This window comes from Streptomyces sparsogenes subsp. cuspidosporus, from assembly GCF_039532705.1.
In the GTDB taxonomy this organism is placed as follows: domain Bacteria; phylum Actinomycetota; class Actinomycetes; order Streptomycetales; family Streptomycetaceae; genus Streptomyces; species Streptomyces sparsogenes.
On record NZ_BAAASD010000049.1, the window covers coordinates 1 to 55,808 of the forward strand.

The window sequence follows — 55,808 nt, forward strand, 5'->3', positions numbered from 1 at the left end:
GCCCGGCGCGCGCCCCCGGCCCGGCGCGCCCCGCCGGCTCGGCGCGCTGCTGGCCGTGCTGGCCCTCCTCGTACTCGCCCTCGGCGCGGCGCCGCCGACCCGGGCCGCCGCGGCCGAGGGGCCGAGCGCGACCGTGTCGAAGCAGGAGGCGGGCGCCGGTGGCACGGTCACCGTGAGCGGCCGGGGCTGGCGGCCCCGCGCCCTGCTCATGCTGCTCATCTGCGGACAGAACATGATCGGCGGCACCAATTCCTGCGCCAACTCCGACGGCAGAGCGGTCACCACCGATCCGAAGGGCGCCTTCCGCAAGAAGCTGCCGGTCGCCGAGCCGCCCAAGCCGTGTCCGTGCGTCATCCATGTGGCGACCGTCACCGGTGAGGCCGCCTACGCCGATGTGCCGTTCCGGGTCGCGGGGCACCCCGTCGCGCCGCTGCCGAAGGAGGAGGGGACCGGGGGCGAGCGGCTGCGGGCGCTGTCCGCGCGGCTCGACGGCTCCAGCGGGCTGCTCACCTGGTTCGGCGCCCCGCCGCAGCGCCGCCTCGTGGTGACCGTCGCCAACCTCGGCTCCACCCCGGCCCGCGATCCGGTCTTCGAGGTCGGCGCCTCCCACGGCGTCTTCGCCCCCTCCTGGGAGGAGCACCAGTGGCGGGGGACCATACCGGCCGGGAAGAAGGCACAGGTCAAGCTGGACGTCGAGCTGTCGGCCGGGGCGCACGGCGACTATCGGGTGTCCCTCAGGTACGGCCGGAAGGTGCTGGTCGAACAGCCCTGGTCGGTGGGGCGGCCCTGGGGCGTGACCCTCTTCTGGATCCTGCTGTGCGTGGTGGTCCCGGCGGCGGTGTTCCGCATCGGCATGGCCGTCGTGGACAAGGTGCGCCCGCGTACGACCGTGGTCGCGGGGCGCGGCGGCCGCCACCGCTCGGCGCGGCTGTGGCCGCGGCGCGGCTCCCGCGCCCCCGGACCGCCGTCCGGGGCCTCGTCCACGGCGGAGCGCGCCGGCGGCGGCGCGCTGCCGTGGTTCACCGCGGACACCCTGCCGCGCGCGCCGGGCACCGAGGCCCGACGGGCCGAACAGACGCACCACCCTTCCGCACCGTCCCAGGAGAACCGGGAGAGCCGGGAGCACCCGGAGAGCCGAGAGAGCCGGGAGAGCCCGGGGAACCGACCGACCCCGAAAGGAACGACGTGAGTACGCAACGAAGAGTGAGCGCGGCAGCGGCCGCGCTGCTGCTCGGCGGTGCGGGCGTGCTGATGGGCGCGGGCACCGCACGGGCGGCCGAGGTCTCGTACGCGACCGAGTGTCTGCCACCGCCGATCTCCGGCCTGCCTCCGGTGGAGGGCACCACGACCGTCGAGGTCAAGGCCCCCGCGACGGCGAAGGTCGGCGACGAGGTCGAGGTGGTCTGGAAGACGGTGCAGGCCGCCTCCAAGAACCCGCCGATCCTCGACATCGAGGAGAACACCGTCAAGCCGACCGGCACCCTGACGGTGGGCGGCGCGCAGACGGGCGAGCTGGCCATGGAGGGGCCGCGGGAGAACCCGGCGATCCCCAAGGACAGTCCGATGAAACTGTCCGACATGACGGGCAGGCTCAAGCTGACGAAGGCGGGGGAGGTGACGCTGACCCCGGGCGGGTACAACATCAACGTCAGCAAGCCGCTGTCCACGGACACCGAGTGTTCGGCGAAGGAGCCGGTCAAGGCCGCGGCCACGATCAAGGTGACGGCCGACGGCGGCGGCACCACGGGTGGCAACACCACCGGGGGCAACACGACCGGCGGAAACACGACCGGCGGAAACACCACAGGTGGGAACACGACGGGTGGCAACACCACCGGCGGGAACACCACGGGCGGCAACACGACCGGCGGGAACACCACGGGCGGGAACACCACCGGCGGCGGCTCGGGAGGCGACTCGTACACCGGCAAGGAGGTCCAGGTCGCCTACGCCTGCAAGACCCCCATCGGCGACAAGAACGCCACCTCCCCCGTCCGCGTCGACGCCGTCGGACACGGCGGGAGCTTCGACCTGACCGTGAAGTTCGGCAAGTCCGTCATGGACAGCCCGGCCGACATCCCCGCGGACTCGGTCAAGCCGTCGATGGCCGTCAAGCTCGGCGGCGCGGACAAGGGCACGGTCGCCGTGGTGGGCCCGACCAACAAGGGGCCCATCAAGGCGGGCGCCCCGATCGAGATCCCTGACCTCACCGGCACCTACAAGCCCGGCGCGAGCGGCACGTCGACGCTCACCCCCGGGGTGCTCACGGTCAAGGCGCTCGGTACGACGACCACCTGCACCCCCGCCGGCGACACCCAGGCCTCGCTGGAACTGGACACCACGGCCCAGTCCAGCGGCGCCTCGGGCGGCAGCGGCAGCGGCAGCGGAAGTGGCAGCGGCGGTGGCAGCGGTTCGGCCGGCACCACCGGCGCCGGCAGCGGTACGAGCGGCGGGCTGGCCGAGACCGGCGCGAGCGACCACGGCGGCCTCAAGGCGCTCGGCCTGGTGGCCGGCACCACCATCCTGGTCGGCGCCGCCGTCTTCACCCTCACCCCCTGGCGCAAGCTGCGCGGCACGCGCTGACCCACGGCGTACGCGAAGGGGCCCGGCGCCGATGACCGGAGTCATCGGCGCCGGGCCCCGCCGCGCCGTGCGACGAACGTCTCAGTGCACGTCGGCTCAGTGCACGTCGGCCATCAGCCGGGTGACCTTCTTGCGGGAGGCGTAGACCGCGACACCGGCCCCCACGGCCACCGCCGCCTCCAGCGCGATCATCCCCACACCGCTCAGGTCGACCCCCGCGATGGACAGCAGGCCCGTGACGCAGTCACCCGCGGTGACGGCCAGGAACCACACGCCCATCATCTGGCTCGCGTACTTCGCGGGGGCCATCTTGGTGGTGACCGACAGACCAACCGGCGACAGGCACAGCTCGCCCATGGTCTGGATCAGGTAGATCGACACCAGCCACATCGGGCTGACCTTCGTGCCGTCCGAGGCCATCCCCATCGGGACCACGAAGACGAAGAACGACGCGCCGATCAGGACCAGGGCCAGGGCGAACTTCACCACCGTGCCCGGCTCCCGCAGGCGCCGCGCCAGCGCCAGCCAGGCCCAGGCGAACACCGGCGCCAGCGCCATCACCCACAGCGGGTTCACCGACTGGAACCAGGACGACGGGAAGTGCAGGCCGAAGACCGTGTCGGCGGTCTTGGTCTCGCCGAAGGCCGACATGGTCGAGCCGCCCTGGTCGTAGATCATCCAGAACACGGCCGCCGCCACGAAGAACCAGATGTAGCCGCTGACCTTGGTCTGCTCGACCGGCGTGAGCTCCTTGTCCCGCTTGATCCGGACCAGCACCCCGGTCGGGATGAGCAGCCCCAGGATCGTGATCGGCACCAGTGCCCAGTTGAGCGTCCAGGAGCCGCTGACCACGACCACGGAGTAGAAGACCGCGGCGACGACCAGCCAGATCAGGCCCTTGCGCAGCCAGGCGGCGCGCTCGGCGGCCACCAGCGGGGTGGGCACCACGCTGCTGCGCGGGCTCAGGTGGCGGGTGCCGATCAGGAACTGGGCCAAGCCCAGCGCCATGCCCAGGGCGGCGAGCGCGAAGCCCAGGTGCCAGCTGTAGCTCTGCCCGATGGTGCCGATCACCAGCGGAGCCGCGAAGGCACCGAGGTTGATGCCCATGTAGAAGATCGTGAAGCCGCCGTCCCGGCGCGGGTCGGTGGGGCCGTCGTAGAGGTGGCCGACCATCGTGGAGATGTTGGCCTTCAGCAGGCCCGAGCCGAGGGCGACCAGCGCGAGGCCGGCGAAGAACGTGGCCTGGCCGGGCACGGCGAGCGCGAGGTGGCCGGCCATGATGACGCCGGCCGCGACGGCGACCGTCTTGCGCGGGCCCCAGACGCGGTCGCCGAACCAGCCGCCCGGCATGGCGAGCAGATAGACCATCGCCAGGTACACCGAGTAGATGGCCACCGCGTTGCCCTGGGACATCGCCAGGCCGCCGCCCTGGCTGCCGGGCTTGGCGTCCGGGCCCCCGGCGATCAGGTAGAGCACGAGGAGCGCCCGCATGCCGTAGAAGCTGAAGCGCTCCCACATCTCGGTCATGAAAAGGGTGGCCAGGCCGCGGGGGTGGCCGAAGAAGGTCTTGCCGCCGGCAGGGGTCTCCCGCCCGGCCGCGTCCTTCGTCAGGTTGGACGCCATGGTGGTTCCTCGGGGTGTGGGGGGTGTCGGCCGCGCACCGGGCCGGTCGGCTGATGGCCGGCCACGGCCCCGGACACGACGAGGACCTTCGGCGCCGCGTCGCCGCGTCGCTGCCAAAGGTCCCGAAAAGATGCTACGGACTCCCTGTCACCATACGACACGCCATAGGGCGCGATGACCGGTTTGAGAGATAGCTCACGCGTGGCGTGTGCAACCCTTCGCGCTCCATCCGGACACCCGTGTGCGCCCCGTGCGTGAACCCGGTCGGACTACCATCACCCCATGACCCGAGTACTGCTCGCCGAGGATGACGCATCCATCTCGGAGCCGCTCGCCCGCGCCCTGCGCCGTGAGGGTTACGAGGTAGAGGTGCGGGAGGACGGACCGACCGCGCTCGACGCCGGGCTCCAAGGAGGCGTCGACCTGCTCGTCCTCGATCTGGGCCTGCCGGGCATGGACGGCCTGGAGGTCTGCCGTCGGCTGCGCACCGAGGGCCACGGCTTCCCCGTCCTGGTGCTCACCGCGCGCGCGGACGAGGTCGACACGGTGGTCGGCCTGGACGCGGGCGCCGACGACTACGTCACCAAGCCGTTCCGCCTCGCCGAGCTGCTGGCCCGGGTCCGGGCGCTGCTGCGGCGCGGCTCCGTCGAGACGCAGGCGCAGGCGCCGGCCACCCACGGGGTCCGCATCGACGTCGAGTCCCACCGCGCCTGGATGGGCGACGAGGAGCTTCAGCTGACCGCCAAGGAATTCGACCTGCTGCGGGTCCTGGTCCGGGACGCGGGCCGGGTGGTCACCCGCGACCAGCTGATGCGCGAGGTGTGGGACACCACCTGGTGGTCGTCGACCAAGACCCTCGACATGCACATCTCCTGGCTCCGCAAGAAGCTCGGCGACGACGCGGCCAACCCCCGGTACATCGCCACCGTGCGCGGGGTCGGGTTCCGGTTCGAGAAAAGCTGAGAAATTCCCAGCGTGACACGGTAGGGCTATGCGCCGTCGTTTGATCAACTCCACGCTCGCCGTGGTGCTCGTCGTCATCGCCGTCTTCGGCCTCTCACTGGTCCTCGTGGAGACCCGGACCATCGAGACGGGCGCCCAGGAGAGCGTCGACTCCGACGCGGTGCGCCTGGTCAGCATCGTCGACAGCAGGCTGCTGGGCGGCGAGGGGGTGACCCCCGCCGTGCTGCGCGAGCAGATCGAGCCGGGCCGCTACGCCGTGATCAGGATCCCGGGCCGCGACGCGGTCGAGATCGGCCGGCGGCCGAGCGGCGGCATCATCGTCTCCGAGGAGCGGGGCGACCAGGGCGAGACCGTCCGGGTCGAGGCGTCCCGCTCCACGGTCAGCCGGGAGATCGGCCGCACCATGCTGATCATCCTGGCGGTGGCGCTGCTCGCCGTGCTCGCGGCCGTCTTCCTGGCCGTCCGCCAGGCACGCCGGCTCTCCGCCCCGCTCACCGACCTCGCCGAGACCGCCGAGCGCCTGGGCTCGGGAGACCCGCGCCCCCGCCACCGGCGCTACGGGGTGCCGGAGCTGGACCGGGTCGCCGATGTGCTCGACGCGAGCGCGGAGCGGATCGCCCGCATGCTCACCGCCGAGCGGCGGCTGGCGGCCGACGCCTCCCACCAGCTCCGTACGCCGCTGACCGCGCTGTCCATGCGGCTGGAGGAGATCACCCTCACCGACGACCCGGACACGGTCAAGGAGGAGGCCACCATCGCGCTGGCCCAGGTGGAGCGGCTCACCGACGTCGTCCAGCGCCTGCTGACCAACTCGCGGGACCCGCGGACCGGCTCCGCCGTCGCCTTCGACCTGGACGAGGTGGTCAAGCAGCAGATCGAGGAGTGGCGCCCGGCCACGCGCAGCGAGGGCCGCGCCATCGTGCGTTCCGGGAAGAAGGGGCTGCGGGCGGTCGGCACCCCCGGGGCCGTGGCCCAGGTGCTCGCCACACTGATCGAGAACTCGCTGATGCACGGTGACGGCACGGTCGCGCTGCGCACCCGCGTCACCGGCAACCAGGCGGTGGTCGAGGTGTCCGACGAGGGCCCCGGGGTGCCGCCCGACCTGGGCGCGCGGGTCTTCGAGCGCACCGTCAGCGGGCGCAACTCCACCGGGCTCGGGCTGGCCGTCGCCCGTGATCTCGCGGAGGCGGACGGCGGCCGTCTGGAGCTGCTCCAGCAGAATCCGCCGGTCTTCGCGCTCTTCCTGAGCCGCGAGGCCGGTGAGGCCGACGCCGACGAGCCGACGGCCCCCTGAGCGGCCCCAGGGCTGAGCGGCCCCCGGGGCTACTTCCGGACCGTCGTCCGGCCCTGGGCCGAAGGCGCCTCGGAGAGGAAGGACTCGGCGGTCTCCACGGCCTCCCGGGCGGGCAGCGCGCGGAACACCCAGCTGCGGTAGGACCAGAACCGGAACAGCGTGGCGATGCCGATGCCGACGAACTTGAACACGTTGCTCTGCAGCTGGCTGTCCCAGCCGAACCCGTACGTCGCCGTGTACAGCACACCGTTCTCGATGATCAGCCCGATCGCGCTGAACAGCAGGAAGAGGGTCAGCTCCTTGGTGCGCCCCTGCTTGTCCCGGTCGCGGTAGGTGAAGTACCGGTAACCCAGGTAGTTGGTGAAGGTCGCGACGATGGTCGCCACCACACTGGCCCGCACCACGGGCAGTTCGGTGACGTGTCTGATCAGGTTGAAAACACCGAGGTTGACGAGGACGCCGGCCCCTCCGACGGCCCCGAACTTGGCGATCTCGCGGGCGAGTTGATCCACTCGTGCGCGCAGCCCGCCACTCGTGCGCTGTTCACTCATGGCGACTACTCAGCCCCGTCCGGTCGGCATCGACAACTCGATCCATGCTAACCAGCGGCCGGGGCGCCCGCCCCTCGGTGTCCCCAAACCGGCTGTTTCTCACCGCTCCCCCCGTTTCCGTCAGGCCCCCAGGGGCCCGCCCCCGCCCGCGCCCCCGCCCGCACCCCGGGTGCGCACCCGCAGCTCGAGGACCGCGGCCACCGCTTCCAGCCACCGCGCGACGGTCTCGTCCTCCGCCACGCCCCGCGCCCCTGGCGCGGCCGCCCCCAGCCAGTCCCGCGCCAGCGCGGCCGCCTCGCCCCCGGGCAGCGGCTCCGGCAGCTCCGCGGCCATCCGGGTGCCGCCGCGCCGTACCACCTCGCCCAGGTACGCGACCGAGCGCGGCAGCACCCCCAGCCGCTCCGCCGCGAGGGCGGCGGCGATCGCCCCGTCCCCGAAGAGGGCGGTGCGGTGGGCGCCGCCGAACATCAGTCCGTAGCGGATCATGAGGGGGACGTCGAGGGCGAGCAGCTCCTCGTCGGTCATGCTCTGGTGTGTCATGGGGGTCACTTCGGCAGGCTGTATTCGTAGGCTTCCGGCAGGCGCTTGTCGGACGCCTTGTCCATGTGGTTGTTGACGAAGTCGTCCTCGCTGATCCAGGTGGTGTACCCCCAAGGGTTGTACACCTGGAGCTTGTCGCCCTCGTGGCCGACGATCATCATCGCGTGGCCCACCGGCACCTTCTCGCCGTGCACCGTGTCGAACCCCTTGACGCCGACCGGGACGGGCTTGCCCGCGTCCACCGCCTGCTCGATCAGCGGCAGCGCCTGCCGCCGGGACTGTGGCGTGCCTACGTCGCGCTGTTCGTAGGTGGAGCCGGTGTGCGGCGCGATCTCGTCGTTGATGACCTCGTGCTTGCCGGTCAGGTCCATGCCGCCGTCAGGGAGCGGCCCGCCGCCGCCCTCCTGGTGGACACGGATCTGCTCCTTGAGGAGCCGCTTCCCGAACGCGGTGGGGTTGTCGTAGGCGGGGTCGCCCGGGTGTCCGCCGGTGGTCAGGCGCAGCGTGTAGACGGGGTCGACCAGGGCGCGGGCGGCGACGGTGGACGAGGCCACGCAGGTGCCGTTCCTGCCCTGGGTCCAGTCCGCCCCCTTGGCGCCGGGGACCTCGAACTCGGACGCCGAGTCGACGCCGATCCGGGTGTCCCCGCTGGTGTGGAACGGGGCGAGGTGCTCGCGCAGCCAGGTGGCGTCCCGGCCGTGGATGTCGTCGCCGAAGGCCCGCAGCGTCTTGATGTCGTGCCCCGCGGCCAGGGCCTTCATCAGATACGCCGCCTCCTGCGGGGACTTGGCCTCGGAGACCAGCCGGTCGAACTCGGCCCGGTCCTTCTCGCTCATCCTGTCCCGGAACTGCGAGGAGCGCTGGAGGTCGTTGGCGGTCAGGATCTCGTTGAGGTCCGCCGGGCCGCCCGGCGCGGCGGCGTCGGCGATGACCAGCCGGTCGGCGTCGGTCAGACCGCTCGCGGTGACCTTCCGGGCCCGGGCCCGCGCGGCCAGCTTGCGGAGCTTCTCCGCCGCCTTCTTCCCGCCCTCCTCGGCCCGGTCCTCCGCCTCGACCATGTATCTGATGCCGTCGAGGGTGGCCTTCTTGGCTTCCAGGAGCCGGTCATGGCCGAAGGGGGCGCACAGCGACTGCGCGTAATCCAGCGCCACGCGCGCGTATTCGTCCCTCGCCTGCGCCGCTCCGATGTCTATGGCCAACTGACGCAGCACCGGTTCGGCCTCCCGGAGGTTCTCGGCGGTCTGGTCGGTGGTGCGCGAGGCGGCGCCCACGACCTCGCTCGCCTTCTCCCCGGCCGTGCCCACCCACACCGCGGGCAGCCCGTCCTTCGCCACCTTCGCCAGGTCGCCCTGCGCCGATTCCAGGAGTGACGCGGCCCGCTTGTAGTTGTCCGCGACGCCGTCGATGTGGTCCGGGTCGCCGATGGGCGCCGGGAAGTCCCGCGCCTTGCCGATCGCGTCGGACAGCTCCAGGCAGAACGCGAAGGCGTTGTCCTCGAGCTTCAGGGATTGCACATGCTTGTGCAGCGTGTCCAGCTTCTGCCGCTTGGTCTGGTCCTGCGACGTGTGCTGTGTCGTGCCATGCTGCCCGGCCATGCGCGCCTTGCCCCTCAGGAGTTCTGCGAGTAGCGGTCGATGGCGCTGAAGTCGCTCTTTCTGCCCAGGTCGGTTCCGCGATAGGCCTTGGAACTGACCCCGACCTTCTTCTGCAGCTCGCGCACCGCGCCCTCGAGGGTCTTGCACTCCGCGGTCCAGGCGTCGGAGAACTCGGTGAAGGCGGGCGCGGCCCCGTACTCGCCGAAGTGCGCGAGCGCGGAGACCAGCCCGAGGGCCCCGAGCCCGAAGATCCCGCCGCTCTCGCCGCCCTTCTCCAGCAGCCCCTTGGCCGCCTGGATGTCATCGGCGGCGAGCCCCAGGCGATCCGCCTGGCTGAGCGCGCCGCCGTGCTGGATGCCGAGGACCTTGTCCTGTCCCATAGCGACTCCCCCGAGGAAACGGACGCGGCAGGTCCGCGTCAAATACGGCAGATCATAACGGGCCTCTCGGAGCCTCGAAGGGGCAGGTCACCAGGTGTGTTCCGGGTGGCGCGGGGTCAGCGCACGGTTACCCGGTAGGTGATGGTGCGGGGAAGCCCGGGGGAGTAGCCCCCGGCGGAGGTGTCCGTGGCGAAGGAGTTGGCGCACACGATCCGGGTGTCTCCGGCCTTCAGGGCCTCGAAGGTGAAGTACTTGGTGTGGCCCCCGCCGACCAGTTCCTTCTCCCGGGCGGTCTGGTACGAGCTTTCGCCGACCTTGCGCAGCACCGCCGCGGACGGGCGCGGCTCGGCCAGGCTCCAGTCGGCGCGCGCGGAGACGTTCTGCCGCAGGGCGATCGAGAAGCGCTCGCCGGTCTTGACGGTGATCGGGCCCTCGGTGCGGTCCCGGACCGAGGTGTCGTTCGGGTCCTTGTGCACCGTGCCGAGACCGGCGGGGGTCGGATCGGAGGTGGGCGACGAGGGCGAGGCCGAGGACGACGAGGGGCCCGCGGACCTGGCGGGGGAGCCGCCGTCGTCCGACTGGCAGCCCGCCGCGCACAGCGCGAGGCCGGTCAGGATCAGGGCGGATGTGCGGCGGGTGATGGCGCTCATGGTCACTTCGGCAGATAGACGGAGTAGGCGGTCGGGTAGTAGCCGTTGTTGGTGTAGCCCATCCTGTTGTTGACGAAGTCGTCCTCGCTGATCCACGTGGTGGTGCCCCACGGGTTGTAGACCTGGAGCCGGTCGCCCTCGTGTCCGACGATCATCATGGCGTGGCGGCCGGTGCCGCCCTCGACGTCGACCGGAACGGGCACGCCGTTGTCGAGGTTCCTCTCGATGTCGACCAGGGACGCCTGCCGCTCCGCGGCGTTGCCCAGCTTCCGTTCGGCGTAGTCGCCGCCGGTGTGGCCGCCCACCTCCACGTCGTTGATGTGCTGCTGGCCGTAGGGGTTCATACCGCCGTCGGGAAGGGGGTCGCCGCCGCCCTCCGCGTGGACGCGGTTCTGCTCCTGCTTGAGGCGGTCGGCGAAGGCGAGGGGGCTGTCGTACTTGGGGTCGTCGGGGTGGCCGCCGGTCGTGAGGCGGAAGGCGTACAGGGGATCGACCATCGCCCGGGCGTTGACGGTGGACGAGGCGACACACGTCCCGTCCGGGCCCTGGTCCCACTTGGCGCCCTGGTAGTTCACGTAGTTGGTGCCGGGCTCGGTGCTCTGGATGACGACGGGGGTGAGGCGGTCGCTCAGCCACTGCGGGGACCGGCCGTGGATCTGCTGGGCGAAGTGGTCGATCTCCTTCAGGCCGTGCCCCGCGGCCAGCGCCTTCATCAGATACGCCCGCTCCTGCGGGGACTTGGCGGCGGACAGCAGCCGGTCGAACTCCGCCTTGTCGTGTGCGCTCATCTTGTCCATAAACTCGGAGGACCGCTTGAGTTCGTTGGCGGTGAGGATCTCGTTGAGGTCGGCGGGGCCGCCGGGGGCGGCGGCGTCGGCGAGGACGAGCCGGTCGGCGTCGGTGAGGCCGCTCGCCGTGACCTTCCGGGCGCGGGCCTCGGACGCCAGCTTGGTGAGCGTCTTCTGGGCCTCGATGCCGGCCGCCTTGGCGTGGCCCGCGGCCTCGCCCATGGAGGAGACGCCGTCCAGGATGGCCGTCTTCGCCCGGCGCAACTCGTCGGCGGGCATGAAGAAGTCGCCGTTGTTGAGGATCGACGCCGCCACGTCGAGCGCGGAGACCCCGAAGTCGTGCTTCGACTGGGCCTCGCGGATGCCCTCGGACAGGGCCCGCAGCGCGGGGACGGCCTCCTGGAACTTCTGGGCCATCTGGTCGGCGGAGTACGAGGCGGCCTTGATGACCTCGCTCGCCTTCGCCCCGGCGGTGCCCACCCACACCGAGGGCAGCCCGTCCTTGGCGACCTTCCCCAGATCGCCCTGGGCCCGGTCCACGATCGCGGCGGCTTCCCGGTAGCGGCCCGCGACGCCGTCGATGTGGTCCGGGTTGCCGTGCGGGGCCGAGAACTCCCGCGCCTCGGTGATCGCGTCGGCCAGGGCGTTGCGGACCCTCATCGGGTCGCCGAAGGAATGGGTCTCCACCTCGATGGCCTGGACGCGCTTGTGCAGCTTGTTCAGCCCGTCCTGGTTGTCGGTGGACTTCTCTCTGAGCCCGCGCGTCGTCATTCGGCTTCCCCCTGAAGGACGCGCGCGGCGGGTTCACGTCGAGCCCCGCTCGGCAGGTCCATGTCGAATGCACGGAGATCCTAACGTTGTGGAGGAACATCCAATAGATCTGCCGAGGTCAGGGCCTCGGATACACCCCCCGGGGCCCGCCCGGCCGGGAAGCTACTCTGGGGGGCGTGACATTTCCGGTAGTCGGCATGGTCGGCGGCGGCCAGCTCGCCCGCATGACCCACGAGGCGGGCATCCCCCTCGGCATCAGGTTCAAGCTGCTCAGTGACACCCGCCAGGACTCGGCGGCCCAGGTGGTCAGCGACGTCGTCGTGGGCGACTACCGCGACCTGGAGACCCTTCGTGCGTTCGCACAAGGCTGTGATGTGGTCACCTTCGACCACGAACACGTCCCGGCCGAGCACCTGCGCGCCCTGGAGGCGGACGGCGTCGTCATCCGCCCCGGCGTCGAGGCGCTGCTGCACGCCCAGGACAAGGGCGTGATGCGGGACCGGCTGACCTCGCTCGACGTGCCCTGCCCGCGCCACCGCGTCGTGGCCGACCCCGCCGACGTCGAGCGGTTCGCCGCCGAAGGGGACGGCTTCCCCGTCGTCCTCAAGACGGTGCGCGGTGGCTACGACGGCAAGGGCGTGTGGGTCGTCCGCGACGCCGAGGAGGCGGCCGAGCCCTTCCGCGCCGGGGTGCCCGTGCTCGCCGAGGAGAAGGTCGACTTCGCCCGCGAGCTCGCCGCCAATGTCGTACGGTCCCCGCACGGCCAGGCCGTCGCCTACCCCGTCGTCGAGTCGATCCAGGTGGACGGCGTCTGCGACACCGTGATCGCCCCGGCCCCCGGGCTCTCCGAGGAGCTGTCCGGCCAGGCCCAGGAGATGGCGCTGAAGATCGCGGCGGAGCTCGGGGTCGTCGGCCACCTCGCGGTCGAGCTCTTCGAGACCCGGGACGGCCGGCTGCTGGTCAACGAGCTGGCCATGCGCCCCCACAACTCCGGCCACTGGACCCAGGACGGCGCGGTCACCTCCCAGTTCGCCAACCATGTGCGCGCCGTGCTCGACCTGCCGCTCGGCGACCCGCGCCCGCGCGCCACCTGGACCGTGATGACCAACGTCCTCGGCGGCGACTTCCCCGAGATGTACCCCGCGTACCTGCACTGCATGGCCCGCGACCCCGCCCTGAAGATCCACATGTACGGCAAGGACGTGAAGCCGGGCCGCAAGGTCGGCCACGTCAACACCTACGGCGACGACCTGGACGACGTGCGCGAGCGCGGCCGCCACGCCGCCGACTACCTCCGAGGGACCATCACCGAATGAGCAGCCCCAGCGCCCCCGTCGTCGGCATCGTCATGGGCTCCGACTCCGACTGGCCCGTGATGGAGGAGGCGGCGAAGGCCCTCGACGAGTTCGAGATCCCGTACGAGGTGGACGTCGTCTCGGCCCACCGCATGCCGCGCGAGATGGTCGCGTACGGCGAGAACGCGGCCCCCCGCGGCCTCAAGGCGATCATCGCGGGCGCCGGCGGCGCCGCCCACCTCCCGGGCATGCTGGCCTCCGTCACCCCGCTGCCGGTGATCGGCGTGCCGGTCCCGCTGAAGTACCTGGACGGCATGGACTCCCTGCTGTCGATCGTCCAGATGCCCGCGGGTGTCCCCGTGGCCACCGTCTCCGTCGGCGGCGCCCGCAACGCCGGGCTGCTCGCCGCCCGCATCCTCGCCGCCCACGACCCTGAACTGCTCACCCGGATGCGCGAGTTCCAGGACGAGCTGAACGAGCAGGCGACCCAGAAGGGCAAGCGGCTGCGCGCCAAGGTGGACGGCGCCGGGTCGTTCGGCTTCGCCAAGTAGCGGGGGCATACGTGACGCGGGCCGGGCCGCGTAAGAGGATGGGGGGATGACCGACCGACTCGCGCAAGCCCGTGACCTGCTGGCCGCCCACCCCGTCGTCGACGGCCACAACGACCTCCCCTGGGCCCTGCGGGAGCAGGTCCGCTATGACCTCCGCCGGCGCGACATCGCCCTCGACCAGCGCGCCCACCTGCACACCGACATCCCGCGGCTGCGGGCAGGCGGGGTGGGCGCGCAGTTCTGGTCCGTCTACGTCCCCTCGCACCTCAGCGGCGACACGGCGGTCAGCGCCACCCTCGAGCAGATCGACGTCGTACGGCGGCTGGCCGACCGCTACCCCTCCGACCTGCGGCTCGCCCACACCGCCGAGGACATGGAGGCGGCCCGCGCCGAGGGCCGGATCGCCTCCCTCATGGGCGCGGAGGGCGGCCACAGCATCAACTGCTCGCTCGCCACCCTGCGCGCGCTGTACGACCTCGGTGTGCGCTACATGACGCTCACCCACAACGACAACGTCCCCTGGGCGGACTCGGCGACCGACGAGCCCCGGGCCCACGGCCTCACCCGCTTCGGCGAGGAGGTCGTCCGGGAGATGAACCGGCTGGGCATGCTCGTCGACCTCTCCCACGTCTCCGCCGACACCATGCGGGACGCGCTGCGGGTCACCGACGCCCCCGTCGTCTTCTCCCACTCCTCCTCGCGCGCCGTGTGCGACCACCCGCGCAACATCCCCGACGACGTGCTGGAGCGGCTCCCCGCCAACGGCGGTGTCGCGATGGTCACCTTCGTCCCGAAGTTCGTCCTCCCGGAGGCCGTGGCGTGGACCCGGGCGGCGGAGGACAACCTGCGCGCCCACGGCCTGGAGCCGCTGGCGACCACGCCCGAGGCCCTCAAGGTCCACCAGGCGTACGAGGAGGCCAACCCCCGCCCCGTGGCCACCGCCGCCACCGTCGCCGACCACCTCGACCACATGCGCGAGGTGGCCGGCATCGACCATCTCGGCATCGGCGGCGACTTCGACGGCACGCCCTTCACCCCTGCCGACCTCGCCGATGTGGCCGGCTACCCGCACCTGATCGCGGAGCTGCTGGAGCGCCGCTGGTCCGAGGCCGACCTGGCCAAGCTGACCTGGCAGAACGCGGTGCGGGTGGTGCGCGACGCGGAGGCGGTGGCGCGGGACCTGAGGGCCCACCGGGGGCCTTCCCTGGCGACGATCGACGAGCTGGACGCGCCCGGGGACGCCTGAGGCCGCATTTTATGCCGCTCTCGCACCGTTCGGCCCTTGGGGGCCTCTCGGGCTTCGGGCGGCTGCGCCGGACTCCGTCCGTCGGACCCGTCCGCCCCGGTCTCACTGGCGAATCAGACAGAAGGGGTGCCCGGCGGGGTCGGCATAGACGCGGAAGTCCCGCTTCCCGCCCTCGTCGTCGGTGTCCAGGGCCCGGGCCCCGAGCGCCAGGACCTTCTCCTCCGCCTCCTCGATGTCGCAGGTGACGGTGAGGTCGAGGTGGAGTTGCTGCGAGGAGTCCGCGCTCGGCCAGTCCGGCGGCACCATGCCGGGCGCCTCCTGGAACGCCAGCCGGACGCCGCCCTGGGCTCCGATCAGGTCGACCCACCGCTCGCCCTCGCCCTTGATCTCGCCGCCGATGATTCCTTGGTAGAAGCGGGCGAGCGCGGTCGGGTCCGGGGCGTCGAGCACGACGACGTTCAGAAAGGCGACGGCCATGGGCTCCTCCGTGGGCTGATCGGCAGAAGACGAGTGCCATACAGGTTGACGGAAGGAGCCGCCGCAAACCTGGGAAGGCCACACCGCGGCAGCCGGCAGCCGCCGGTCAGGTCGCGCGGTCAGGCCGACGGGGCCGGCCAGCCGACCGGTCAGGCGGTGGGCCGGCCCAGCGCCCGGTACGTCCAGCCCGCCTCGCGCCACCGCTCCGGGTCCAGCGCGTTGCGCCCGTCGAGGATCCGGCGCTCCGCGACCGCCTCGCCCAGCGCCGCCGGGTCCAGCTCGCGGAACTCGGCCCACTCGGTCAGGTGCAGCACGGCGTGCGCGCCCCGCGCCGCCTCCAGCGCGCTCGGCGCGTAGGCGAGGGTCGGGAAGAGGGCGCGCGCGTTGTCCATCCCCTTGGGGTCGAAGACGGTGACCTGGGCACCCTGGAGGTGGATCTGGCCCGCGACGTTGAGCGCGGGGGAGTCCCGTACGTCGTCCGAGTCCGGCTTGAAGGTCGCCCCCAGCACCGCGACCCGCTTGCCGAGGAAGCTGCCGCCGACCGCGTTGCGGGCCAGCTCGACCATGTGGCCGCGGCGCCGCATGTTGATGGAGTCCACCTCGCGCAGAAAGGTCAGCGCCTGGTCCGCGCCCAGCTCCCCGGCGCGCGCCATGAAGGCCCGGATGTCCTTGGGCAGGCAGCCGCCGCCGAAGCCGATCCCGGCCCGCAGGAACTTCTTCCCGATCCGCTCGTCGTAGCCGATGGCCTCGGCCAGCTTGACCACGTCGCCGCCCGCCGCCTCGCAGACCTCGGCCATCGCGTTGATGAACGAGATCTTCGTCGCGAGGAAGGAGTTCGCCGCGGTCTTCACCAGCTCGGCCGTCGGGTAGTCGGTGACCACGAAAGGCGAGCCCTCCGCGAGCGGGGTCCCGTACACCGTGCGCAGCAGCTTCTCGGCCCGCTCGCTGGTCACCCCGACCACGATGCGGTCCGGGTGCAGGGTGTCCCGCACGGCGAAGCCCTCGCGCAGGAACTCCGGGTTCCAGGCCAGCTCGGCGTCCACCCCCACCGGGGCCAGCTCCGCCAGCCGGGCCGCGAGCCGCGCCGCGCTGCCGACCGGGACGGTGGACTTGCCCACGACCAGGACCGGGCGGGTCAGGTGCGGGGCCAGCGAGTCCACGGCGGCGTCCACGTAACTCATGTCACACGCGTACTCGCCGTGTTTCTGCGGAGTGTTCACACAGATGAAGTGGATGTCGCCGAACTCGCCGGCCTCCTCGTACGAGGTGGTGAAGCGCAGCCGCCCCGTCGAGCCCTCGAACCCCGCGACATGCCGCCGCAGCAGCTCCTCCAGACCCGGCTCGTACATCGGCACCCGGCCGGCCGAGAGCATCTCGATCTTCTCGGGCACGACATCAAGCCCCAGCACCTCGAAGCCGAGCTCGGCCATGGCCGCGGCGTGCGTGGCGCCCAGGTAGCCGGTGCCGATCACGGTGATCTTGAGGGCCATGCGTGCTCCAGAAGGCGTTCGGGCGGATGCGGGCATGAGCATAGCCGCGCCCGCGCCGCGGAGCCGATCCCGCGCCTCCTCCGTGCGCTCAGCTGTCGGCAAAGTCACCTGTACCAGGCCCGGACAGCGCTCTAGAATTCAGTTACTTAACGGTAGTTAGCACTCTTGGGGAGTGAGACGATCTTGGCGGGATCCATGGACTTCGACCTGTACCGGCCGTTGGAGGAGCACGACATGCTCCGCGAATCGGTGCGCGCCCTCGCCGAGGCGAAGATCGCCCCCCATGCCGCGGAGGTCGACGAGGAGGGCCGCTTCCCCCAGGAGGCGCTGGACGCGCTGGTCGCCAACGACCTGCACGCCGTCCACGTCCCCGAGTCGTACGGCGGCGCCGGCGCGGACGCCCTCGCGACGGTCATCGTCATCGAGGAGGTCGCCCGCGTCTGCGCCTCCTCCTCGCTGATCCCCGCCGTCAACAAGCTGGGCTCCCTCCCGGTGATCCTCTCCGGCTCCGAGGAGCTGAAGAAGAAGTACCTGGCCCCGCTGGCCAAGGGCGACGCGATGTTCTCCTACTGCCTGAGCGAGCCCGACGCCGGCTCGGACGCGGCCGGCATGAAGACCAGGGCCGTGCGCGACGGCGACGCTTACGTCCTCAACGGCGTCAAGCGCTGGATCACCAACGCCGGGGTCTCCGAGTACTACACCGTCATGGCCGTGACCGACCCGGAGAAGCGCTCGAAGGGCATATCCGCCTTCGTCGTGGAGAAGTCCGACCCGGGCGTGTCCTTCGGCGCTCCCGAGAAGAAGCTCGGCATCAAGGGCTCCCCGACCCGCGAGGTCTACCTCGACAACGTCCGCATCCCCGCCGACCGCATGATCGGCCCCGAGGGCACCGGCTTCGCCACCGCCATGAAGACCCTCGACCACACCCGCATCACCATCGCCGCCCAGGCCCTCGGCATCGCCCAGGGCGCCCTCGACTACGCCAAGGGCTATGTCCAGGAGCGCAAGCAGTTCGGCAAGCCCATCGCCGACTTCCAGGGCGTCCAGTTCATGCTCGCCGACATGGCCATGAAGCTCGAAGCCGCCCGCCAGCTCACGTACGCGGCCGCGGCCAAGTCCGAGCGCGTCGACTCCGACCTCACCTTCTTCGGCGCCGCCGCCAAGTGCTACGCCTCCGACGCCGCCATGGAGATCACCACCGACGCGGTCCAACTCCTCGGCGGCTACGGCTACACCCGCGACTACCCGGTCGAGCGGATGATGCGGGACGCCAAGATCACCCAGATTTACGAGGGCACGAACCAGGTCCAGCGGATCGTGATGGCGCGCAACCTGCCGTAGTCCCCCAACCTCCCGTAGTCCCCCAACCTGCCTCAGTCCCCCGGAGAGACACCGAGGGGAACCAGCCGCCCTCACCTCTCGTCGAAGCGCCACATTGATGCCGAAACGACGCGTGGGGGGCGGCCATGGGCGGAGTGCGCGCGGGGGCGCTGGTGTTGACGCTGGCGCTGGGCGGGGTGGCGTGTGGTGGGGGTGGGGGCCCGTCGGAGGAGGGGGCCCCGAGCCAGAAGCCGCTGAAGGCGCGGGAGAGGGAGGGGGAGCGCTGGGAGGAGGGGCCGAGGCACCCGAAGGTGCAGGTGGCGTATCCGTACGACATGTACGGCCACTGCGGTATCACCTGGGCGACCTTCGGCGGCAGGACCTGGAAGATCTCCGGAGTCGGTCCCGCCATCAGCAGGCGGGTCGAGGGCGACGCCCCGGACGGGTCCCAGACCTTGGCGGGCTATATGACGTTGCTGTCGAAGGACGAGGCGGTGTTCGAGGCGGCGGGCTTCCCGCCGGTGTACTTCATGGTGACGAAGGAGACCCCGCCCGGGTGCGACTGACCCCGTGAGGTGCGGGGCCGCTTCCGGCCGGCGCGGCCTGCCGCCCGTCCGGGCCGCCGGACGCTTCGGTCCGGGCCGAAGCGTCCGGCTCCTAGGCTCCGCACCATGAACACCGCGCCATCGAACACCGCTCCATTGATCACCGCGTCACTGGACACCGCATCCCTGGACACCGCGTCACTGGACACCGCCGAAGAAGCCACCCGCCACGTAGCGATCGAGCCGAGCATCCTGTACTTCGGGACGCCCGTGGTGCTGCTGTCGACCGAGAACGAGGACGGCTCGTACAACCTCGCCCCGATGTCCTCCGCGTGGGCGCTCGGGCAGACGGTGGTGCTCGGTCTGGGGCCTGACGGGCAGACGGCGCGGAACCTGGGCAGCCGGCCCGACCTGGTGATCAATCTGCCCGCGCCCGAGCAGTGGCGGGCGGTGGAGCGGCTGGCGCCGCTGACCGGACGGCATCCGGTGCCCTCGACCAAGGCGGAGGGCTGCCGGTTCGAGCCGGACAAGTTCGCTGCGGCCGGCCTGCGCGAAGAGCCTTCCCACGAGGTCCGGCCCCCACGTGTCGCCGAATGCCCCCTCCAGCTGGAGGCACGGGCCCTACGGGTGCGACCGGACGTCTCCGGCGAATTCGTGATCGTCGAGGCCGCCGTGCGGAAGGTCCACGCCGACCCCCGCATCGTCGTGCCCGGCACGGACCATGTCGATCCCGCTTCCTGGAGCCCGCTCGTCTACAACTTCCGGCACTACTTCGGACTCGGCCCGGAACTCGGCTCCTCCTATCGCACGCAGACCCCCCGGAGCCGGCGGGGGCAGGCGTAGCGGGCCTGCTTGCGGTGGTGCTGCTAGCATCCCCCTCTCATTTTCTTCCATGGATGGGGAGTTCGGGATGGGGGATGGGCACGTCGTTTATGAGATCCGCGAAGTCACCAAGAGATTCCCCGGTGCCGAGCGGCCCGCGAATGACGATATCTCGCTCACCATCGAGCAGGGCGAGTTCTTCGGGATGCTCGGCAGCAACGGTGCTGGAAAAACCACTCTGATCAAGCAGATGGTGGGGCTGCTGCGGAGCGATTCCGGCTCCATCCGGCTGTTCGGCAAGGACGTGCTCGCCGAGCCGGTGTTCACCAGCATGCGGGTGTCGTACATGCCGCAGACCGCGTTCGCGCTCAACAGCCTGAAGGCATCCGAGGCGATCTATGTCACGGCGCATCTGAGGGGGCTCGGTCGGCGGGAGGCCAGGCGGCGGCGGGATGAGCTGATCGAGCGGCTGGACATCGGGGGGATGCGGGACAAGGTCGTCCGGCGGATGTCCGGCGGGGAGCGCCGGCTGCTGCAGCTGGCGGTGGCGCTCGTCGCCGATCTGCCCGTGCTGATCCTCGACGAGCCGACGAACGAGCTGGACCCGGCGCGCCGGCGCATGGTCTGGGACCTGCTGCGCGAGCTCAACCACGAGCAGGGCCAGACCGTCGTGCTGATCACCCACAACGCGCTGGAGGCGGAGCAGGTGATCGAGCGGGTGGCCATCCTCCGCGAGGGGAGGCTGGTGGCCGTGGGGCGGCCGGCGGAGCTGAAGAGCGGGCTGGCGAAGACGCTGAGCGTGCATCTGACCCTGCGCGACGGGACCACCGCCGAACTGCCCGACTACCTGGAGGTGCAGAGCCGGCACCGGGGCAAGGTGGTCGCCCAGGTGTCCCGTACGGATGTCGCGCGGCTGACCGCCGACCTCGACCTCGATGAATTCCTGGAATTCCGCCTGCAGTCCAAGACGCTAGAAGAAGTGTATTTTGAATACGGAAATTGATCGGGCGCCGCTGTCTTTTCCGCGTACGGTGTGGACCCTGTTTCTGGTGCAGCTGTCCAACTGGCGCTGGTCCTGGCCGGGCATGGTGGTCACCGGAATGGTGGCGCCGGTCCTCACCCTGGCCGCGATGGGCGTTTTCGCCAAGGAGTCGGGCGGACAGGCGGTGCATCAGGTGTTCGTCGGCAGTCTGACCCTGGCGCTGCTCTTCGAGACGCAGAACAAGGTCGCCAACAACTTCGCGTTCATGAAGTTCAACGACGCCTTCGACTTCTACGCCGCGCTGCCGGTGCGCCCCCAGGCGCTCATCGTCGCCACGGCCGGCGCCTTCACCCTGCTGGCGCTGCCCGCGCTGGTGTGCACCACGCTGTTCGGGGTGCTGATCCTCGGGCTGAAGGTCAGCCTGTCGCCGCTGGTGGTGCCGGTGGTGCTCGCCGTGGTGCTGCCGTTCGTCGGCATCGGCGCGTGGATCGGGAGCCGGGCGAAGAATCCGGAGGAGGCCGGCTCGCTGAGTGTGCTGTGCGTGCTGGCCATGGTCTCGCTCGGGCCCGTGGCGGTCCCGGCCGATCTGCTGCCGGACTTCATGGTCTGGATCGGCTGGGTGAACCCCGCCTGCTACGCCTCGTCGCTGCTGCGGCAGGTGTTCTTCGGCCCGATCGACGGCACGACCGTCGGCTACGCCGGTGTGCTGCTCGGCTGTCTGCTGCTCATGTGGGTGCTGACCAGCAAGCGGATAGCCGGGTTCGGCGGGGCCGCCGGGTCATGACCCGCTGACAGCGTCAGGGCCCGCTGAGAGCGTCCGGGCCCGCTGAGAGCGTCCGGGCCCGCTGAACGGCGAACGGCTGCCGCACCCGTCCGGTGCGGCAGCCGTTCGCCGAAAGCCTGATGACGTACGTCTCAGTGGCTGGAGACCGTCACCTTCTCGTCGTTCTTCAGCTCCTTCATCAGCTGCTTGACCTTCGGCATGTCCCACTGGACCGCGCTGCCCTTGGACGTGGCCAGGCCCGGGTTGGAGACCGGCATGTTCATCTGCTTGCCGTCACCGCCGGAGACGCTCTTCATCGCGAAGAACATGTCCTTCACGTCCCACAGGCTCATGTCCTTGTCCACGATCAGCGAGTCCAGGCCCGCCCCCATGGTCGGGTAGAGCTTGAAGGGGTTGAGCAGGGTGCTGGGCGTGGCGGCCTTGTTGGCCAGCGCGGACAGGAACTTCTGCTGGTTCTTGGTGCGGTCCAGGTCGCCGCCCGCCAGGCCGTAGCGCTGGCGGACGAAGGCGAGCGCCTCCTGGCCGTTCAGCGTCTGCTTGCCCTTCTTCAGGTCGGTGCCGGCGTGCTTCTCCTTCATGTCCTGCGGGACGTCGATCTCCACGCCGCCGACCGAGTCGACGATCTTGGCGAAGCCGTCGAAGCCGATCTCCGCGTAGTGGTCGATGTGCAGGCCGGTGTTGTACTCGATCGTGCTGACCAACAGCTCGGGGCCGGCCATCGAGAAGGAGGCGTTGAGCTTGTTCTGCGAGGCCTGGTACCGCTTGCCGGTGTCCGGGCCGGTGAAGGCCGGGATGGTGACCCAGGAGTCACGGGGCATGCTGACCATGGTGTTGCCGTTGTCACCGACGTGCAGAATGATGATCGAGTCGGTGCGGCGGCCGTCGGCGGAGCCGGTGTGCAGCTTCTTCTTGTCCTCGGCGGACATGCCCTCGCGGCTGTCGGATCCGACGATCAGGTAGTTGGTCCCCTTGCCGCCGTCCGGCCGGTCCTCGACCTTGCTGAGGTCCACCTCGCGCCGGAGCTTGGAGTCGGCCCAGAAGTACGTGCCGATGCCGACCGCGAGCAGCAGCACGACGACGGTGATCAGCCCGATGGTTATCCGGCGCTTCCAGTTCTTGGGCCGGGCCGCGCGCGGGGCGCCGCCGGGGTTGCCCGGGCCACCGGGGCCGCCGGGGCCGGCCGGGCCACCGGGGTGGCCCGCGCCGCGGCCGTAGACCTGCCCGGTGTTGTAGCCGTCGTCGGCGTGGCCGCCGTAGTCGTCGAAGTCCTGGGACGCCTGCTGCCGCTGCTGGTGCGGGACGGGGCCGCGCGGCGACAGCTCAGGGGGCAGCGGCGGCTCGGCGCGCCGCGGCTGACCGCCCGCGTCCGGGCCCGCGCGCCGCACATGCGGCATGGCGCGGGCGGCTTCCGGTTCGGCGCTGCCGCTGCCGCTGCCGTACCGGTCCCTGCGGTCGCTCGTCCACCCCTCGGGCCAATCATTCATGCAGGGAAGTCTGCCTTCCCGGGTGGGCGGCCTTACAGGGTGGGTGCGGGATCGGGGCACGGCTGTTGCAGACCTGATAAGAATCCGACCGGCATATGGTTGACCGCATGACCATTCAGGCCCCGAAACCGGAGTCAGGCATTCCGGGTAAGCCCACGTCCGCCTCGCGCACCACGCTCTCCCACATCATGACCGGCAGTGACACCAATCTCCTCGGCACCGTACACGGTGGCGTGATCATGAAATTGGTCGACGACGCGGCCGGAGCGGTCGCCGGGCGGCACTCCGAGGGGCCCGCCGTCACGGCCTCCATGGACGAGATGGCCTTCCTGGAGCCGGTCCGGGTCGGCGACCTCGTCCATGTGAAGGCCCAGGTCAACTGGACGGGCCGGTCCTCGATGGAGATCGGCGTGCGGGTGCTGGCCGAGCGGTGGAACGAGTCCACGCCCGCCACCCAGGTCGGCAGCGCCTACCTGGTCTTCGCGGCCGTCGACGCCGACGGCAAGCCGCGCCCCGTACCGCCGGTCATACCGGAGACCGAGCGGGACAAGCGGCGGTACCAGGAGGCCCAGATCCGGCGTACGCACCGGCTCGCCCGGCGCCGCGCGATCAAGGAGCTGCGCGCGCAGCGGGCCGCCGAGGGCATCGAGGACTGAGGATTCCCCTGGACACCCCTAGGAGCAGGCGACCTCGGCCCCGGTGACGGCCCGGCCGGCCGCCCTGTCCGCGGTGGGGTCCTCGGCGCGCACCGGGCGCACCGCCCGGAAGTCCGAGCCCAGCGTCACCCGCATCACCGACCCCAGCCGCGCCACCGGCTTCAGCCGGGCGCCGGGCAGCGCGGCCGCCAGCGAGCGCACCGAGCGGTTCCAGATCGGGTCGTACTCGATCAGCGTGTGCCGCGCCCCCTGGACCCCGGCGTCCGCCGGGGCCCCGGTGGTGGCGAAGCCGGTGGCGTGCAGCGCGCGGTAGGTGCGCCGGGCCAGGCCCGCGGTGTGGGTGCCGTTGAGCACCCGGACCCGGACCTGGGCGGGGGGCACGTCGACGGGGACGGCCCGCGGCCGCCCAGGGCGGCGGACGGCCAGCGGACGGTCCTCGCGGAGGGCCTTGAACAGGCGCGCGGCCCGCACCCGGTCCCAGCGGAGCGTCGAGCCGAGGCCCTTGACCGGGGTGCCGGGCAGCACCACCGGGACGGAGACGAACTCGGAGGACTCGACGCCGAAGCCCCGCATGGCCTGGCCGAGCGCGACCATGTCGGCCGCTCCGAAGCCCCGGTCGGCGCGCACCGACCCGAGCAGGGCGGCCGCGACCCGGCCGAACTTCACCGGGTTGAGCAGCGTGCCACTGGCGGTGACCTGGTGGATCACGGAGGCGAGGAAGCGCTGCTGGCGCCGGATCCGGCCCAGGTCCGCGGCGCCGTCCAGGTGCCGGGAGCGCACGTACTGCAGCGCCTGGCCGCCGTCCAGGGCGTGGGTGCCGGCGGACAGGTCGAGGCCGGTGTAGCGGTCCTTGAGCGGGCGTGTCGTGCACACCGTGACCCCGCCCACCGCGTCCACGGTCTTCATGAAGCTGGTGAAGTCCACTTCGAGGTAGTGGTCGATGTGCACGCCCGTCATGTGCTCGACGGTGCGTACGGTCAGGCTGGGGCCGCCCTCGGCGTAGGCGGCGTTGAGCTTCTGGTGGTGCGCGGCCCGCACCCGCCCGGACGGGGTGGTGTACGCGGGGATCCGGGCGTACGAGTCGCGGGGGAGGCTGACCACGCTGGCGCGGTCCCGGTCGGCCGACAGGTGCACCAGCATCATGGTGTCGCTGCAGTGGCAGGGGGCGCCGCCCAGCCGGTACCGCCGCTTCTGCGCCGGGGTGATCTTGTCCCGGCCGTCCGTGCCGACCACCAGGAAGTTGACGCCCCGGTCGCTGGCCACGGGCCGCTCGTCGAGCCCGCCGAAGGCGTCGACCCGGTGGATCCCGGACTCCAGCTCGGTGACCAGCAGGTGCCCGACGCCGGCGGCGAGCAGCACCAGGGCGGCGCCGCCCGTGGCGAGCCGCAGCCCCCAGCGGGGCCGGGAGGGCTGCCGGGGGGTCGGCGGACGGGCCGGTGCGCTCACTGGGGGCCTCCGTGACGGCGAGGGGGTGACGGGGCACACACCGTAGGGCCATACGATGAGCACAGCGGCGGCCCCACGCCGCCCGCCCCGCCCGCTGCCACCCGGGCGGCGCGCTCCGGCGTCCTCCATTCGCGGTAACGTGAGCCCCGAAAATCGACAACCGCAGTCTTGAGGGGGATCACCGTCCCCCGAGCTCCGAGGTGCCATGCCCCCGCATCAGCTCCCGGCCGTCTCCGTGATCATGCCGGTGCTCAATGAGGAACGCCATCTGCGCAACTCCGTCCGGCACATCCTCGAGCAGGAGTACGCCGGGGAGATGGAGGTGGTGATCGCGCTCGGCCCGTCCACGGACCGGACCGACGAGATCGCCGCCGAGCTGGTCCGGGAGGACCCGCGGGTGCACACCGTCGCCAATCCCACGGGCCGTACCCCCGCCGGGCTGAACGCCGCGATCAAGGCGTCCCGCCACCCGGTGGTGGTCCGGGTCGACGGCCACGGCATGCTGTCGCCGAACTACATCGCGACCGCCGTGCGGCTGCTGGAGGAGACCGGCGCGCAGAACGTCGGCGGCATCATGCACGCCGAGGGCGAGAACGACTGGGAGCACGCCGTCGCCGCCGCCATGACCTCCAAGATCGGCGTGGGCAACGCGGCCTTCCACACGGGCGGCGAGGCGGCCCCGGCCGAGACCGTCTACCTGGGGGTCTTCCGCCGCGAGGTGCTGGAGCGGCAGGGCGGCTACAACGAGGAGTTCATCCGGGCCCAGGACTGGGAGCTGAACTTCCGGATCCGTGAGGCGGGCGGGCTGATCTGGTTCTCGCCCGAGCTGAAGGTCTCCTACCGGCCGCGTCCGAACGTACGGGCGCTGGCCAAGCAGTACAAGGACTACGGCCGCTGGCGGCATGTGGTGGCCCGCTACCACCAGGGCTCGATCAACCTGCGCTATCTGGCGCCGCCGACCGCAGTGGTCGCCATCGCGGCGGGTGTCGTGGTGGGCGCCGCGCTGACCCCGTGGGGGCTGCTGGTGCCGGGCGGCTACCTGGCGGCCATCGCGGCGGGTTCCGTCCCGGCGGGCAAGGGGCTCCCGCTCAAGGCCCGGCTGCGGATCCCGGTCGCGCTGGCCACCATGCACATGTCGTGGGGCTGGGGCTTCCTCACCAGCCCGCGCTCGCTGGCCAGGAAGGTCATCGCCAGCCGCCGCCCGGCGGTCACGGCGACCTCCACCCACGGGTAGCCGGTACGCGGCGGAGGGTACGCGGCGGCCAGTACGCGGCAGAGCGTACGCGGTAGCCGGTACGCGGCGGCCCGTACGCGGTAGGCCGTACGTGGCGCACGGTACGCGGAAGGGGCCGGACCCTGGTGGGTCCGGCCCCTTCCGGCTGTCCGCGGCGTCAGGCGCGGCGCAGGGCGCTCAGAACGTGTAGCCCGGGTTGACGTGCATGCACTTCTTCTCGTCGCCGTTGAGCGTGTCGTCGATCTTCGGTGCCTTGTCCTCGTCGTCGGCCGCGGACTTCGGGTAGGTCGTGCCCTCCCGCCAGTCGTTGCCGACGACCAGGGTCACCTCGGTGACCGACTGGGACTCCTTGACCGCGCTCTTCGACATCCCCAGCGCCTTGGCCAGGGCCAGCGCGTCGCCGTGCCTGGCCTTGTCCGGGTAGCTGATGGTGGTGTCGGCCTGCGAGGTCAGGACGGTGTTGGCGGTGGCCTTGGTGTAGCCCAGCCGGGCCACCTCGGCGGTGATGTCCCTGGCCCGGCCGGAGGCCGCGCCCAGGACGGTGGAGCCGGTGCCGTTCTGCACGACCACCGGCAGCTCGCCCTTGTCCATGCTGGGAGCCGGGACCTTGGCGGCCTTCTTCTTCTTGTCCTTGCCGTCCAGCGCGATGTCGTTGCGGATGAGCGAGAAGGTCTTCTCGGCGTCGCCGGGCTTGGGCACCACGTACTCGCCCTCGTTGCGGTACTCCCAGGGCATGGTGACCATTGTGGTCCGCTTGGTCGGCACCCGCTTGAGGTCGTTGCCCAGGTCGTAGAGCTTCTTGACGGTGCCGAGGCCGTGGTCGACGGTCAGGGCGTTGATCGCGGCCTCGGCCAGGTCTATCAGCTTGCCCGGGTCGGAGAGCTTGGTGCCGGCCTTCAGCTGCCGGACCATGGAACTCATGTACTGGTGCTGCGCCTTGGCCCGGCCGATGTCGGTGTTGTCCTCGAAGCCGTAGCGGGTCCGCAGCCACTGGAGGGCCTGCACGCCCTTGACCGGGTGGGTGCCCTTGGTCAGCCGCAGACCGGAGCCGTGGCCCTTGCTGTCGTGGGAGTAGATGTTGGCGTCCACGCACACCGGGACGCCGCCGACGGCGTCCGCCATGTCCACCACGCCCGAGAAGTCGACCATCATGAAGTGGTCGATGTAGATGCCGGTCAGCTCCTTCCAGGTGGCCACCGTGCAGCCGGGGCCGCCGTGCTGGAGCGACTCGTTGATGGGCGCGAACGTCTGCTTCGGATAGACGCGGTCGTCCTTGGGGTCGGTGCACTTGGGGATGGTGACCCGGGTGTCGCGCGGAATGCTGATGACCGTCATGTTGCTGCGGTCGGCCGAGACGTGCACCAGCATCTGCACATCGGCGAGCGGCTTGCGGGTGGCGTCTTTCTTGGAGCCACCGAGCTTGAGGTTCTCCTTCTTGCTGCGGTCGTCCTCACCGATCAGCAGGATGTTGAGGGGGGTCTGCCCCGCGGCGTTCGGCTCCGGCTTGGTGAGCTTGCTGTCGCCGAGGTCCAGCTCCGCCTTCTTGATGTTGCCGTTCAGGTGCTGGTAGTAGAGGTAGCCCGCGCCGGCCGCGCCGACTATCAGCACGGCCAGGGTCAGCGCGGTCCAGCGAAGTATTCGCACGCCTCTGCTCCTCTTGCGGCGCGGGCCCTTCTTGCCCTTGCGGCGGCGTCCGCCGCCCTGGGCGTCGGCGCGTGCGGCGCGCCGTGACTCGGCGCGGCTGCCTCCCTGGGATCCGGTGTCAGCAGCCGCGGCGTCCTGGGAGCCGGCGCCTTCGCCGGCCGTGGGCCCGGCGTCACGCGACGCTCCGCCGTCTTCTCCGCGCGCGCTGCCGTCCCTGCCCCCGTCGCGGGGCCCGGGCCCCCGCCGACGGGCGCCCTCCCCCCGCACACTGCTCTGCCGCACCGGGCCTCCCCTGTTCCTCAATGGTGGTTCCGGCCCGATGGGTGAGCATGCTCCGATGGCCGGTAGTGATCATTTGGCGCAGACGCTCTTGTCGTCCGCCTCGACCCTCTGGATGTCCTTCGGCGCCTTCGAGGGAGCGACGATCGGGGTGCCGGCGCCCTTGAAGTCCGCCCCGAGGGTGAGGGTCATCTCCGCCATGGGGGCGGCGTCCTCGGTGCCCTCCTTCAGCGCGGTGGCGGGCAGCCCCATGCTGTCGGCCAGGCGACGCGCCTGGTCGGCCTGGTTGGGCGCGTACTCCAGCGTCGTCTTCTTCAGATCCGCCGAAGCGTTTCCGCCGTTGCTGGACCGGAGCATACCTTCGCTGTTCTGCATCCAGTCGACGGTCTCCTGAGCCGCGCCCATCCGCCCGCTGCCGTTGAGGACCTTCACCCGGACGTTCGCCGGGTCGGCCTTGGGGCCCTTGAGCTTGGCGGCCTGCTTCGCCTTGTCGGCCTTCTCCTTCTTCTTCACCTCGGTCAGCGACACGTCCTGCCTGACCATCGCGAACAGCGGCTCGGCCTTGGCCTCGTCGAGCTTCACCGTCGCGCCGTCGGTGTTGTCCACCACCGGGACGGTGACGAAGGTGACGTTCTTCAGGTCGACCTTGCTGAGGTTCAGCGCCAGGTCCTTGAGCTTGTTGACGGTGCCGATGCCGGTGTCCACCGTGAGCGCCTTGGTGGCGGAGTTGGCCAGGTCCCACATCTTCGAGGGGCTGGTGAGCGTGCCGCTCGACTTCATCTTGCGCATCATCGAGCTGAGGAACTGCTGCTGGAGCTTGATCCGGTCCAGGTCGCTCTCGAAGCCGACGCTGTGCCGGGTCCGGACGAACGCCAGGGCGTCCTCGCCCTCGATGGTGTGCCGGCCCTTGCTCAGCTTCAGGTGGGACTTCGGGTCGTCGATGTCCTTGCCCAGACAGACCTCGACCCCGCCGACCGCGCTGGAGAGCGTCTTGACGGCGTTGAAGTCCACCATCATGAAGTGGTTGATGTTCAGCCCGGTGAGCTTCTCGACGGTCGCCCAGGTGCAGCTGGGGTCGCGCCCCTCCTGGCCGAGGCTGGTGTTGAAGCGCACCCCCTCCTCGCCCCGGATGAACTTCTTGGTGCCGTCTGCCCTGGTGGTGCAGTTCGGGATGTCGGTGATCATGTCGCGCGGGATGCTCAGCGCGGTGGCGTTGGTCCGGTCGGCGGAGACGTGGAAGAGGATCGTGGTGTCCGCGTGGCCGACGCTCCCGGCGTCGCCGTATCCCTCGTTGCCCTTGCCGTCGCGCTTGTCGGTGCCGATGACCAGGATGTTCATCGGGCCGTCGCTGACCGCGGCGTTGTTCTCGCCGACGTCGATCTTTTTGATGTTGTTGTTGAGGTGCTGGTAGACCAGATACGCCGCGACGGACCCGCCGACCAGCAGGAAGGCGAGGGTGCCGCTGCCCCAGTACAGCGCCTTCTTGGCCTTGGACTTCTTCGGCTTCGGCTTGCGGCGGCTGGTGGGGCCCGCCGGCTTCCCCGGCTTGCCGGCCGCCCTGCGCCGCCCGCGCGGCGGCGTCGGCTCGGGCTCGGGGTCCGGGGCGCGGCGGCGGCTCCTGGGTCTGCTGGGGGCCGGCCGGTCCTCGGGGGTGATGTCCGCCGAATCCCCGGCAGGATTCAGCCGCAGCTCATAGCTGCCGGTGTTCGGGTCGAACACCCACTGATCGGCGGGATCGAAGTCGTCCGCCTGCCCATGGCCTTGCGCGTCCACGGTCCCCTGTGTCCTCCGTTGGTGCCACGCGGCGCCTCCCCCTCAAGGCGCTCGGTCGATCGTCAAAAAATAGTGCGCGGCCACCTGGTAAGCGCACCGGATCGCTCACACTATCCGCCCAGTTCAGCGTCAAGCGACGCCGGTGACAAATTCCACTTCCCTACAACTGGGCAATCTGCCCAATCCTTTCGAGTTTTCCTGCGAGCTGTTGAGCGTACCTTTTGGTGCTTTCATTCGCACATGTCATGGGCTGCGGTGGTTCCCTTGTACGGCGTGGAGGTCCCGCCCTTCGGGTCGTCGCCGGACGCGTGGGCGACCGCCCTGGCCACCGGCACCGGATGGTCGAGCCGCAGTTGCCGGAACAGCCGGTCGGCGTCGGGTTGGACCAGCTCATCGCGGTTCCGGTTGTAGGTGTAGGGCTGCCGCGGAATCGTCAGGAACCGGATCTTGTCGCGGGGGATGTGCCGCATGCCGCTCGCCAGGTCGTAGAGGTCCTTGAGGGAGTTCAGGCCCGGATCCGTGGTCAGGGACGAGGTCGCCGCGTCGAGCACCGGGTACAGCCGGGTGGGATTGAGCAGGACACCATTGCTCTGCAACTTCTTCACAAGCGCGCCGAGGAACTCCTGCTGCCGCCCGATGCGCTCGGTGTCGCTGCCGTCCCCGATGCTGTAGCGGGCCCGGACGAAGCCGAGGGCCTGCTCGCCGTGGAGCACCTGACGGCCCGCCGGCAGCTCCAGATGGGCCTCGCCGTCGTCGATGGGTTCCTTCAGGCAGACCTCGACTCCGCCGACCGCGTTCACCATCTTCTTGAAGCCGCTGAAATCCACGATCATGTGGTGGTCGACGCGGATGCCGGTGAGCTTTTCGACGGTGCGGATGGTGCAGGCCGGCCCCCCGAATTCGAACGCCCAGTTGAATTGGGCGAACCTGGCCGTGCCGCGCTTCCCGTCCGCCCCGGTGCAGGCGGGGATGTCCACCATCAGGTCGCGCGGGATGGAGACCGCGGTCGCGCTCTTCCCGCCCGCCTGCAGATGGAGCAGGATCGTGGTGTCCGAGCGCTGGGTGCCGGTGTCCCGGCCGTACTTGCCGTTGCCCTTGCCGCCGCGGTTGTCCGAGCCGATGAGCAGGATGTTCTGGGCGTCCCTGACCACCGGCACCGGCCGCTCGGCCTCGTACTTCCGCAGCTCGTTCTCGGTGCGGGTGTCGGTCCTGATGTTGCCGTCGAGGCGCTCGTAGAGCCACCACCCCACCCCGGCCCCCGACAGCACCAGGAAGGCCACCACGAGCGCGAGCACACGCGGCCAGCGGCGGCGTGGTCTTCGTTCCGGTGTCTCGCCCGCGCTGTCTGTGGTCACGTCTGCGTCCTCCCACCCGTCCGCCTCCTCGGCCCGGAGGAGCGGCGCCGACCCGTGCCGGGGTCGTGATTACTGGAGCAGACATGCGAACCCCGCACATGGTTGTACGTCGCGTCGATCATCGCGCGGGGCGGGCGGCGGGGCCCGTGGGCTCGGCCCACGGGTCCGCCGGACGGGTCAGAGCGGTGCGGCTGTGCGGGGCGGACGGGCGAGGGGCGGCGCCGGGGAGCCCCGGCCGGAGAGCCTGGCTCAGAGCCCTGGCTCAAGAGCGGTCGCGGTGACGCGCTCGTCGGCCCGGCGCGCCGCGAGGCGGTCCTCGTCCAGCCGGTCCGGATGGCGGCACAGCACCACCGAGCCGCCCACGGCCAGCGGCGCGTACAGCCCGAACGACAGCCCCTCCCAGGTGTCGTACGGCAGCCCGGACAGCACCCGGGAGCCGGGGTTGAGCCCCCGCCCGGCCGCGTCGGCACGTGCCCGCTCCACCAGCTCGGCGGCCGTGAGCCCGAGGCCGCCCACGGTGAGCGCGGGGGCGTGCGGGTCCACCGGCGCGTACGGCGCGAAGCGGTCGCCCTGGCCGGGCACCTCCACGGCGTAGTCGGTGAACCCCTCGGGCGGCTGCGGGAACCGGCCGCCCAGCGGGCGCAGCGCCAGCGCCACCCGCTCCCCGGTGCAGGCGCGCGCCCGGTCCAGCGTGTCCGGGCCGCTGACCACCAGGTCGGCGGCGGCCGGGTCGCCGCCCACCTCGGCCTCCACGCCCACGGAGGAGCAGGCCAGCAGCCACACCGCGGTCTGCCAGTGGGTGGGCAGCAGCAGCGCCAGCCGGTCGCCGGTCGCCGCGGCCAGGTCGCCCTGGAGCAGGTTGGCGGTCTTCGCCACCCAATTGGCGAAGGTGGCGACGGACAGTTCGACGCGTTCGCCGGTCGCGTCGTCGTAGAAGGTCACAAGCGGACGCGCCGGATCCGCGGCGAGGGCGGATCGCAGCAGGTCGGCGGGGGTGTGATCGGTAGCGTTCATCGGCGCCAGGGTACGCGGCGGCCGGGCGCGCCGGACCCGGTGCGCGGGGGCGCGGGGGCGGATCGCGGGACCGTCCCCGCTCTTCTCGGATGGACATATTTATTGCGGTATGTCCAGGATTTTCTTCATGCGTGCATTTCTGGCATCCTCGATCGGCGTCGCGTGCACCGCCGCCCTCGCTCTCCCCCTCTCCCTCCACTCGGCCCCGGACCGCGCGGTCCGCGCCGACTCCGCCGGCGGCACCCAGTCGCTGCCACTGCTCCCACTCGGCGCCGACGGCCCGGGCGGGGGCGGGGCGGCGCTCGGCGGCGCGGTGCTCGGTGGCGCGGAGCGGGCGTCCGGCGCCACGCAGGGGGTCGCGCCGCGGAAGGTGCGCCCCTTCTCCCTCGTGGGTGTGGTCTGGGACGACCCCGCAGCGCGGCTGCGCGGGCAGGTGCAGGTGCGCACCCGTGAGGCGGCCACCGGCGCCTGGTCGCCCTGGCGCGATCTGGAGGCGCTCGACGAGGCCGACGCCCCCGACCCCGACTCGCCCGAAAGCCGCGGCGGCCGCCTGCGCGGCGGAACCACGCCCCTGTGGGTCGGCGACTCCGACGGCGTCCAGACCCGGGTCAGCCCCCGGGACGACTCCGGGCTGCTCTCCGGCCGGCCGGCGAGCCTGCCGTCCGGGCTCCGGCTGGAGCTTGTCGACCCCGGCCACGAGCCCGGCTCGGACCTCGCGGGGGAGGAAGACGCCCCGACCGGTGGCGCCGCCACGCGGCCCCCCTCCGCGCGGCCTTCCGGGGACGACCCGGCCACGGAGATCCCCGCCGAGCGGGACCCCTCCGCCGAGATCCCCGCCGAGCGGGACCCCGGGACGCGGGACCCCGGGACGCCGGATCCCGGGACGCGAGACCCGTCCGAGGGCCCCTCCGGGCAGGATCCCTCCTCCCAGGACCCCTCCCAGGCCCCGTCCGCCGAGCTGCCCCCCGAGGCCCCGCAGCCCGACCCCGAGGACCCCTCGGCGCCCCCGGAGCCCGAGCCCTCCGGGCTCAGCCCGGAGCCGCCCACCCCGCCCTCGCTGGAACTCCCCGAGGAGCCCCCGGACACGAACGCGGGCGCGGGCCACCCGTACACCGCCCCCCGCCCCCGTATCGTCACCCGCGCCGGCTGGGGCGCCGACGAGAAGCTGCGCGAGAGCGGTCACCTCTACACCAAGACCGTCAAGGTGGCCTTCGTCCACCACAGCGTGACGGGAAACGCGTACACCTGCTCGCAGGCCCCCTCCGTGATGCGCGCCATCTACCGCTACCACGTCCAGAGCATGGGGTGGCGGGACTTCGGCTACAACTTCGCCGTCGACAAGTGCGGAAACATCTACGAGGGCCGGTCGGGCGGCGTGACCAAGGCCGTTCAGGGCGCCCACACGCTCGGCTTCAACAAGAACAGCATGGGCATCGCCGTGCTCGGCACATACAGCTCGAAGAAGCCGTCCAGCAAGGCGGTCAAGGCCGTGGCGAAGCTCACCGCCTGGAAGCTCGGCCTGTTCGGGAGGAACCCGGGCGGCACCACCCATCTGACGTCCGCGGGCGGCAACAAGTACAAGAAGGGCACCAAGGCCAAGCTTCGTGTCATCTCCGGACACCGCGACGGGTACAACACGGAGTGTCCCGGCGGCGCCCTCTACCGCAAGCTCGGCACCGTGCGCGACATGGCCGCCCGGCTGCAGGGCCGCTGACCAGGGGCGGGCCGGACAGTGATGGTCTGCATACACTGGCCGCCGACCCGGCGAGCCCCAGCAGGAAGCAGAGACGATACGTGACCAGAGCGCCAGCGACGCCAGAAGCGATCCTCCTGGTCGGCGGCAAGGGCACCCGGCTGCGGCCGATGACGGTGAACACCCCCAAGCCGATGGTCCCGGCGGCCGGCGTCCCGTTCCTCACCCACCAGCTGGCGCGCGCCCGCGCGGCGGGGGTGGAGCACATCGTGCTCGCCACGTCGTACCTGGCCGAGGTGTTCGAGCCGTACTTCGGTGACGGGTCGTCACTGGGCCTGCACCTGGAATACGTCACGGAGCGGGAGCCGCTGGGCACCGGCGGCGCCATCCGCAACGTCGCCTCACGGCTGCACTCGGGCCCCGACGACCCCGTGCTGATCTTCAACGGCGACATCCTCACCGGGCTCGACATACCCGCGCTGGTCGACACCCACCGCACCACCGGCGCCGATGTCTCCCTGCACCTCACCCGCGTCACCGACCCCCGCGCGTACGGGCTGGTACCCACCGATGCCACCGGGCGCGTCACCGCCTTTCTCGAGAAGCCGCAGACCGCCGCGCAGATCGTCACCGACCAGATCAACGCCGGCGCCTACGTCTTCAACCGCTCGGTCATCGACGCCATCCCGGCCGGCCGACCCGTCTCCGTCGAGCGCGAGACGTTCCCCGGGCTGCTGGCCGCCGGGGCCCACCTCCAGGGCATGGTCGACTCCACGTACTGGCTCGACCTCGGCACCCCGCAGGCCTTCGTGCGCGGCTCCGCCGACCTCGTGCTGGGCCGCGCCCCCTCCCCGGCGGTGCCCGGCCGCTGCGGCGACCGTCTGATCCTGGACAGCGCGGACGTGGCGCGCGACGCCAAGCTCACGGGCGGCACGGTCATCGGCCCCCGGGCCAGGGTGGGCGCGGGCGCCCGCATCGACGGCTCCACGGTGCTGGCGGGCGCGGTGGTCGAGGAGGGCGCGCAGGTCCGCGACTCCCTCATCGGCGCCCGGGCCCGGATCGGCGCCCGTACGGTGCTGGAGGGCGCGGTGGTCGGGGACGGCGCGCTGGTGGGGGCGGACAACGAGCTGCGGGACGGGGTGCGGGTGTGGTGCGGGGCGGACATCCCGGCGGGGGCGGTGCGGTTCTCCTCGGACCAGTGACCGGACCAGTGCCCGGACCAGTGCCCGGTCCGGTGACCGGCCTTCTGGATCGGTGACCGGACCGGTCGCGGCACCGGGCCCGGACCGCTGAGGGCGCCCTTCGGGGCGGGGCGCGGCGGGTCGTAGGGTGGCCGTGTGCCCGCCCACCGCCGCTGGACCCCCTCCGGTCCGTACGACCTCGCGCGCAGCCTGAGCGTGCTGCGGCGGGGACCGGGGGACCCGTCCTTCCAGGTGACGGCCGACGGCGCCATCTGGCGGGCCAGCCGGACCCCGCAGGGCGCGGGGACGATACGTCTCGCGGGCAGGGGCGAGGCGGTCGAGGCGCAGGCGTGGGGGCCGGGCGCGGACTGGCTGCTGGAGCACCTGCCCGCCCTGCTCGGCGCCGAGGACGACCCCTCCGCCTTCACCCCCCGCCACCGCCTGGTGCACCAGGCGCACCGCCGCCACCCGGGACTCAGGCTGATCCGCACCGGACTCGTCCTGGAGTCACTGATCCCCTCGATCCTGGAGCAGAAGGTCACCAGCGACGAGGCGTACCGGGCCTGGCGGCTGCTGCTGTGGCGGCACGGCGAGCCCGCCCCCGGCCCCGCCGAGCGGATGCGGGTCATGCCCGACCCGCGTGCCTGGGCGCTGATCCCGTCCTGGGAGTGGCACCGCGCCGGGGTCGACGCCAAGCGCTCGTCGACCATCCTGCGGGCCGTACGGGCCGCCCGGCGCCTGGAGGAGGCCGCGGCCATGGACCTGCCCGCCGCCTCGGCCCGGCTGCAGGCCATCCCCGGCATCGGCCCGTGGACGGCGGCCGAGACCCTGCAGCGCAGCAACGGCACCCCCGACGCGATCACGGTCGGCGATCTGCACCTGCCCCGGATCATCGGCTACGCGCTCACCGGCGAGCGCGGCACCGACGACGCGGCCATGCTGGAGCTCCTGGCCCCCTACGCCGGCCAGCGCCACCGCGCCGCCCGCCTGATCCTGCTCGCCGGCCGCGTCCCGCCCCGCCGCGCGCCGCGCTTCTCGGTCCGGGACTTCCGGGCGATCTGAGCCCCCGGCGTCACCTCGGTCGCCGCTCCGTCCCGTCGGACGCCCCCAGCGTCTGCACCTCGGCGTAGGACAGGGCCGCCAGGTCCGCCGACCGGCCGTCGCGGATGGCCGTGGCGCAGTTCACGGCCGCCGTCAGGGCCGCGCGGTAGAGCAGCGAGCCGAGGCTGACCCTGCGCACGCCCAGCGCGGCCAGCTCGGCGAGCGTGGGCCCGGCCGGCGTGTACAGGATGTTCAGCGGGACGGCGAGGGTGGCCGTCAGTGTGGCGATCCCCTCCGGATCCGACAGTCCCGGCACGAACACTCCGTCCGCGCCGGCCTGCTCGTAGACCGCGAGGCGCGATGCCGTCCCCTCCTCCTGGCGTCCGAGCCAGTGGGTGTCGGTGCGGGCGTTCACGAACAGCGCGGGCACTGCGGCCTTGACGGCGGCGATCTTCGCGGCGTGCAGTTCGACCGGGGCGAGGGTGCCGTCCGGGCGGCCGTCCTCCAGATTGATCCCGGCGGCGCCCGCGTCGTACAGCTCCCGGGCCAGCCCGGCGACTTCCGCCGGGTCGTCGCTGAAGCCCCCTTCGGCGTCGACGGTGAACAGGAAGGAGCCCCGCCCGAGCCGGCGCGCCAGGGTCAAGGTCGCGTCGGCCGTCGCGGCCGCCCCGTCCGGCAGGCCGGCGGCCGCCGCCACACCCAGGCTCGTGGTGCCGACCGCCGGGAAGCCCTGTGCCGCCAGGGCGGCGGCGGAGGCGTGGTCCCAGGCGTTGGGCAGCAGCAGCGGGGCGGTCCGGTGGTGCAGTTGGGCGAAGGCCGTCAGCGGGCGTGTGCGCGGGGTGCGCGTCGTGTGCGTCATGGCCCGACGCTAGGGCCGGAACGGTTCGGCGCCGCCCGAACCGTTCCCGGGAGACGGGGTGTCGGCAGGGCTTGCGAACATGGCCGCATGAGTCACGTGATCACCATGAAGACGGTCACCCTGAGCCGGGTCCTCGGCTATGTGCGGGGCGGCGAGCACACCGCCCAGCAGGAGGAGATCCTCGACACCATGCGCGAGTGGGCGCGGGGCCACCAGCGCCGCATCGACCACCAGGGCATCGACTGGGGCCTCACCGTCCCTGAGGCCCTGGAACACCTCATCATGGGCCGGGCGGACGCGGAGGGCGCGTCCGTCGGCTACGCGTACTACGCCGCGCTGATGGCCGTCCTCGAGTGCACCGGATCCGACCCCGTCGACATGGGCGTGTATTCCAAACCGTCCACCTTCTTCGGGCTCATGGACGAGGAACTCCGCTCTCTGGGAGTTCCCACCGACCTGCTGCCGACCAGTTACCTGTTCGCTGACTTCCCCGACCTGCTCCCGTACCCCGTCCCGAGCCCCACGGACGGCTACCCGGCCATCGGCTACCTCCCCCTCGCCAAGGCCAAGGCCGTCGCCGACGCCTACAAGGCCGTGCTCGACCGCATGGACCACCGCTTCTCCCACGACGCCGGACTCCTCGCCGACAAGCTCGACGTGGAGCACGAGGAGTGGCAGACCGCCCTGAAGTACGGCCACACCATGGACATGCTCGTCTTCTGCGTCCAGGGCTGACCTCATGCCCCGCACCGAGCTGGTCCGCGTGCCGGGGGCCGTGTCGGCGCCTGTGTGTAGATTCACCGGCCATGACCAGCCTGGACCCAACGACGAGGCCGCCGGCCGACGCCGCCGAGTCGGCGCGCGGCGCCGTCGTGCTCGATGTGGAGGTCCCCAACCAGTGCTCCGCCGACGCGTTCGACCTGTCTCCGGACGGCCGGACCCTCGTCGTCGGGACCATGCTGGGGGATGCCTACGGCGCCGAGCTCCACCTGATCGACGTCGGCACCGGACACCGCCGGCTGATCCACGCGGAGCCACCGGGCGAGACGCAGACATTCGTGCACGCCGTGCACTTCGACGCCGCCGGCGAGCACATCGTCTACGCGCTCAATGGGGAAACGCGCCTGTTCGATCCGGCAAACGGGCACACCCGAATACTCGCCGAATACCGGGAGTTCAAGGACGCCGCGCACAACCCTTTCCGCCTCCGTCCCGCCTGGGACGCGGCCCGACGGCGGCTGCTGCTCTTCGACGCCGGTGACCGGGTCCGCATACTCGACCAGGATGGGAACGACGTGTTCGCGACGTCCACGAAAAGGCCCTCGACGGGCTGCTGGGCGGGCGCGCTTTCCCCGTCCGGGAAGCTCCTGGGGCTGTGCTTCTCCAGGGGGTCCCGGTACAAGGAGGACGATCCCGAGGTCACCGAGGTCGAGATCTGGGACATCGACCGGGATACGGTCCTGCGCCGTATCCCGATGGACCACAAGCCCCATACGATCGGCTTCGACCCGGCCGACACACTGCTCGTCGCCACCACCGATTCCGCCGCGGGCCCGGGCGCTTTCTCCCTGGAGACCGGCGAACTCGTCTGGCACTTTCCGCACCCGTTCCTCAGCGACCGCTGGGCCACCTGCTACGGCTGGACGTATTCGCCCGACGGCTCCACCCTGGCCATCGGCCGCCGGGGCGACACCGACGTCGTCGACGCCGTCACCCGTCGCGGTGACCCCGCCTTCGCGCGCCGCCCGGGCGACCGGGGCGGGGGTACGGGGCGCACCCGTACGGTCAGGATCTCAGCGGACGGCACGCTCCTCGCCTCCGGCGGCGACACCGGCCGCATCATCGTGCGCACGCTGTGATTCGTGCCGCCGCTGTTCTCCTGTACCGGTAGCTCCTCCCCGTACCGGTAGTCCCTATTCGTACCGGTACTTGAGCGATTCCGCCTCCGCCTGCTCGATGTCGGCGATCGTCAGCTCCGGCATCCGCAGCTGGGCCAGGGTCACCTCGGCCGAGGTCGGCTGGGCGTCCGCGGGCAGCCACTCCTCCGGCTTCCAGGCCCCGCCGCGCAGGAGCGACTTGGGGCAGTGCGGGTAGACCTCCTCGATTCCCAGCACCAGCGCGCTGGCCGGCGGCTTGCCCACGGGGGTCAGCTGCGACAGCAGCTCGGGGCGGGTGGAGACGCAGGCCCGGCCGTTCACCCTGAGCGTCGTGGTGCGCCCGGGGATGACGAACAGCAGCCCGGCCCGGCCGGTGGCGACGACGTTCTGCAGGGTGTCCAGCCGCTTGTTGCCGGTCGCGTCCGGTATCGCCACCGTCCGGTCGTCCAGGACGGCGACGAACCCGGCGGGGCCGCCGCGCGGGGAGACGTCGCAGTTGCCCTCGGCGTCCACGCTGGCGACCAGGACCAGCGAGGAGCATCCGATCAACCGCTTGGTCTGTTCGGTGAGCTCGGTCATCTGCTTGCGTACGGCCGCGTCGCTGGGGAGCGCGTAGGCCCGGCGCAGCGTCTCCTGGTCGGGCACGGCGTCGTGGCGGAGCGAGTCGAAGGCACTGCCGGCGAGAGTTGACGTCATACCCCGACCCTAATGGGCCGACCGACCTGCCATTGATCTTGATCGGTGAATTCCGGTTCTCTGAGCGGCGGTGAAGTCAGGGGTGGCCGGGCCAAAAGTAAGAGGGAGCATTCCGGATTATTCATGGCAGGACGGTTGATCGTGGATCTTGAATTCGGGGTGAGCCGCGTGATTCCCTGTCGATCAGGCCCAGGGCGGCGAGGGAATGTCAAATCCCCTCGTATATCGGTCGGTTGGGAGTCATCCCGGCGTCCGTGAAACCTTCCGCACCGGAACGCGTTTCCGCCCTGAGCGGTCATACCAGTCAACGGGGAGGTGAACTGTGATGCAGGGCGACGAATTCCAGGAGACCAGCGAGCTCCAGACCTATGAAGCCCCCAAGATGGTCGAGTGCGGCTCCTTTCAGGAGGACACCGGCTACTTCGGTCTGACCGGCTACGAGAACATTATCCACTTCTACGACAGGCTCACCTGAGGCCGACGCTGATGCGGCACACCCCGTAAGGACATTGACATGGTCGATGCCGGTTGGCAGTACTTCGTCGCGCTGCCGGATGACGAGGGCGCGGCGGCCGCCATCGGCCGGCTCCCGACGGACGGCGTGCGCATCCTGCTGAGGCACCGGTCCGGCCGGCCCTGTGTGGCCGGCCGGCTGGCCGAAGGCCGGGCCCTGGTGGCCGAACGGGGCGACACCCGGCTCGCCGTGATCGGCCACTGCTCGGCGACCCCGGACGAACTCGCCGCCGCGGCCGCCCGCGTCGACGAGGTGACCGACCTCGACCGGCTGGGCCTGGCGTGGGCCGGCAGCTACCACCTCGTCGCCTCCGTGCGGGGCCGCCTGCGCGTGCAGGGCACCGCCTCCGGACTGCGCCGGATCTTCCACGCCCGGCTCGGCGCCCTCACCGTCGCCGCGGACCGCGCGGACGTCCTGGCGGCCGTCCTGGACGCCGCGCTCGACCCGGCCCTGCTCGCCCTGCGCACCCTGGACGCGCTGCCGCACCCCCTGGGCGACCTGCCGCCGTGGCGCGGGGTCTCCGCGGTGCCCCCGGGCTCGTACCTGACGCTGCCCGCCGACGGCCGGCGGCCGCGGGTCACCCGCTGGTGGCAGGCCCCCGAGCCGGTGCGCTCCCTGGCCGAGGGCGGCCGGCTGCTGCGCCGGGCGCTGGACGACGCCGTACGGGTGCGCGCCGACGGCACCGAGCCCGTCAGCGCGGACCTCTCCGGCGGCATGGACTCCACCAGCGTCGCCCTGCTGGCCGCCCGGTACCGGCCCTCGCTCACCACGTTCACCATGGAGAACGACGACCAGGCCGACGAGGACGTCGAGTGGGCCAGGCAGGCCGCCGCCGGCCTGCCGGACCTCAACCACATCGTCTACTCCAACCGCGAGCTGCCGCCGTTCTTCGGCGGCCTCATGGGCCTGGACGGCGTTCCCGACGAGCCGTCCATCGCCCTGCTGAGCGGGCCCCGGCTGCGCGCCATACGGCAGCGGGCCGTCGCGCACGGCTCGCGGCTGCACCTCGACGGGCTCGGTGGTGACCAACTGCTGCGCGGGCACCCGGCCTACCAGCACGACCTGTTGCGCCACCGGCCGCTGCTGGCCGCCCAGCGTCTGAGAGTGCTGACCCAACTGCGCCGCAGCAGCCTGGGCGTCGAGGCCCGGGGCCTGCTGGACGGCCGCTCCTACCGCCGCTGGTTCGCGGACCGGGCCCACGGCCGCGTCCGGCGCGCCCCGAACCCGCTGTCCGACTGGGGCCACTTCCCGCGCCTGCCCGGATGGCTCACCCCGGACGCCAGGGACCTGGTGGCCGGCACGCTGCGGGAGGCGGCCGCGGCGGTCGAGCCGCTCGCGCCGACGCGGGGGCGGCACAACGACCTGCTGGCCATCCACGACGCCGGGCGGCTCGTCCGCCAGTGCCACCAACTGACCGAGACCCAGGACTTCAGCCACACCTCGCCCTTCCTCGACGACCAGGTCATCGAGGCATGCCTGGCCGTCCGGCCCGAGGAGCGCGTCACCCCCTGGGAGTTCAAGCCCCTCATCAAGGCGGCCATGGCGGACGTCATGCCGCCAGGAGTGCTGACCCGGCGGGACAAGGGCGACGGCACCACGCTCGTCGCCGAGGGCTTCGAAGAGCACCGGCGGGACCTCGCGGAACTGTGGGACGGCTCCCACCTGGCCGCCCTGGGCCTGATCGAACCCGGACCGCTGCGCGAGCTGTTCGACCGGCCCTACACCGACAGCCTCCACCGAGGTGCGCCGCAGTCCGCGCTCAGCTGTGAACTGTGGGCCCGGGCCACGGCCCCCCGGCCGGCCGCCGCCACCCACCCCTGAGCCCGCCACCGGACCCGAGGCAGGAGACAACCATGACCTGGACACTGCACCCCGACGTCTCAACGGTGGACACCGACTACGGCACGGTCCTGCTGGACGGCAGGGACGGCCGCTACTGGCAGCTCAACCCGACCGCCTCCCTCGCCTTCCGCGCCCTGGTCGACGGCAGCACGGTGCAGGAGACCGCCGAGCGGCTGATGGCCGTCTACGACGTCGACGAGCCACGCGCCCGCGCCGACGTGGAGCGGCTGATGACCGACCTCCGGCAGGCGAAGGTGGTGCGGGAGGCGTGAGTTCGGTCGTACCCCACCGGACGGAGGTCCGGCTCTCCCCGGGCCGCCGGCTGCAGGTGCTGCTCGCCGTGGCCGTCGCCCGCCGCCTCGCCGCCAAGCCGCCCGCCCGCACCCGCGCCCTCCTCGCCCGCCTGCGCAAGGGCGCCCGCCCGGCCACCTACGCGGAGGCCCGCGCCGCCCGCGAGGCCGTGGTGGCCGTCAGCCTCCGCTGCGCCGGGGACGAGGGGTGCCTGCCCCGCTCCCTGGCGATCGTCCTGCTGTGCCGGGCGCGCGGCACCTGGCCCACCTGGACGGTGGGGGTACGGGCCCGCCTGCCCTTCGGCGCCCACGCGTGGGTGGAGGCCGAGGGCCGCATGGTCGAGGAGAAGGCCGACCCTTCCTACTTCCGCCCCCTGTTCTCGGTCCCGGCGGAGGGCGCCCCGTAGGAGTGCCCGAAGCGGGGGATTATCCTCTCCGGCCGTGCGCGTTCCAGGGGCATCAGACCTCGGCCCGTCTCACCGCAGAGCCGACTTCGCACCTGGAGATGACATGAGCAGCGCCCTTCTCGTGATGGACGTCCAACAGGCCGTCGTGGACATCGTCGACGAGGACGGCTCCGGATATCTGCCACGCCTGCGCAGGGCGATCGACGGGGCCCGGGCGGCGGACATCCCGGTGATCTACGTGGTCATCGCGCTACGCCCCGGCTTCCCGGAAGTCGGCACGCGCAACAGGGCCCTCACCGCCATCGCACAGGCCGGCCTCTACGTCGAGGGCGCACCGGGCACCGAGATCCATCCCGAGGTCGCGCCCCGCCCGGGCGACGTGGTGGTCACCAAGAGGCGGGCGAGCGCGTTCTCGGGCAGCGATCTCGATGTGGTCCTGCGGGCGCGCGGTATCGACAGCCTCGTGCTCACCGGCATCGCCACCAGCGCTGTGGTGCTGTCCACCCTGTGCCAGGCGAACGACCTGGACTTCGACCTCACCGTCCTCTCCGACGCCTGTCTGGACACCGATCCGGAGCTGCACCGGGCCCTCGTGGAGCGGCTGTTCCCGCAGTGGGGGGATGTCGTCACCGTCGACGACTGGCTCAAGACGATCGCCCCCCAAGGGGTGGGCAAGCGCCGGCGCGAGGGCTAGCGCACCACCAGGAACGCGTCCGCGTCCCTCGCCGGCCGGGGCGAGGGCGGGGCCGCCGGGCGGCCCACCGCGACCGCGCCCATCGGGTCCCACTCCTCGGGCAGCCCCAGCACCTCGCGTACGACGGGGCGGCAGAACATCGTCGAGGAGACCCACGCCGACCCCAGCCCCTCGCCCGCCAGCGCGACCAGCAGGTTCTGCACCCCAGCGCCCGCCGCGACCACGAACATCTCGCGCTCGGCCGCGCTCCGCCGGGGGTCCGGGTAGGTGTGCGCCCCGTTCGCGACCAGGCAGGGCACCACCAGATACGGCGCCTTGCGCAGCACGTCCCCGCGCCGGACCCGCTTGGCGATGCTCGCCTCGGAGAAGCCGTCGCCGCGCAGGTCGGCGATCCACGCCTCGCGCATCGCGTCGAGCAGCCGCAGCCGGGACTCGGCGGACTCCAGCAGCACGAACCGCCAGGGCGTGGTGTGGTGCGGGGCGGGGGCGGTGACCGCGGCGGCCACGGCCCGGCGCACCGCGTCGCCGTCCACGGGCTCGTCGGTGAACTCGCGCACCGTACGGCGCAGCGTGACGGCCTCCCGGACGGCCTCGGAGGTGCCGAGCCGGAACATGTCGTCGGCGGCCGGGCGGATCAGCGGCCGGGCGCCCAGGTCGGGGCCCTCGAAGCTCTCCAGGCCCTCGAAGCTCTCCATGCCTTTGAAGCTCTCGGGGCCTTTGAAGCTCCCGGCGTCGGCCTGGCCGTCCTGGCCCTCGGCGCTGCCTGTGCCGTCGGCGGTGTCGGCCTCCGCCGCGCCGGCCGCCCGGACGACCTGCGGCAGCCCGCGGACCACCGCCACCGGCAGCCCGCCCGCCTTGCCCTTGACCAGGTCGCCCGCAGCCGCCAGCTCGTCGGCCGTGGCGACGACGGTGGCGCTCAGCGGGTTGCCGTGGGCGTCGGTGCCGCCGCGCAGGTCCTCCAGGACCCGCACCCCCGCCGCGCCGATGGCGACGTCGGTGACCCCGCTGCGCCACGGCCGCCCGAAGGTGTCGGTGACCACCACCCCCAGCTCGACCCCGAGCGCGTCCCGCAGCCCGTCCCGGATCCGCCGCGCGGAGGCGTCGGGGTCCTCGGGGAGCAACAGGACGGTGCCGGCGGGGGTGTTGGAGGCGTCGACCCCGGCCGCGGCCATCACCAGGCCGTGCCGGGTCTCCACGATGCGGGTGCGCCCGCGCCGGGCGACGACCCGGACGGCCTCGGCGTCTATGGCGGCCTCGCGGTCCGCGGCCTTGACGATCCGCCCCTCCGCCTTGCTGACGATCTTGGAGGTGACGAGCAGGACATCGCCGTCCGCGAGCCCGGGCAGGCCCTCGGCGGTCGCGGCGGCGGCGATGAGCTTGGCGAGGTCGTCGCCGGGGCGCACCTCGGGGATGCCGGGGAGCGCCCAGGCCCGGTAGGCCGGGGCGCCGGTGACGGCCTCCGTCATGCCCGTACCTCCTCGGCCAGCGTCAGGGCCTCGGTGGCCATCCGGGCCGTGGCCGCGACGTCGGTCATCATCAGCGGGACGGCGCGGCAGCGGATCCCGGCGGCCTCGACCTCGCTCACGGCGGCGGCGTCCACCGTGTCCACGAGCCAGCCGTCGAGCAGCCCGGAGCCGTAGTGGCGGGCGACGGCCGCGGCGGTGGACTCCACGCCCACGGCGGCGAGCACCTTGTCGGCCATGCCGCGCACGGGCGCGTCGCCGACGATGGGGGACAGCCCGACCACGGGCACCCCGGCCTCGGCGATGGCCTCCCGGATGCCGGGCACGGCGAGGATGGTGCCGACGCTGACGACGGGGTTGGAGGGCGGGAAGAGGATCACGTCGGCCCCGGCGATGGCGTCCAGCACCCCGGGCGCGGGCTTGGCCTGCTCGGCGCCGACGGGGATGACGGCGTGGGCGGGCACGGAGGCGCGCAGCCGGACCCAGTACTCCTGGAAGTGCACGGCCTTGCGCGGGGCGCGCCCAACGGCCGCCCCCTCGGCGCCCCCCGCCTCGGGGTCGTCGATCAGCACATGCGTCTCGACCCGGTCGTCGGTCATCGGCAGCAGCCGCACGCCGGGCTGCCAGCGCGCGCACAGGGCTTCGGTGACGGCGCTCAGCGGATAGCCCGCGCCGATCATCTGGGTCCGGACGATGTGCGTGGCGAAGTCCCGGTCGCCGAGCCCGAACCACTCGGGCCCGACCCCGTACGCCGCCAGCTCCTCCTTGACGGCGAAGGTCTCGCAGGCCCGGCCCCAGCCCTGTTCCTCGTGGATGCCGCCCCCGAGGGTGTACATCACCGTGTCGAGGTCGGGGCAGACCTTGAGCCCGAAGAGGTGGATGTCGTCGCCGGTGTTCCCGATGACGGTGATGTCGGCGTCCGGCGCCGCCGACTTCAGACCGCGGAGGAAACGGGCGCCGCCGATACCGCCTGCCAGAACCACAATGCGCATGGGGACATAGTGTCAGCCGCCGATGACATCGAGGCGCTCCGCCTGCTCGCGCACCGCGTCCTGCGACGGGTGCATCGGCATGTCGGTCAGCCCGGGGAAGTAGATGTGCAGGCTGACGGCCGGTTCGAGCGAGTCGTTGACGACGTCGTGGACATAGCCGGGCGCGAAGACGCGCTGCGCGCCCGCCCTGAGGGTGTGCCGCCCGCCGTGCCCCACCCGCTCGGTCAGCTCGCCCTCCAGGACGGTCAGCACCCCCGAGGAGGCGCCATGGTCATGGGCCCCGCTGCCCTGGCCGGGGACCCAGCTGAGCAGCCACACCTCGTAGCCGGGCCCGGTGCGCAGCCGGTGGTACCAGCGGCTCGTGGCGTCGTACTGGATCAGGGGCGCCCAGCCGGCGCGGTCGGCCGCGAGGGAGCGGGCCAGCCCGGCGAAGGCGGAGACGGTGGTCGGGTGCGCGGGTGCGGGCGGCAGCAGATGCGGGATGGCGAGGGGGTCACCGGCGATCTGGACGTCGCTGTTCATATGGGGGGTTCCTCGGCGGAAGGTGCGTGGCGGGCGCGGGTACGGCCGCGGGAGCCGGCTGCGAGAAGAGGCAGACCGTCATGAGAGCGGCGGCTGTGCGAGATGGCTGGAGCTCAGGGGCGTCGACAGGCATCAACAGCTGGAACAGCGACAGCGAGCCTGCACGGCGCAGCGGAACCCGTGGTCACGGGTCGGCTGGGGCGCGGGGGTCACTGACATGCGGACAAGGAGACCGGGTCGTCGCCCCCCGTGTCAACTTGACCGTCCGGATGCTGGGCGAGGTGTCACCCCATCCGGTGGCCCGGGCGGCGGAAAGGTTTGCGCGGACCGGAATCGGGTCACAAGGAGCGGCACCCGGAGTCCCACCGGGGTGCAACGGGATCGGCGTGCATGGCGTCCTCCTCTGTGAGTAGGAGAAAGGGACAGGGGTGACGGTCGGGGAAGGTGTCGGCTTTAGGCTGATTTGAACACTTTCTGCGTCGCCTTGGTTCCGCAGAGTGAATAAGGGGCTCAATAGCAGATCTCGGCTTGACTGGCCCGGATCGGCGCACTTGTAATTTCACTCGTGTCGTTTTGCCGATGGACCGACGGCAGCGGACACGGGGACGCGATGACTGACGAGGGGCGCACATGACCGAGTTGTTCCAGCAACTGCTGGTCGAAGAGGCGGACGAGGAGCTCGGTTGGCAGGAGCGCGCGCTGTGCGCCCAGACCGATCCCGAGTCGTTCTTCCCGGAAAAGGGCGGATCCACCCGTGAGGCGAAGAAGGTCTGCCTCGCCTGTGAGGTCCGCTCCGAATGCCTCGAGTACGCCCTCGCCAACGACGAACGCTTCGGTATCTGGGGCGGCCTCTCCGAGCGCGAGCGCCGCCGGCTGAAGAAGGCCGCCGTCTGACCCCCCGTCACGCCGGACGCTCGCCAGACCGGACACCCGCCATACCAGACCCGGAACCCGCGGTCCGCCTCCCGCGCCCCGGCGCCGGGAGGCGGACCGCTGTGTGACAGCCGTTAGTGTGGGGCCCCGTCCGAGACGCGCGGGCGCCGCCAAGGTCGCGCGCGTCCACCGCAGTCCAGCGAACCGGGGCCCGTACCTCGATGTCCGTGCACAGCCACCCGGCGGCCCAACACCAGGCCGCACACGCCGCGTTTGCGCCCGCCGAAACACCGGCGTTCCCCCGCCATGTCGTCACCGCCGTGCTCGTCGCCCACGACGGCGCCCGCTGGCTGCCCGACGCGCTGACCGGGCTGCTCGGCCAGGAGCGGCCCGTCCAGAGCGTCGTCGCCGCCGACACCGGCAGCGCCGACGACTCGGCGCAGCTGCTGGCCGACGCCCTCGGCCCCGACCGCGTGCTCCACCTCGCCCGCCGCAGCGGCTTCGGCACGGCCGTCGCCGAGGCGGTCCGCAACGCCGAGGTCCTGGGCCCCGACGAGCTGCCCTACCTCAAGCGCCCCAGCGGCTGGGACGCCGTCAACCGCACCTGGCGCGACGACGCGTACGACATGCCGGAGCTGCCCCACGGCGAGCCCGTCCAATGGCTGTGGCTGCTGCACGACGACTGCGCACCCGCCCCCGACGCCCTCGCCGAGCTGCTGCGGGTCGCCGACGACCACCCGCGCGCCGCGATCGTCGGCCCCAAGCTGCGCAGCTGGTACGACAGCCGGCAGCTGCTCGAAGTCGGCGTCAGCATCGCCCGCAGCGGCCGCCGCTGGACCGGCCTGGAGCGCCGCGAGCAGGACCAGGGCCAGCACGACCAGGTGCGGCCCGTGCTGGCGGTCTCCACCGCCGGCATGCTGGTGCGCCGCGACGTGTGGGAGGAACTCGGCGGCTTCGACCCCCGGCTGCCCCTCATGCGCGACGACGTGGACCTGTGCTGGCGCGCCCACGCCGCCGGCCACGAGGTGCTGGTCGCGCCGGACGCCGCGCTCCGCCACGCCGAGGCAGCCGCCCGCGAACGGCGCCCCATCGACTGCGTCGGCCGCTCTGCCCGCCCGTCACCCGACCACCACCCCTCATCGAGGCGCTTCGCGCCGCGCGGTTGGTCGCCGCACCGCGTCGACAAGGCCGGCGCCGTCTACACCCTGCTCGCCAACAGCCGCGGCGCGGCGCTCCCGTACGTCCTGCCCCGGCTGATCCTCAGCACCCTGCTGCGCACCCTCGCCTATCTGGTGGGCAAGGTGCCCGGGCAGGCGCTCGACGAGGTCGCCGGGCTCTTCGGCACCCTGCTGCGCCCCGAGAAGATCCTCGCCGCGCGCAAGCGCCGCGGGCGGCCGGCGGTCGAGAAGGACGAGCTGCGGCCGCTGTTCCCGCCGCCCGGCGCCACCGTACGGGCCACCGTCGAGCAGGTCGCGAGCCACTTCGGCGGGCGCTCGGAGTCCGAGCTGTCCTCCGGCGGCCGGCACGGGGTCGTGGAGTCCGGGCCGGGCGACGAGGACGCCGACTTCCTGGAGGTCGAGCAGTTCGCCCGGCTGAAGCGGATCGCGCGCAGACCCGGGCCGATGCTCTTCGCCGTGCTGCTGCTCGTCTCGCTCGTCGCCTGCCGCGATCTGCTCGGCGGCGGGGCGCTGGCGGGCGGCGCGCTGCTGCCCGCGCCCGGCGAGGTCTCCGACCTGTGGGCGCACTACCTGGACGGCTGGCATCCGGTGGGAATCGGCGGGACGCAGAGCGCGCCGCCCTATCTGGCGGTGCTCGCCTCGGTCGCCACGCTCTTCCTGGGCAGCACCGGGTTCACGCTCACCCTGCTGCTGGTCTGCTCGGTGCCGCTGGCCGGCTTCACCGCCTACTTCGCCTCCCGGCCGCTCGTCGAGTCCCGGCTGCTGCGCGCCTGGGGAAGCGTCGCCTACGCCTTCCTGCCGGCCGCGACCGGGGCGCTGGCGAGCGGCCGGCTGGGCACCGCGGTGCTCGCCGTGCTGCTGCCGCTGATGGCCCGCGCCGCGGTCGCCGCGAGCGGCTTCGGGCTCGGCGAGCGGGCGCGCCGCGGCGAGCGGCCGAGCTGGCGCGCCACCTGGGCGTACGCGCTGCTGCTGACCTTCACCATGGCCTTCACCCCCGTCGTCTGGCCGATCGCCCTGGTCCTGGGCGTCGGGGTGCTCGGGGTGCGGTTCGCCCAGAGCCGCGCCGAGCAACTGACCGCGTACGGGCTGCGCTTCCTCGCGGTCGTGCTCACCCCGCTCGCCGTGCTCGCGCCCTGGTCCATCGACCTGCTGACCGACCCGGGCCGGTTCCTGGACGAGGCCGGTCTCGACTACGCCACCGGCTCCGCGTCCGCGCTGGACCTGCTCGCGCTGAGCCCCGGCGGCCCCAAGGGCGGCGGAACGCTCCTGCTGCTCGGCTTCGTGCTGGCCGCGCTCGCCGCCCTGATGCGAGCCGAGCGGCAGCTCGCCGTCCGTACCGCCTGGGCCGTGGCGCTCACCGGCTTCCTCTTCGCGGCGCTCGCAGGCGGCTCCGGCTGGGCCGGGCCCGCGACCCTCGTCTACGGCCTGGCGCTGCTGAGCGCCGGGGTGGTGGGCGCAGAGGGCGCGCGGGAGCGCGTCGCGGCGCAGAGCTTCGGCTGGCGCCAGCCGGTCGCGCTGCTGATCGCCGCCGCCTCGGCCGCCGCGCCCCTGTGGGCCGCCGCGAGCTGGATGCTGAGCGGCGCCGACGGGCCGCTCGGGCGGCGCGACCCCGAGCAGGTCCCGGCCTTCGTGGCGGCCGAGAGCGGCGTCCGCGACCAGGCCCGCACCCTGGTCCTCGACGGCGACGCCGCCCGGGCGGACTACGTCCTGGTGCGCGGCTCGGGCGCCCGGCTCGGCGACGCCGAGCTCGCCGGCGCGGCCGGCGGCGACAGCCGGCTCGACAAGGTCGTGGCCAACCTGATCGCGGGCTCCGGCGCCGACCAGACCAGCCAGCTCGGCGGCTACGCCATCCGGTTCGTGCTGGTCCGCGACAGCGCGGCGCGCCAGGTGGGCCGGGTGCTGGACGCCACCCCGGGGCTCACCCGGCTCAGCCAGGAGGACGGCAGCGCCCTGTGGCGGGTCGACCGGCGGATCTCGCGGGTCACCATCGTCCCCGGCGCGCCGGACGGCGGGCAGGGCGGCGCGGCGGCCGGCGCCGAGCCGGTGAACGTCGCCGCCGGGCCCGTCGAGGCGCACACCACCATCCCCGAGGGCCCGGCCGGGCGGGTGCTGCGGATCGCCGACCGGGCGACACCCGGCTGGCAGGCCACGCTCGACGGCAAGCCGCTGAAGGCGACGACCGTGGACGGCTGGGCGCAGGGCTTCGAGCTCCCGGCGAACGGCGGGCGGCTGGACCTGAGCTACGACACTCCTTTCGGGCACACCGCCTGGGTCTGGACCCAGGGGCTGCTCGCGCTGGTCCTGGTGGTACTGGCGCTGCCGGGCCGCCGCCGTACGGTCGACGACGACCTGCCGGAGGAGCCGGGCGCGGCGGTCGCGGCCCGGGACCTGGCCGGCGACGGGCGGCGGGCCCGCCGGCTGCGGGCCGCCGCCGAGGCGGCGGCCCAGGCCGAGCCGGGGGCGCCCGAGGAGCGGGCGGCCGACGCCGCCGCCCCCGAGGCGCCGGGCGAGGCCCCGGCGCCGCCGGAGGGCGCGGCCGGCGAGGAGCGGCCGTACGCGGACCAGCAGGCGGCCGCCGCCCCGTACGCGGCGGTGCCGGGGCAGCAGCAGTACGGCCAGTGGGACGCCCAGTCCCAGCCCCAGCAGCCCCAGTCCCAACCGCACGCGGGCGCGGGCTACGACCAGTACCAGGCGGGCCAGTACCAGGCGGGTCAGTACCAGGCGGGTCAGTACCAGGACGGCCAGTACCAGGACGGTGACTACGCGGGCGCCGGCTACCAGGCCGCCCAGGATCACTCCGCCCAGGACCCGGCCGCGCAGGGTGAGGGCGCCCAGGGCGCCCAGGCCCCGTACAGCCAGGACACGTACGCGCAGGATCCCTACGCCCAGGGCCAGTACGGCCAGGACCCGTACGCGCAAGGCCAGTACGCCCAGGACCCGTACGCCCAAGGCCAGTACGCCGAGGGGCAGTACGGGCAGGGCCAGTACCCCGCGGACCCGTACGCGGGCGGCCACTACGCCGACCCGTACGCCTACGACCAGCAGCAGCCCTACGCCGACGGCACGTACCCCCCGCAGGGCGACACGACGTACGGCGGCGCCGAGCCCGAGGCCCGCCGCGACGGGAGCGAGCAGCAGCGATGAACCGCACCACCCTGTCCCTGATCGGCGCCGCCACGGCGCTCGCCGCCGTCACCGGCGTCGCCTCGCTGACCGCGGGGTCGTCCGAGGACCCGGCGCAGCCGGTGGCGAAGGCGGCCAGGCGGCTGCCCGTCGAGCGGTCCACGCTGCTGTGCCCGCCCCCCACGTCCTCGGAGGTCGGCAGCACCACCTACACCGCCTACACACCCACCGGCAACGGCGAGGGCACCGGCGACGGCGCGAAGAAGGCCACCGCCGGGCTGCTGCCCGCCCAGGCCCCGGACGACGAGTCCGCGAGCGGGCCGAAGGGCGGGGAGAAGAGCGACCGGAAGGGCGCTCAGAAGGGCGGGAGCGACAAGGCGGGCGAGCCCGTCGTGCCCCTGAAGGAGCCGGGGAAGCCGGTCACCACCGAGACGGACCGCTCGGACGCCCCCGCGCTCATCGGCACCGCCGACGGGAGCCTCGCCCCCGGCTGGACCGTGCAGCAGACCACCACGGTGGCCGCGGGCACCGGCCGCGGCCTGCTGGGCACCGCCTGCGCCGCGCCCGACACGAACTTCTGGTTTCCCGGCATCAGCACCGCCAAGGACCGCCAGGACTATGTGCACCTGACCAACCCGGACGACAGCGCGGCCGAGGTGGACCTCAAGCTGTATGGCGAGGAGGGCCGGCTCAAACCCTCGACCGACGAGGCGATCACCGTCCCCGGCCGGTCCACCGTCCCGGTGCTGCTGTCCACCCTGACCGACGCCGAGGCGGCCGACGCGACCCTCAGGGTGTCGGCGCGCTCGGGCCGGGTCGGCGCGACCGTACAGGCGGTGGACCAGACGTTCGGCAGCGACTGGCTCCCGGCCTCGGCCGAGCCGTCCACCAGCGTGGTACTGCCCGGCATCCCGGCGGACGCGACCTCGGTCCGCCTGGTCGTCCACGCGCCCGGCGCGAACGACGCGGACCTCAAGGTGCGGCTGGCCGGGCGGAACAGCGCGATCACCCCGGCCGGGCATGAGTCGCTGCACGTCAAGAGCGGGATGACGGCGTGGGTGGACTTCGGGGACCTCACCAAGGGCGAGGCGGGCTCCCTGGTGCTCACCGCGGAGGGCGGGAAGGGCACGGCCGCCCCGGTCGTGGCCGCGCTGCGGGTGACGCGCGGTAAGGGGACGGAGCAGGAGACGGCCTTCATCCCCGCGACCACCGGCATCGAGCGGACCGCCACCGCCGCCGACAACCGCGCCAAGGGCTCGACGCTGTCCCTGGTGGCGCCGAACGGGTCGGCGAAGGTGCGGGTCACCGCCTCGGCCGGGAGCGGGGGCGGCCGCCCCGTCAGCAAGACCATCGAGGTCAAGGGCGGCACCACGGTGGCCGCCGAGCCGCCGCACCCGGCCTCGGGCAAGGGCGGCTACGCCGTGACCGTCGAGCGGATCTCGGGCGGGCCGGTGTACGCGTCGCGGATGCTGGCGCTGCCCCAGGGCGGCATCCCGATGTTCACGATCCAGGCGCTGCCCGACGACCGGGCCACGGTCGAGGTCCCGGCGGCGCGCCAGGACCTGTCCCTGCTCAACGACGCGGGCCAGTGACGTTGCGGTGAGGACGGGCCAGTGACGTTGCGGTGAGGACGGGCCAGTGACGTTGCGGTGAGGACCAAACGAGAGGCCCTAGTCCTGCCCGTAGCGGGGGTCGACCAGCTCGGGGGCGAGCCCGAGCAGCTCGGCGACCTGCTCGACGACGACCTCGTGGACGAGCAGCGCGCGCTCGTCCCGGGTCTTGGCGCGGATCTCGACCGGGCGGCGGTAGATCACGATGCGGTCCGGGGTGTCGCCGCGCGCGGCGATGAACCGGCCGAGCGGCACCGACTCGCCGTCCCAGCCGTCCGGGTCGCCGGGTGCGGCCGGGCCCGGCACCTCGAGGACGGCGAAGTCGACGGCGGAAAGCTGTGGCCAGCGTCTCTCCAGCCGTTCCGCGGAGTCCTGGACGAGGTCCTGGAAGGACTCCGCCCGGCTGACCGAGAGCGGCACCTGCGGCGGCGCGAGGGGGCCGCGCATTCCGCGTCCGTGCCGATCGCGGCGGCGGGGGCGCGGCTCGGACTGGTGGGGCGGTACGGGCCTGGTCATCACTCTCGAGGGTAGCCGTCACCGGCTCATGGGCACGCGCTTACCGGACAGTGCGTCCGATGTCGCGTCTCTGTCGTTCCCGTGTTGCTTCAGTGTCGTCGAATGAACATTTCAGACACGCTTCCGTCTGAAAACAGTCGCCGTGGTGGGTGGCTTTCTCTCGCAAGGTGGTCCATATCGGATCAAGCGGTGACCGGATTCGTTCCCGCGGGTCACCGTCCCGGGCGGAGTCCGCGCTGGTCAGCGGCGATGTTCACGTAAGGGGCGCACGGGGCGAACCGTGACGACACGGCGGAGTGAGCTGGTGGAGAGTCGTCGCGGCCCGCTCAAGAGTGCGGTACCGTCCAACGTCGTGAGCCCTGTACGTCGCTGTTCGCGCACCGCGTGCGGCCGCCCCGCCGTCGCGACGCTGACGTACGTCTACGCGGACTCGACAGCGGTCCTCGGGCCACTCGCCACCTATGCCGAGCCGCACTGCTACGACCTGTGCTCCGAGCACTCCGAGCGGCTGACCGCCCCGCGCGGCTGGGAGGTCGTCAGGCTCGCCGTCGACACCGGCCCGCCGCGCCCCAGCGGGGACGACCTGGAGGCGCTCGCCAACGCCGTGCGCGAGGCGGCCCGCCCCCATGAGCGCGCCGCCGGCGGCGGACCGGCGGGCCCGGGCCAGGGCGGCCGGGAGGGCGATGCCCGGGAGGTCTCCCGGCGCGGCCATCTGAGGGTCCTGCGCTCACCCGACTCCTGAGCGCCGCCTGGCTCCTGACGGGTAATCGACTCGGTCGATCGTTCTGCCGCCGGGGCATTGGCCCTGAAGTTGTCGCGGACACGACCATTCCCGCCTCTCCGAGGCGGCCGTTTGGCCCTGAGCGCGCCGCGCGACGGGCTTCACAGTTGCCCCCCAGGTCATACGGGTAGTTTTGAGTTCCCGGGACCCCGCATGAACAGGCCCCGGACAGCCAGAAGCAGATCTCAGAAGAAGACCCGCAGAAGTAGAGACCTCGAGAAGGGGCTGCTGTGACCGACTTGTCGCAGATCGTGAAGGCGTACGACGTGCGCGGTGTGGTCCCGGACCAGTTGAACGAGCCGCTCGCCGAGCTGTTCGGCGCCGCGTTCGCCCGGGTCACCGGGGCGCGTGCCATCGTCGTCGGCCATGACATGCGGCCCTCCTCGCCGGGCCTGTCGCGGGCCTTCGCGACCGGGGCCGCCGCGCTCGGCGCCGACGTCACCGAGATCGGGCTGTGCTCCACCGACCAGCTCTACTTCGCCAGCGGACACCTCGACCTGCCCGGCGCGATGTTCACCGCCAGCCACAACCCCGCCCAGTACAACGGCATCAAGATGTGCCGCGCCGGCGCCGCCCCCATCGGCCAGGACAGCGGCCTCGCCGAGATCCGCGCCCTCGTGGAGGAGTGGTCCGCCGGCGGCGCGCCCGACCCGGTCGCCGAGCGCGGCACCATCACCCAGCGCGACGTACTCGCCGACTACGCCACCCACCTGCGCTCGCTCGTGGACCTCGGCTCCATCCGCCGCCTCAAGGCCGTCGTCGACGCGGGCAACGGCATGGGCGGCCACACCGTCCCCACCGTCTTCGACGGACTCCCCATCGAGCTCGACCCCATGTACTTCGAGCTGGACGGCACCTTCCCCAACCACGAGGCCAACCCGCTCGACCCCAAGAACATCGTCGACCTCCAGGCGCGCGTCCGCGAGACCGGCGCCGACATCGGCCTCGCCTTCGACGGTGACGCCGACCGCTGCTTCGTCGTCGACGAGCGCGGCGAACCGGTCTCCCCGTCCGCGATCACCGCCCTGGTCGCCGCCCGCGAACTGGCCAAGCACCCGGGCGGGACGGTCATCCACAACCTCATCACCTCCTGGTCGGTGCCCGAGGTCGTCAAGGAGCACGGCGGCGCCCCGGTCCGCACCCGCGTCGGCCACTCCTTCATCAAGGCCGAGATGGCCCGCACCGGCGCCATCTTCGGCGGCGAACACTCCGCCCACTACTACTTCCGCGACTTCTGGAACGCCGACACCGGCATGCTGGCCGCCCTCCACGTCCTCGCCGCGCTCGGCGAGCAGGACCGCCCGCTGTCCCAGCTCGTCGCCGAGTACGACCGGTACGCCGCCTCCGGCGAGATCAACAGCGTCGTGGACGACCAGACCGGGCGCATGGCCGCGGTCAAGGCCGCCTACGAGGGGCGCGACGGCGTCGAGCTCGACGAGATGGACGGGCTGACGGTCACGGCCGCCGACTGGTGGTTCAACCTCCGCCCCTCCAACACCGAGCCGCTGCTGCGCCTCAACG

49 protein-coding genes and 1 pseudogene (1 of these 50 running past the window's edge) are annotated in these 55,808 nt (G+C 72.3%); 29 read left to right on the plus strand and 21 right to left on the minus strand.

Annotated elements, in window-relative coordinates; all coding sequences use genetic code 11:
* Window positions 1-46 precede the first annotated feature (46 nt).
* Together ABFY07_RS36260 and ABFY07_RS36265 are read left to right on the plus strand one after the other, a co-directional pair.
* Window positions 47-1,189, plus strand: coding sequence for a hypothetical protein (locus tag ABFY07_RS36260; protein WP_428837067.1), 1,143 nt, complete (start codon window positions 47-49; stop codon window positions 1,187-1,189).
* Window positions 1,190-1,203: 14 nt separating this feature from the next.
* On the plus strand, window positions 1,204-2,583 hold the full coding sequence (locus ABFY07_RS36265; protein WP_346178577.1) for a hypothetical protein: 1,380 nt from the start codon (window positions 1,204-1,206) through the stop codon (window positions 2,581-2,583).
* A 96-nt stretch (window positions 2,584-2,679) separates the two neighbouring features.
* Here ABFY07_RS36265 and ABFY07_RS36270 read toward each other — a convergent pair whose 3' ends face one another.
* Window positions 2,680-4,206: a peptide MFS transporter gene (locus tag ABFY07_RS36270; protein WP_346178578.1), complete on the minus strand. Its 1,527-nt coding sequence runs from the start codon at window positions 4,204-4,206 to the stop codon at window positions 2,680-2,682.
* Between the two features lie 282 nt (window positions 4,207-4,488).
* On the opposite strand from ABFY07_RS36270, the gene ABFY07_RS36275 reads away from it, so the two are divergent.
* Both ABFY07_RS36275 and ABFY07_RS36280 read left to right on the plus strand, forming a co-directional pair.
* Window positions 4,489-5,169, plus strand: coding sequence for a response regulator transcription factor (locus tag ABFY07_RS36275; RefSeq protein ID WP_065960337.1), 681 nt, complete (start codon window positions 4,489-4,491; stop codon window positions 5,167-5,169).
* Between the two features lie 28 nt (window positions 5,170-5,197).
* Window positions 5,198-6,463, plus strand: a complete 1,266-nt coding sequence (locus ABFY07_RS36280) for an ATP-binding protein (RefSeq protein WP_346178579.1) — start codon at window positions 5,198-5,200, stop codon at window positions 6,461-6,463.
* Window positions 6,464-6,492: 29 nt separating this feature from the next.
* Here ABFY07_RS36280 and ABFY07_RS36285 read toward each other — a convergent pair whose 3' ends face one another.
* From ABFY07_RS36285 to ABFY07_RS36310, 6 genes are all read right to left on the minus strand, one after another.
* Window positions 6,493-7,014 (minus strand): GtrA family protein, encoded by a 522-nt coding sequence (locus ABFY07_RS36285; protein WP_346178580.1) that lies wholly within the window; start codon window positions 7,012-7,014, stop codon window positions 6,493-6,495.
* A gap of 120 nt (window positions 7,015-7,134) precedes the next feature.
* Complete coding sequence (locus tag ABFY07_RS36290) at window positions 7,135-7,554, minus strand: hypothetical protein (RefSeq protein WP_346178620.1); 420 nt, start codon at window positions 7,552-7,554, stop codon at window positions 7,135-7,137.
* A gap of 5 nt (window positions 7,555-7,559) precedes the next feature.
* The gene (locus ABFY07_RS36295; RefSeq protein ID WP_346178581.1) at window positions 7,560-9,149 is read right to left on the minus strand and encodes a WXG100 family type VII secretion target; all 1,590 of its coding nucleotides are present in this window, start codon (window positions 9,147-9,149) and stop codon (window positions 7,560-7,562) included.
* Window positions 9,150-9,163: 14 nt separating this feature from the next.
* A complete protein-coding gene (locus ABFY07_RS36300; RefSeq protein WP_346178582.1) occupies window positions 9,164-9,529 on the minus strand; it encodes a hypothetical protein in 366 nt (121 codons plus the stop codon).
* A gap of 116 nt (window positions 9,530-9,645) precedes the next feature.
* Window positions 9,646-10,179: a protease inhibitor I42 family protein gene (locus ABFY07_RS36305; protein WP_346178583.1), complete on the minus strand. Its 534-nt coding sequence runs from the start codon at window positions 10,177-10,179 to the stop codon at window positions 9,646-9,648.
* A gap of 2 nt (window positions 10,180-10,181) precedes the next feature.
* Entirely contained in the window at window positions 10,182-11,738 is a 1,557-nt protein-coding gene (locus ABFY07_RS36310; protein ID WP_346178584.1) for a WXG100 family type VII secretion target, read from the minus strand.
* Between the two features lie 197 nt (window positions 11,739-11,935).
* On the opposite strand from ABFY07_RS36310, the gene ABFY07_RS36315 reads away from it, so the two are divergent.
* The 3 genes from ABFY07_RS36315 to ABFY07_RS36325 are packed head-to-tail and all read left to right on the plus strand — an operon-like array spanning window position 11,936 to window position 14,830.
* The gene (locus tag ABFY07_RS36315; protein WP_346178621.1) at window positions 11,936-13,054 is read left to right on the plus strand and encodes a 5-(carboxyamino)imidazole ribonucleotide synthase; all 1,119 of its coding nucleotides are present in this window, start codon (window positions 11,936-11,938) and stop codon (window positions 13,052-13,054) included.
* Window positions 13,051-13,584: a 5-(carboxyamino)imidazole ribonucleotide mutase gene (purE, locus tag ABFY07_RS36320; RefSeq protein ID WP_065960318.1), complete on the plus strand. Its 534-nt coding sequence runs from the start codon at window positions 13,051-13,053 to the stop codon at window positions 13,582-13,584. The genes ABFY07_RS36315 and purE overlap by 4 nt, the downstream gene beginning before the upstream one ends.
* A gap of 46 nt (window positions 13,585-13,630) precedes the next feature.
* Complete coding sequence (locus ABFY07_RS36325) at window positions 13,631-14,830, plus strand: dipeptidase (protein ID WP_346178585.1); 1,200 nt, start codon at window positions 13,631-13,633, stop codon at window positions 14,828-14,830.
* Window positions 14,831-14,932: 102 nt separating this feature from the next.
* On the opposite strand, the gene ABFY07_RS36330 is transcribed toward ABFY07_RS36325, so the two are convergent.
* Entirely contained in the window at window positions 14,933-15,307 is a 375-nt protein-coding gene (locus ABFY07_RS36330; protein ID WP_346178586.1) for a VOC family protein, read from the minus strand.
* 149 nt (window positions 15,308-15,456) lie between these two features.
* Entirely contained in the window at window positions 15,457-16,797 is a 1,341-nt protein-coding gene (locus ABFY07_RS36335) for a UDP-glucose dehydrogenase family protein (RefSeq protein WP_346178587.1), read from the minus strand.
* 183 nt (window positions 16,798-16,980) lie between these two features.
* Here ABFY07_RS36335 and ABFY07_RS36340 point away from each other — a divergent pair, with 183 nt between their 5' ends.
* The 5 genes from ABFY07_RS36340 to ABFY07_RS36360 all read left to right on the plus strand — a co-directional run bounded on the left by ABFY07_RS36340 (window position 16,981) and on the right by ABFY07_RS36360 (window position 21,250).
* Window positions 16,981-18,138, plus strand: coding sequence for an acyl-CoA dehydrogenase (locus tag ABFY07_RS36340; protein ID WP_346178588.1), 1,158 nt, complete (start codon window positions 16,981-16,983; stop codon window positions 18,136-18,138).
* Between the two features lie 125 nt (window positions 18,139-18,263).
* Entirely contained in the window at window positions 18,264-18,683 is a 420-nt protein-coding gene (locus tag ABFY07_RS36345) for a hypothetical protein (RefSeq protein WP_346178589.1), read from the plus strand.
* 105 nt (window positions 18,684-18,788) lie between these two features.
* Window positions 18,789-19,505 (plus strand): flavin reductase family protein, encoded by a 717-nt coding sequence (locus ABFY07_RS36350; protein WP_346178590.1) that lies wholly within the window; start codon window positions 18,789-18,791, stop codon window positions 19,503-19,505.
* A 67-nt stretch (window positions 19,506-19,572) separates the two neighbouring features.
* Window positions 19,573-20,487 carry an ABC transporter ATP-binding protein gene (locus ABFY07_RS36355; RefSeq protein WP_346178591.1) on the plus strand — a complete coding sequence of 305 codons (915 nt, stop codon included), beginning with the start codon at window positions 19,573-19,575 and terminating at the stop codon, window positions 20,485-20,487.
* Window positions 20,488-20,515: 28 nt separating this feature from the next.
* Window positions 20,516-21,250, plus strand: a complete 735-nt coding sequence (locus ABFY07_RS36360) for an ABC transporter permease (protein ID WP_346178592.1) — start codon at window positions 20,516-20,518, stop codon at window positions 21,248-21,250.
* 131 nt (window positions 21,251-21,381) lie between these two features.
* On the opposite strand, the gene ABFY07_RS36365 is transcribed toward ABFY07_RS36360, so the two are convergent.
* Complete coding sequence (locus ABFY07_RS36365; protein WP_346178593.1) at window positions 21,382-22,734, minus strand: LCP family protein; 1,353 nt, start codon at window positions 22,732-22,734, stop codon at window positions 21,382-21,384.
* Window positions 22,735-22,841: 107 nt separating this feature from the next.
* Between ABFY07_RS36365 and ABFY07_RS36370 the strand changes: the two genes are divergently transcribed.
* On the plus strand, window positions 22,842-23,390 hold the full coding sequence (locus tag ABFY07_RS36370) for an acyl-CoA thioesterase (RefSeq protein WP_065960299.1): 549 nt from the start codon (window positions 22,842-22,844) through the stop codon (window positions 23,388-23,390).
* 18 nt (window positions 23,391-23,408) lie between these two features.
* Here the strand turns inward: ABFY07_RS36370 and ABFY07_RS36375 are convergent, their stop codons facing one another.
* Window positions 23,409-24,836 (minus strand): LCP family protein, encoded by a 1,428-nt coding sequence (locus tag ABFY07_RS36375; protein ID WP_346178594.1) that lies wholly within the window; start codon window positions 24,834-24,836, stop codon window positions 23,409-23,411.
* Between the two features lie 205 nt (window positions 24,837-25,041).
* On the opposite strand from ABFY07_RS36375, the gene ABFY07_RS36380 reads away from it, so the two are divergent.
* On the plus strand, window positions 25,042-26,070 hold the full coding sequence (locus ABFY07_RS36380) for a glycosyltransferase family 2 protein (RefSeq protein ID WP_346178595.1): 1,029 nt from the start codon (window positions 25,042-25,044) through the stop codon (window positions 26,068-26,070).
* Between the two features lie 177 nt (window positions 26,071-26,247).
* On the opposite strand, the gene ABFY07_RS36385 is transcribed toward ABFY07_RS36380, so the two are convergent.
* From ABFY07_RS36385 to ABFY07_RS36400, 4 genes are all read right to left on the minus strand, one after another.
* Window positions 26,248-27,996, minus strand: a complete 1,749-nt coding sequence (locus ABFY07_RS36385) for an LCP family protein (RefSeq protein WP_346178596.1) — start codon at window positions 27,994-27,996, stop codon at window positions 26,248-26,250.
* A gap of 69 nt (window positions 27,997-28,065) precedes the next feature.
* Entirely contained in the window at window positions 28,066-29,766 is a 1,701-nt protein-coding gene (locus ABFY07_RS36390; protein ID WP_346178597.1) for an LCP family protein, read from the minus strand.
* A 230-nt stretch (window positions 29,767-29,996) separates the two neighbouring features.
* Window positions 29,997-31,121 (minus strand): LCP family protein, encoded by a 1,125-nt coding sequence (locus tag ABFY07_RS36395; protein ID WP_346178598.1) that lies wholly within the window; start codon window positions 31,119-31,121, stop codon window positions 29,997-29,999.
* A gap of 249 nt (window positions 31,122-31,370) precedes the next feature.
* Window positions 31,371-32,135 carry a TIGR03089 family protein gene (locus ABFY07_RS36400; RefSeq protein WP_346178599.1) on the minus strand — a complete coding sequence of 255 codons (765 nt, stop codon included), beginning with the start codon at window positions 32,133-32,135 and terminating at the stop codon, window positions 31,371-31,373.
* 127 nt (window positions 32,136-32,262) lie between these two features.
* Here ABFY07_RS36400 and ABFY07_RS36405 point away from each other — a divergent pair, with 127 nt between their 5' ends.
* From ABFY07_RS36405 to ABFY07_RS36415, 3 genes are all read left to right on the plus strand, one after another.
* Complete coding sequence (locus ABFY07_RS36405) at window positions 32,263-33,849, plus strand: N-acetylmuramoyl-L-alanine amidase (protein ID WP_346178600.1); 1,587 nt, start codon at window positions 32,263-32,265, stop codon at window positions 33,847-33,849.
* 80 nt (window positions 33,850-33,929) lie between these two features.
* Complete coding sequence (manB, locus tag ABFY07_RS36410; protein WP_076972175.1) at window positions 33,930-35,030, plus strand: mannose-1-phosphate guanylyltransferase; 1,101 nt, start codon at window positions 33,930-33,932, stop codon at window positions 35,028-35,030.
* A 135-nt stretch (window positions 35,031-35,165) separates the two neighbouring features.
* Entirely contained in the window at window positions 35,166-36,071 is a 906-nt protein-coding gene (locus tag ABFY07_RS36415) for a DNA-3-methyladenine glycosylase family protein (RefSeq protein ID WP_346178601.1), read from the plus strand.
* Between the two features lie 10 nt (window positions 36,072-36,081).
* Here the strand turns inward: ABFY07_RS36415 and ABFY07_RS36420 are convergent.
* A pseudogene (locus tag ABFY07_RS36420) lies at window positions 36,082-36,879 on the minus strand (isocitrate lyase/PEP mutase family protein); the annotation flags it as partial.
* 117 nt (window positions 36,880-36,996) lie between these two features.
* Here ABFY07_RS36420 and ABFY07_RS36425 point away from each other — a divergent pair.
* Both ABFY07_RS36425 and ABFY07_RS36430 read left to right on the plus strand, forming a co-directional pair.
* Complete coding sequence (locus ABFY07_RS36425; protein WP_346178602.1) at window positions 36,997-37,644, plus strand: DUF7691 family protein; 648 nt, start codon at window positions 36,997-36,999, stop codon at window positions 37,642-37,644.
* Between the two features lie 71 nt (window positions 37,645-37,715).
* A complete protein-coding gene (locus tag ABFY07_RS36430) occupies window positions 37,716-38,768 on the plus strand; it encodes a WD40 repeat domain-containing protein (protein ID WP_346178603.1) in 1,053 nt (350 codons plus the stop codon).
* Between the two features lie 54 nt (window positions 38,769-38,822).
* Here ABFY07_RS36430 and ABFY07_RS36435 read toward each other — a convergent pair whose 3' ends face one another.
* On the minus strand, window positions 38,823-39,482 hold the full coding sequence (locus ABFY07_RS36435) for an MSMEG_1061 family FMN-dependent PPOX-type flavoprotein (RefSeq protein WP_346178604.1): 660 nt from the start codon (window positions 39,480-39,482) through the stop codon (window positions 38,823-38,825).
* 325 nt (window positions 39,483-39,807) lie between these two features.
* Here ABFY07_RS36435 and ABFY07_RS36440 point away from each other — a divergent pair, with 325 nt between their 5' ends.
* The 5 genes from ABFY07_RS36440 (at window position 39,808) to ABFY07_RS36460 (ending at window position 43,229) form a co-directional block, all read left to right on the plus strand.
* Window positions 39,808-39,957 (plus strand): keywimysin-related RiPP, encoded by a 150-nt coding sequence (locus ABFY07_RS36440; RefSeq protein ID WP_141712969.1) that lies wholly within the window; start codon window positions 39,808-39,810, stop codon window positions 39,955-39,957.
* A gap of 39 nt (window positions 39,958-39,996) precedes the next feature.
* Window positions 39,997-41,817, plus strand: a complete 1,821-nt coding sequence (locus ABFY07_RS36445) for an asparagine synthase-related protein (protein WP_346178605.1) — start codon at window positions 39,997-39,999, stop codon at window positions 41,815-41,817.
* Between the two features lie 32 nt (window positions 41,818-41,849).
* Window positions 41,850-42,110 (plus strand): lasso peptide biosynthesis PqqD family chaperone, encoded by a 261-nt coding sequence (locus ABFY07_RS36450; RefSeq protein ID WP_346178606.1) that lies wholly within the window; start codon window positions 41,850-41,852, stop codon window positions 42,108-42,110.
* Window positions 42,107-42,535, plus strand: coding sequence for a lasso peptide biosynthesis B2 protein (locus ABFY07_RS36455; RefSeq protein WP_065960270.1), 429 nt, complete (start codon window positions 42,107-42,109; stop codon window positions 42,533-42,535). The genes ABFY07_RS36450 and ABFY07_RS36455 overlap by 4 nt, the downstream gene beginning before the upstream one ends.
* A 103-nt stretch (window positions 42,536-42,638) precedes the next feature.
* The gene (locus ABFY07_RS36460; RefSeq protein WP_346178607.1) at window positions 42,639-43,229 is read left to right on the plus strand and encodes a cysteine hydrolase family protein; all 591 of its coding nucleotides are present in this window, start codon (window positions 42,639-42,641) and stop codon (window positions 43,227-43,229) included.
* Here ABFY07_RS36460 and ABFY07_RS36465 read toward each other — a convergent pair.
* Genes ABFY07_RS36465 through ABFY07_RS36475 form a run of 3 tightly spaced genes read right to left on the minus strand, consistent with a single transcriptional unit; the run spans window position 43,226 to window position 46,206 of the window.
* Window positions 43,226-44,695 carry a coenzyme F420-0:L-glutamate ligase gene (locus tag ABFY07_RS36465; RefSeq protein ID WP_346178608.1) on the minus strand — a complete coding sequence of 490 codons (1,470 nt, stop codon included), beginning with the start codon at window positions 44,693-44,695 and terminating at the stop codon, window positions 43,226-43,228. The genes ABFY07_RS36460 and ABFY07_RS36465 overlap by 4 nt on opposite strands.
* Complete coding sequence (gene cofD, locus ABFY07_RS36470; protein ID WP_346178609.1) at window positions 44,692-45,684, minus strand: 2-phospho-L-lactate transferase; 993 nt, start codon at window positions 45,682-45,684, stop codon at window positions 44,692-44,694. The genes ABFY07_RS36465 and cofD overlap by 4 nt, the downstream gene beginning before the upstream one ends.
* Before the next feature lie 12 nt (window positions 45,685-45,696).
* Window positions 45,697-46,206, minus strand: a complete 510-nt coding sequence (locus tag ABFY07_RS36475) for a cysteine dioxygenase (RefSeq protein WP_065960263.1) — start codon at window positions 46,204-46,206, stop codon at window positions 45,697-45,699.
* A 630-nt stretch (window positions 46,207-46,836) separates the two neighbouring features.
* Here ABFY07_RS36475 and ABFY07_RS36480 point away from each other — a divergent pair.
* The 3 genes from ABFY07_RS36480 (at window position 46,837) to ABFY07_RS36490 (ending at window position 52,972) form a co-directional block, all read left to right on the plus strand.
* Window positions 46,837-47,100, plus strand: coding sequence for a WhiB family transcriptional regulator (locus ABFY07_RS36480; protein WP_004952403.1), 264 nt, complete (start codon window positions 46,837-46,839; stop codon window positions 47,098-47,100).
* 200 nt (window positions 47,101-47,300) lie between these two features.
* On the plus strand, window positions 47,301-51,401 hold the full coding sequence (locus ABFY07_RS36485; RefSeq protein WP_346178610.1) for a glycosyltransferase family 2 protein: 4,101 nt from the start codon (window positions 47,301-47,303) through the stop codon (window positions 51,399-51,401).
* Window positions 51,398-52,972, plus strand: a complete 1,575-nt coding sequence (locus ABFY07_RS36490; RefSeq protein ID WP_346178611.1) for a DUF5719 family protein — start codon at window positions 51,398-51,400, stop codon at window positions 52,970-52,972. The genes ABFY07_RS36485 and ABFY07_RS36490 overlap by 4 nt, the downstream gene beginning before the upstream one ends.
* 78 nt (window positions 52,973-53,050) lie before the next feature.
* Here ABFY07_RS36490 and ABFY07_RS36495 read toward each other — a convergent pair whose 3' ends face one another.
* Entirely contained in the window at window positions 53,051-53,506 is a 456-nt protein-coding gene (locus tag ABFY07_RS36495; RefSeq protein WP_079150869.1) for a metallopeptidase family protein, read from the minus strand.
* 304 nt (window positions 53,507-53,810) lie between these two features.
* On the opposite strand from ABFY07_RS36495, the gene ABFY07_RS36500 reads away from it, so the two are divergent.
* Complete coding sequence (locus tag ABFY07_RS36500; RefSeq protein WP_346178612.1) at window positions 53,811-54,248, plus strand: DUF3499 domain-containing protein; 438 nt, start codon at window positions 53,811-53,813, stop codon at window positions 54,246-54,248.
* 269 nt (window positions 54,249-54,517) lie between these two features.
* Window positions 54,518-55,808: the 5' portion of a phosphomannomutase/phosphoglucomutase gene (locus tag ABFY07_RS36505; protein WP_065960255.1), read on the plus strand. It continues 68 nt past the right edge of the window; the window shows 1,291 of its 1,359 coding nt (coding positions 1-1,291); it begins with the start codon at window positions 54,518-54,520; the stop codon falls past the right edge of the window.

Excerpts from the sequence above, each read along its gene's own strand:
- ABFY07_RS36310 (WP_346178584.1), bottom strand. The coding sequence starts at position 11,738 with ATGACGACGCGCGGGCTCAGAGAGAAGTCCACCGACAACCAGGACGGG.
- cofD (WP_346178609.1), bottom strand. The coding sequence starts at position 45,684 with ATGCGCATTGTGGTTCTGGCAGGCGGTATCGGCGGCGCCCGTTTCCTC.
- ABFY07_RS36400 (WP_346178599.1), bottom strand. The coding sequence starts at position 32,135 with ATGAACGCTACCGATCACACCCCCGCCGACCTGCTGCGATCCGCCCTC.
- ABFY07_RS36355 (WP_346178591.1), top strand. The coding sequence starts at position 19,573 with ATGGGGGATGGGCACGTCGTTTATGAGATCCGCGAAGTCACCAAGAGA.
- ABFY07_RS36435 (WP_346178604.1), bottom strand. The coding sequence starts at position 39,482 with ATGACGTCAACTCTCGCCGGCAGTGCCTTCGACTCGCTCCGCCACGAC.
- ABFY07_RS36445 (WP_346178605.1), top strand. The coding sequence starts at position 39,997 with ATGGTCGATGCCGGTTGGCAGTACTTCGTCGCGCTGCCGGATGACGAG.
- ABFY07_RS36345 (WP_346178589.1), top strand. The coding sequence starts at position 18,264 with ATGGGCGGAGTGCGCGCGGGGGCGCTGGTGTTGACGCTGGCGCTGGGC.
- ABFY07_RS36290 (WP_346178620.1), bottom strand. The coding sequence starts at position 7,554 with ATGACACACCAGAGCATGACCGACGAGGAGCTGCTCGCCCTCGACGTC.
- ABFY07_RS36430 (WP_346178603.1), top strand. The coding sequence starts at position 37,716 with ATGACCAGCCTGGACCCAACGACGAGGCCGCCGGCCGACGCCGCCGAG.
- ABFY07_RS36485 (WP_346178610.1), top strand. The coding sequence starts at position 47,301 with ATGTCCGTGCACAGCCACCCGGCGGCCCAACACCAGGCCGCACACGCC.
- ABFY07_RS36335 (WP_346178587.1), bottom strand. The coding sequence starts at position 16,797 with ATGGCCCTCAAGATCACCGTGATCGGCACCGGCTACCTGGGCGCCACG.
- ABFY07_RS36460 (WP_346178607.1), top strand. The coding sequence starts at position 42,639 with ATGAGCAGCGCCCTTCTCGTGATGGACGTCCAACAGGCCGTCGTGGAC.
- ABFY07_RS36300 (WP_346178582.1), bottom strand. The coding sequence starts at position 9,529 with ATGGGACAGGACAAGGTCCTCGGCATCCAGCACGGCGGCGCGCTCAGC.
- ABFY07_RS36270 (WP_346178578.1), bottom strand. The coding sequence starts at position 4,206 with ATGGCGTCCAACCTGACGAAGGACGCGGCCGGGCGGGAGACCCCTGCC.
- ABFY07_RS36480 (WP_004952403.1), top strand. The coding sequence starts at position 46,837 with ATGACCGAGTTGTTCCAGCAACTGCTGGTCGAAGAGGCGGACGAGGAG.
- ABFY07_RS36275 (WP_065960337.1), top strand. The coding sequence starts at position 4,489 with ATGACCCGAGTACTGCTCGCCGAGGATGACGCATCCATCTCGGAGCCG.
- ABFY07_RS36315 (WP_346178621.1), top strand. The coding sequence starts at position 11,936 with ATGGTCGGCGGCGGCCAGCTCGCCCGCATGACCCACGAGGCGGGCATC.
- ABFY07_RS36450 (WP_346178606.1), top strand. The coding sequence starts at position 41,850 with ATGACCTGGACACTGCACCCCGACGTCTCAACGGTGGACACCGACTAC.
- ABFY07_RS36465 (WP_346178608.1), bottom strand. The coding sequence starts at position 44,695 with ATGACGGAGGCCGTCACCGGCGCCCCGGCCTACCGGGCCTGGGCGCTC.
- ABFY07_RS36365 (WP_346178593.1), bottom strand. The coding sequence starts at position 22,734 with ATGAATGATTGGCCCGAGGGGTGGACGAGCGACCGCAGGGACCGGTAC.
- ABFY07_RS36350 (WP_346178590.1), top strand. The coding sequence starts at position 18,789 with ATGAACACCGCGCCATCGAACACCGCTCCATTGATCACCGCGTCACTG.
- ABFY07_RS36495 (WP_079150869.1), bottom strand. The coding sequence starts at position 53,506 with ATGACCAGGCCCGTACCGCCCCACCAGTCCGAGCCGCGCCCCCGCCGC.
- ABFY07_RS36295 (WP_346178581.1), bottom strand. The coding sequence starts at position 9,149 with ATGGCCGGGCAGCATGGCACGACACAGCACACGTCGCAGGACCAGACC.
- ABFY07_RS36280 (WP_346178579.1), top strand. The coding sequence starts at position 5,198 with ATGCGCCGTCGTTTGATCAACTCCACGCTCGCCGTGGTGCTCGTCGTC.
- ABFY07_RS36305 (WP_346178583.1), bottom strand. The coding sequence starts at position 10,179 with ATGAGCGCCATCACCCGCCGCACATCCGCCCTGATCCTGACCGGCCTC.
- ABFY07_RS36285 (WP_346178580.1), bottom strand. The coding sequence starts at position 7,014 with ATGAGTGAACAGCGCACGAGTGGCGGGCTGCGCGCACGAGTGGATCAA.
- ABFY07_RS36370 (WP_065960299.1), top strand. The coding sequence starts at position 22,842 with ATGACCATTCAGGCCCCGAAACCGGAGTCAGGCATTCCGGGTAAGCCC.
- ABFY07_RS36440 (WP_141712969.1), top strand. The coding sequence starts at position 39,808 with ATGCAGGGCGACGAATTCCAGGAGACCAGCGAGCTCCAGACCTATGAA.
- ABFY07_RS36325 (WP_346178585.1), top strand. The coding sequence starts at position 13,631 with ATGACCGACCGACTCGCGCAAGCCCGTGACCTGCTGGCCGCCCACCCC.
- ABFY07_RS36490 (WP_346178611.1), top strand. The coding sequence starts at position 51,398 with ATGAACCGCACCACCCTGTCCCTGATCGGCGCCGCCACGGCGCTCGCC.
- ABFY07_RS36380 (WP_346178595.1), top strand. The coding sequence starts at position 25,042 with ATGCCCCCGCATCAGCTCCCGGCCGTCTCCGTGATCATGCCGGTGCTC.
- ABFY07_RS36475 (WP_065960263.1), bottom strand. The coding sequence starts at position 46,206 with ATGAACAGCGACGTCCAGATCGCCGGTGACCCCCTCGCCATCCCGCAT.
- ABFY07_RS36330 (WP_346178586.1), bottom strand. The coding sequence starts at position 15,307 with ATGGCCGTCGCCTTTCTGAACGTCGTCGTGCTCGACGCCCCGGACCCG.
- purE (WP_065960318.1), top strand. The coding sequence starts at position 13,051 with ATGAGCAGCCCCAGCGCCCCCGTCGTCGGCATCGTCATGGGCTCCGAC.
- ABFY07_RS36405 (WP_346178600.1), top strand. The coding sequence starts at position 32,263 with ATGCGTGCATTTCTGGCATCCTCGATCGGCGTCGCGTGCACCGCCGCC.
- ABFY07_RS36425 (WP_346178602.1), top strand. The coding sequence starts at position 36,997 with ATGAGTCACGTGATCACCATGAAGACGGTCACCCTGAGCCGGGTCCTC.